This is a genomic window from Streptomyces sp. 1222.5 (genome assembly GCF_900105245.1).
In the GTDB taxonomy this organism is placed as follows: Bacteria; Actinomycetota; Actinomycetes; order Streptomycetales; family Streptomycetaceae; genus Streptomyces; species Streptomyces albidocamelliae.
Genome location: NZ_FNSZ01000001.1, coordinates 2334761 through 2392431 on the forward strand (window position 1 = coordinate 2334761; position 57671 = coordinate 2392431).

The window sequence follows — 57671 nt, forward strand, 5'->3', positions numbered from 1 at the left end:
CAGCCGCTCACCGAGGCGGGGCGCAAGAGCGCAGGCGTCGACTTCATCGTCGTCATGGACAAGAAGGGCATCCGCTACACCCACCCGATCCCGAGCAAGATCGGCCAGCGGTTCGTCGGCCGGATCGGACCGTCGCTGAACGGGAAGATCTACACGGAGAGCGTGCACGGTCCGCTGGGCCACGAGGTGCAGGCCACCGTCCCCATCGACGACGCCCACGGCAAGGTGGTCGCCCTCGTCTCGGCCGGCCTGAAGGTCAAGAACGTCACCAGCGAGCTGGACAAGCAGCTGCCCATCATCCTGGCCGCGGGCGCGGGCGCCCTCGTGGTCTCGACGGGCGGCACGGCCCTGGTGGGCAGGAGGTTGCGGCGGCAGACGCACAGCCTGGCCCCGGAGGAGATGACCCGCATGTACGAGCACCACGACACGGTGCTGCACTCGGTGCGGGAGGGCGTGCTCATCGTCGGCGACGACGGACGGCTGCTGCTCGCCAACGACGAGGCCCGGCGCCTGCTGGAGCTGCCGCCCGAGGCCGAGGGGCACGATGTGCGGGACCTGTCCGGCCTCGACCCCGCGACGGTCGAGCTGCTGGTCTCCGGGCGCGAGGCGACAGACGAGGTGCACTTCACCGGCGGCCGGCTGCTGGCGGTCAACCAGCGCCCCACGGGCGCCTCGGGAGGCCCCAGCGGCACCGTGGTGACCCTCCGCGACTCCACCGAGCTCCAGGCCGTGTCCGGCCGGGCGGAGGTCACCCGGGAACGGCTGGAGCTGCTGTACGACGCCGGTCTCGGCATAGGCACCACCCTCGACGTGGTGCGCACGGCCGACGAGCTGGCGCAGGTCGCCGTCCCCCGGTTCGCGGACTTCGTCACCGTGGACGTGGCCGACGCCGTGCTGCACGGCGAGGAGCCGGCCCCCACGGCCACGGACATGCGGCGCGTCGCCGTCGGCGGCATCCGGGACGACCACCCGCTGTACGAGAAGGGCCGGCTGATCGACTTCCTGCCCTCCACCCCGCAGGCGCGCGGCTACGACGCCGGGCACTCCGAGCTGGTCACCGACCTGTCGACCGCCGAGGGCTGGCACGCCCAGGACCCCGAGCGCACCCGGCAGATCCTGGACTACGGCATCCACTCGCTGATCGCCGCACCGATCCAGGCCCGGGGCGTGGTGCTCGGCATGGCCAACTTCTGGCGGGCCAAGCGGGAGCCCTTCGACGAGGAGGAGCTGTCACTGGCGGAGGAGCTGGTGGCCCGGGCCGCCATCAGCATCGACAACGCCCGCCGGTACGCCCGTGAGCACGCCCTGGCGGTCACCCTCCAGCGCAGCCTGCTGCCGCGGGCGCTGCCCGAGCAGAGCGCCCTCGACGTCGGCTACCGCTACCTCCCCGCCCAGTCGGGCGTGAGCGGCGACTGGTTCGACGTGATCCCCCTCCCGGGCAACCGGGTGGCGCTGGTCGTGGGCGACGTGGTCGGACACGGTCTGCACGCCGCTGCCACCATGGGCCGGCTGCGGACCGCGGTGCACAACTTCTCCACGCTGGACCTGCCGCCCGACGAGCTGCTCGGTCATCTGGACGACCTGGTCGGCCGCATCGACCAGGACGAGTCGTGCCCGGAGAACCCCGGCGAGATCGTCGGCGCCACCTGTCTGTACGCGATCTACGACCCGGTGACGCGCCGTTGCACCATGGCCCGGGCCGGCCATCTGGCGCCCGCGCTGGTCTCGCCGGACGGCAGCGTCGAGTTCCCCGACCTGCCGGCCGGGCCGCCGCTGGGCCTGGGCGGGCTGCCGTTCCTGACGGCCGAGCTGGAGCTGCCTGAGGGCAGCCAGCTGGTCCTGTACACCGACGGCCTGATCGAGGACCGCAGACGCGACCTGGACGAGGGCATGGAGCGGCTGCGCCGTGCCCTGGCGGGTCACCCCGGCCGGTCGCCGGAGGACAGCTGCGGGACGGTGCTGGAGGAGCTGCTCCCCGAGCGCCCCGCGGACGACGTCGCCCTGCTCATCGCGCGAACCCGGGCGCTGCCGGCCGACCAGGTCGCCGACTGGGACGTGCCGCGCGATCCGGCCGCCGTGTCGGGGATGCGGCTCGCCGTCTCCGAGAAGCTCGCGGAGTGGGGCCTCGCCGAGCTCGGCTTCGGCATGGAGCTCGTGCTGAGCGAGCTGATCACGAACGCCATCCGCTACGGCTCCGATCCGGTCCGGGTACGGCTGATCCGCGACCGCACGCTGATCTGCGAGGTGGCCGACGGCAGCAGCACCTCCCCGCATCTGCGGTACGCGGCGACGACCGACGAGGGCGGCCGTGGCCTGTTCCTGGTCTCGCAGCTCACCGAGCGCTGGGGCACCCGGTACACCCCGCACGGCAAGGTGATCTGGGCCGAGCTGGCGCTCCCCGGCGCCTCCGGCCCGCCCCCTGATCCCCTGTCCCTGTTCCCGGACCTCGAAGACTGACGCCGCGGCCGCACGGGGGGGGGCGCCACGGCATTCTGAGCCGCGTCCAGGGAGTTGCGGGCCGCCCGGGGATCCAAGGGGGGCGGTACCCGTCGGCCGAGGCCGTACCGGCGCGCTGGGAGCCGGGAGCGCGCACGGCGGAGGGCCGCACCCCCGGGGTGGGGGTGCGGCCCTCCGGCGCGCTGTGTGCCTTGATCGACTACTTGCGGATCAGGCTGCGGAGCACGTACTGCATGATGCCGCCGTTGCGGTAGTAGTCGGCCTCACCGGGGGTGTCGATGCGGACGACCGCGTCGAACTCCACACCGGTGTCGGTGGTGACCTTGACCGTGCGCGGCGTGGTGCCGTTGTTGAGCTCCTCGACGCCGGTGAAGGAGAAGGTCTCCTCGCCGGTCAGGCCGAGGGAGGCGGCGGACTGGCCCTCCGGGAACTGCAGCGGCAGGACGCCCATGCCGATGAGGTTCGAGCGGTGGATGCGCTCGTACGACTCGGCGATGACGGCCTTCACGCCGAGCAGCGCGGTGCCCTTGGCCGCCCAGTCGCGGGACGAGCCGGAGCCGTACTCCTTGCCGGCCAGGACGACCAGCGGGATGCCCTGCTCGATGTAGTTGCGCGAGGCGTCGTAGATGAACGACACCGGCGCGTCGGCCTGGGTGAAGTCGCGGGTGTAGCCGCCCTCGGTGCCCGGCGCGATCTGGTTGCGCAGGCGGATGTTGGCGAACGTGCCGCGGATCATGACCTCGTGGTTGCCGCGGCGCGAGCCGTAGCTGTTGAAGTCACGACGCTCCACACCGTGCTCGGTGAGGTACTTGCCGGCGGGGGTGTCGGCCTTGATGGCACCGGCCGGGGAGATGTGGTCGGTGGTGACCGAGTCGCCCAGCTTGGCGAGCACGCGGGCACCGGCGATGTCGCTGACCGGGGCCGGCTCCATCTCCATGCCCTCGAAGTACGGGGGCTTGCGGACGTAGGTCGACTCGGCGTCCCACTCGAAGGTGTTGCCGGTCGGGACCGGGAGCGACTGCCACTGGGCGTCGCCCGCGAAGACGTCCTGGTAGGACTTGTTGAACATGTCCTCGCCGATGGCGTTCGCCACGACGTCGTTGACCTCGGCCTCGGAGGGCCAGATGTCCTTCAGGAAGACCGGGTTGCCGTCCTGGTCGGTGCCCAGGGCGTCACGCGTGATGTCCACCTTCATGGAGCCCGCGAGGGCGTAGGCCACGACCAGCGGCGGGGAGGCCAGGTAGTTCATCTTGACGTCGGGGTTGATACGGCCCTCGAAGTTCCGGTTGCCGGAGAGGACCGAGGTGACCGCGAGGTCGTGGTCGTTGACGGCCTTGGAGACCTCCTCCGGCAGCGGGCCGGAGTTGCCGATGCAGGTGGTGCAACCGTAGCCGACCAGGTTGAAGCCGACCTTGTCGAGGTACGGGGTCAGACCCGCCTTGTCGAAGTAGTCGGTGACGACCTTGGAGCCCGGGGCGAGGGTGGTCTTGACCCACGGCTTGCGGGTCAGGCCCTTCTCGACCGCCTTCTTGGCCACCAGCGCGGCGGCGACCATGACGTACGGGTTCGAGGTGTTGGTGCAGGAGGTGATGGCCGCGACCGTCACCGCACCGTGGTCGATCTCGTAGGTCGAGCCGTCGGGGGCGGTCACGGTGACCGGGTTGGACGGGGCGCCGTTGGGGTGGATGGCCGGGGCGTCGGAGGCCGGGAAGGACTCCTGGCCCGCCTCGTCCACGGTGTCGACGTAGTTGCGGACGTCCTGCTTGAACTGCTCGGCGGCGTTCGCGAGGACGATGCGGTCCTGCGGGCGCTTCGGGCCGGCGATGGAGGGGACGACCGTGGACAGGTCCAGCTCGAGCTTCTCGGAGAAGTCCGGCTCGGCCTTCGGGTCCAGCCAGAGGCCCTGCTCCTTGGCGTAGGCCTCGACGAGCGCGACCTGCTGCTGCGAACGGCCGGTCAGGCGCAGGTAGTTCAGGGTCTCGTCGTCGATCGGGAAGATCGCGGCGGTGGAACCGAACTCCGGCGACATGTTGCCGATGGTGGCGCGGTTGGCGAGCGAGGTGGCGGCCACGCCCTCACCGTAGAACTCGACGAACTTGCCGACGACGCCGTGCTTGCGCAGCATCTCGGTGATGGTGAGCACGAGGTCGGTGGCGGTGGTGCCGGGGGTGAGCTCACCGGTGAGCTTGAAGCCGACGACGCGCGGGATCAGCATGGAGACCGGCTGGCCGAGCATGGCGGCCTCGGCCTCGATGCCGCCGACGCCCCAGCCGAGCACGCCGAGGCCGTTGACCATGGTGGTGTGCGAGTCGGTGCCGACCAGCGTGTCGGGGTATGCCTGGCCACCCCGGACCATGACCGTGCGCGCCAGGTGCTCGATGTTCACCTGGTGGACGATGCCGGTGCCGGGCGGGACGACCTTGAACTCGTCGAAGGCGGTCTGGCCCCAGCGCAGGAACTGGTAGCGCTCCTTGTTGCGGCCGTACTCCAGCTCGACGTTCTGCTTGAAGGCGTCGTTGGTGCCGAACTTGTCGGCGATGACGGAGTGGTCGATGACCAGCTCGGCCGGCGCCAGCGGGTTGATCTTGGCGGGGTCGCCGCCGAGCTCCTTCACGGCCTCACGCATGGTCGCGAGGTCCACGACGCAGGGCACGCCGGTGAAGTCCTGCATGATCACGCGGGCCGGCGTGAACTGGATCTCCTGGCTGGGCTGGGCCTGCGAGTCCCAGCCGCCGAGGGCACGGATGTGGTCGGCGGTGATGTTCGCGCCGTCCTCCGTGCGGAGCAGGTTCTCGAGCAGGACCTTGAGGCTGTACGGCAGGCGGGCCGAGCCCTCCACCTTGTCCAGCCGGAAGATCTCGTACGACTCGTCGCCCACCTGCAGCGTGCTGCGGGCGTCGAAGCTGTTCGCCGACACGACAGTCTCCTTCATTGATGTGCGCGTACCACCGTCAATCCTGCCGCCACGCCGGCTTGGCCGATCCGCTAAGGTAAGGCTAAGTTAGGTAAACCTTACTGGGGTGGCGGCTGCGGTGCGCCTCGGCAGATATCTCGATGTCGAGATAACTCTAGTACATGGCCGCTGGATGGTCATGCCCGGACCGGCCCCGGCATGCCGACATCCGGTGGCGTAGGCCACACACGGGGGCCGACGACCGGCACATGGGCGACAAACCCCTCGGCGCGCCGCACCCCTCGCCGACGCGCCTCCCCGCACGGCGCCCGCCGGACCGCCACGCGGCGCCCATCAGTGCGCGCGCACGGGGTATCCGATCCGAACGGCACCCAGATCCGACACCCAGAGGAGGCGGTCATGCCGCTCACCTTCCGCAAGAGCTTCCGGATCCTCCCCGGGGTCCGGCTGAACATCAACCGGCACTCCTGGTCCATCACGACCGGCGGCGGGAACGGCCCGCGCCACACCCGCAGCAGCACCGGACGACGTACGACATCGGTGGATTTGCCCGGACCTTTCGGATGGCGTCGAACCCGTACGACCAGGGGACGTTGACATGCCGTCACCCGAATGGACTCCCCAGCGGGCACCATCTCATATCTGAGATAACCTCAAGCCCATGGCAGACGATTACCTCGTACGCATCGGCAAGCTCATCCGTGACGCCCGGCAACACCGTGGCTGGACGCAGGCCCAGCTCGCGGAGGCGCTCGGTACCAGCCAGAGTGCGGTCAACCGCATCGAGCGCGGGAACCAGAACATCAGCCTTGAGATGATCGCCCGAATCGGTGAGGCCCTGGACAGCGAGATCGTGTCGCTGGGCTACGCGGGTCCGATGCATCTGCGAGTCGTCGGCGGCCGCCGCCTGTCCGGCGCCATCGACGTGAAGACCAGCAAGAACGCCTGCGTCGCCCTGCTGTGCGGCTCGCTGCTGAACAAGGGCCGCACGGTGCTGCGCCGGGTCGCGCGGATCGAGGAGGTGTACCGCCTTCTGGAGGTACTGAACTCCATCGGCGTGCGCACCCGCTGGATCAACGACGGCGTCGACCTGGAACTGGTGCCGCCCGCCGAGCTGGACATGACCGCGATCGACGCGGACGCGGCGGTGCGGACCCGGTCCATCATCATGTTCCTCGGCCCGCTGCTGCACCGCATGGACCACTTCAAGCTGCCCTACGCCGGCGGCTGCGACCTGGGCACGCGGACCATCGAACCGCACATGATCGCGCTGCGCCGGTTCGGCCTCGCCATCGCGGCCACCGAGGGCCAGTACCACGCCCAGGTGGACCGCAAGGTCCGCCCCGACCGGCCGATCGTGCTGACCGAGCGCGGCGACACGGTGACCGAGAACGCGCTGCTGGCCGCCGCCCGGCACGACGGTGTGACCGTCATCCGCAACGCCTCCTCCAACTACATGGTCCAGGACCTCTGCTTCTTCCTGGAGGCGCTCGGCGTCAGGGTCGAGGGCATCGGCACCACGACGCTCACCGTGCACGGCGTGCCGAACATCGACGTCGACGTCGACTACTCCCCCTCCGAGGACCCGGTCGAGGCGATGAGCCTGCTGGCCGCCGCCGTGGTGACCGAGTCGGAGCTGACGGTGCGGCGGGTGCCGATCGAGTTCCTGGAGATCGAGCTCGCGGTCCTGGAGGAGATGGGCCTCGACCACGACCGCAGCGCCGAGTACTTCGCGGACAACGGCCGCACGCGGCTGATCGACCTCACGGTCCGGCCCTCCAAGCTGGAGGCGCCGATCGACAAGATCCACCCGATGCCGTTCCCGGGCCTGAACATCGACAACGTCCCGTTCTTCGCGGCCATCGCGGCGGTCGCCTCGGGCCAGACCCTCATCCACGACTGGGTCTATGACAACCGCGCGATCTACCTGACCGACCTCAACCGCCTCGGCGGCCGGCTCCAGCTCCTGGACCCGCACCGGGTGCTGGTCGAGGGCCCGACCCGCTGGCGCGCCGCCGAGATGATGTGCCCGCCGGCCCTGCGTCCCGCGGTGGTCGTCCTGCTGGCGATGATGGCGGCCGAGGGCACGTCTGTGCTGCGCAACGTGTACGTCATCAACCGCGGCTACGAGGACCTCGCCGAACGCCTGAACTCGGTCGGCGCGCAGATCGAGATCTTCCGGGACATCTGACGCACGGATGCCGCCGCACCCCTTCTTGACCCTTTGCATCGCAGGTCGGATCAGAGGTGGGGTGCGGCGGCATTTCAGGTCCGGGACCAGTAGTCCACGACCGGCACTCGCTCCGCGTGCCCTCAGCGCCGGTTGATGCCGGGCAGGCGTACCTCGTAGCCGTCCAGCATCTGCAGGGTACGTGCCCGCGTCCGGTCCTTCATGCAGGGCCAGGCTGCCTCGACCAGCCCTTCGGCGTTCAGCAGCTGTCCGAGCACCTCGAAGTAGACGGCGCCGCTCACATGCTCACTCGGGTGGGCGACGATGGTTTCCACGAAGTCCCAGCAGCGGCCGAGCAGCTCGGTGTCGGGGCCGGCGCTCTCCAACTCGGGCATCAGCACGGGCGTCGTGAAGCATTCGGCCAGCAGCTTGTACAGCCGCACCCACGCGTCCTCGGTCACCACGGCCGTCTCCGCGGGACGGTCGTACGTCTCGGCGATCGAGTCGGCGGATTCCGGGATCATGCGCAGCAGCAGCGAGGGGATCTCCTCGGTGGCGATTTCGGGCCGGCTCCGTCGGCGGGTACGTCGCTCATGTCTTCCTGCCGGACAGGGGCGGTCATGGACATTTTCCGAGCGCGCCGAATTGCGGCAGCGCCGAAACGCCCCCCCTCGGCCGACGGACCCACCGCCCACTCGCCGACCACCGGCCTGACCCGCACGAACGGCCGCCGTTCGAGTGAAACGAAGGGCGGCCTCATCCTGTGCGGGGCCTATGAATACGGACTCGTAGGGGATTTTCCGCGGGTACGGCGCGCTGCCCTAAGTGGCAACCTCCTGTCTGCCTGGCCAGACTGAACGTGGCGGTACGTGATCGGAGCAAACCGTCCACTCGGGGCCATTGGCGATCCACACGTCAGGAGATCGAATGGTGGAGCAGTCCTCCGAGGTCCCCATATCCGGGACGGGTAAACCCGCTGTCGCCATGAGCGACCGGGCACCGGCCGGAACGGACACCGAGAAGGAACTCGCGGCGGCGCTGGCCGAGCTGACAGGCGCCGACCGGGTAGCGCTCGACAGCGACTTCTTCACCGACCTCGGCGCGAATTCCCTGGTCATGGCCCAGTTCTGCGCGCGGGTGCGCAAGCGGGCGGACCTGCCCTCCCCCTCCATGCGGGACATCTACCGGCATCCCACGATCCGCCGGCTGGCCGCGGCACTCGTCGAGGCCGCTCCTGCCGACGCCCCCGCGGCGCCCGTGCCGGTGCCGTCGGTGCCGGTGGTGCCGGTCACCCGTGTGGGCCGATTCGGCCATTTCGTCTGCGGGACTTTCCAGCTCTCGGTTTTCCTCGTGTACTCCCTGGTCTCCGGATATGTCACGGCGTACGGATACGAGTGGATCGCCGCGGGATCGGGTGCGGGCGGCATCTATATGCGGGCGCTCCTGTTCGGAAGCGTCGGGTTCGTCGCTCTGTGTGCATTCCCGGTCGCAGCGAAATGGATTCTGGTCGGCCGATGGAAAGAGCGTGAATTCCCCGTCTGGGGCCCTGCTTATGCCCGCCTGTGGCTGGTCAGGGTGCTGCTGCACGCGAATCCGATGGTGCTTCTCGTCGGGACACCGCTGTATGTGCTGTATCTCCGGGCCCTCGGCGCACGGATCGGCAAGGGGGTCACGATCCTCTCCCGCTCCGTCCCGGTCTGCACCGACCTGCTGACCATCGGCGCCGGCACGCTGATCCGCAAGGACTCCTTTCTCCTCGGCTACCGGGCGGAGGCGGGGCGCATCCAGACCGGCCCGATCACGCTCGGCCGCGACGTGTTCGTGGGCGAGAAGACCGTCCTGGACATCGGCACCACGATGGGCGACGGCGCGCAGCTCGGCCACTCCTCGTCGCTGCACCGCGGACAGGTGATCCCCGACGGCGAGCGCTGGCACGGCTCCCCGGCGGAGCCGACGCCGATCGACCACGTGCGGGTGGCGCCGGCCGACTGCGGCACCGCGCGCCGGTTCCGGTACGGCCTGGGCACGCTGTTGCAGCTGCTCTTCGTGTACATACCGCTGACCCTCGGCGGGGTGTACATGCTCTTCACCGAGGTACCGGCGATCGGCAAGCGGCTCGACCCGCAGACGGCGGCCCTCTCGCGCCCGGAGCTGATCTCCGACGCGCTGGCCCTCTCCCTCGCCGGCTTCTGCGGATTCCTGGTGCTGGGCGTGGTCGTCCTGTTCACGGTCCCGCGTCTGCTGGGGCTGATCGTCAAGCCCGACCGGGTCTATCCGCTCTACGGCGTGCACTACGCGCTGCACCGGACCACGGCCCGCATGACGAACATCAAGTTCTTCAGCTGGCTCTTCGGTGACAGCTCGTACATCGTGAACTACCTGCGCGGCCTCGGATACGACCTGTCCCACGTCGAGCAGACCGGGTCGAACTTCGGCACCGAGGTGCAGCACGAGACCCCGCTGCTGGTGTCCGTCGGCACCGGCACGATGGTGGCCGACGGGCTCTCGGTGGTGAACGCGGAGTACTCCGGTACGTCCTTCCGGCTGTCCCGGGTGTCCATCGGGGCACGTAACTTCCTGGGCAACAACATCGCCTATCCCGCGGGCGGCAGGACGGGCGAGAACTGCCTCCTGGCGACCAAGGTGCTGGTCCCCCTCGACGGTGAGGTCCGCGAGGGCGTGGGGCTGCTCGGTTCGCCGTGCTTCGAGATCCCGCGCTCGGTGGAGCGCGACGTTCGGTTCGACCACCTGCGCACGGGCGACGAACTGCGCAGCAATCTGCGCGCGAAGAACCGCTACAACCTCCGCTCCATGGCCCTGATGCTCACCGTGCGCTGGCTGCACGTCTTCTTGCTCACCCTGCTGGCCCTCGCCTCCGTGGACCTGTACGGCGTGGTCGGGCACGTGGTGATCGGCAGCTACCTGGCGCTGACGCTGGCCCTGTCCACCGCGTACTACGTGCTGGTGGAGCGCTGCCTGACGTCGTTCCGCGCCCTGCAGCCCCAGCTGTGTTCCATCTACGACCGGGTCTTCTGGCAGCACGAGCGGGTGTGGAAGGTCCCTGACCACTTCCTCAACCTGTTCAACGGAACCCCCTACAAGAGCCTCGTGTGGCGGCTGATGGGCGTGCGCATGGGCCGGAGGGTGTTCGACGACGGCTGCTACATCACCGAGCGCACGCTGACCACCATCGGCGACGAGTGCACCCTCAACATGGGGTGCAAGATCCAGTGCCACTCGCAGGAGGACGGCACCTTCAAGTCGGCCGCCACCGCGCTCGGCGCCCGCACCACGCTCGGCGTCGCCGCCCATGTGCATTACGGCGTGACCCTGGGCGAGGGCTCGGTGCTGGTGGCCGACTCCTTCCTGATGAAGGGCGAGGAAGTGCCCCCGGACGCGCGGTGGGGTGGCAATCCGGCCGTGGAGATGCCCGAGGCCGCCGTCCGGTCCGGCAGCCCGGACCGGACCCTGGCGACGACCAACGCCTCTGCTACGACCACCAGGTGAGGAAGGCCATTCGATGGACACGCGCGTGGAAGCGGACCGTGGGTTCTGGAGCCGGGTGCTGACCGCCGGCGGCACCACCGCGGTGCCCCGGTGGGTGGGGCGCCCGGAGCCGGGAGCGGCCGAGCAGGAGGCGGCGGTCCCGGACGACGTGGCCGACGCGGTACGCGGTCTGGTACGGCGGTCGGGCGTGCCGATCAGCGCGCTGCTGCTGGCGGCGCACGCCAAGGTGCTGGCCGCCCTGTCCGGTGAGCAGGACGTGGTGACGGGGTACGGCGCCGGAGTGCGGGGCGAGCCGCTGCCGTGCCGTCTGTCCGTCACCCCGGGGTCCTGGTTCGCGCTGGTGTCGGCGGCGGAGCGGGCCGAGGCGGAACTGCTGGCCCACCGGGAGTTCCCGGTCGCCCCGCTGCGGGCGGAGCTGGGGGTGACCGAGCCGTCGTACGAGGTGGTGTTCGGTCCCCTGGGAGCCGAGGAGCCGCACGTCGGCGAGGGTGTGCTGCACGTGCGCTGGTCGGACCTGGGCGGGCGGCTGAAGCTGCGCCTGCGGTACCGCACGGACGTGCTGGACGCCGAGAGCGCGGCCCGGATCGGGGGCTACCACCTCAAGGCGCTGCGGCTGATGGCGTCCGGCCCGGACGCGTCCCACGACCGGCAGAGCCTGCTCTCGGACGACGAGGTGCGCGAGCAGCTGGACGGGCTGGCCGGTCCGCACAGGCCGCTGCCGGACGCCCGCGCCCACGAGCTGTTCGAACGGCGTGCGCGGGCGCATCCGCAGGCCGTCGCGGCGGTGCAGGGCGAGCGCGAGTGGACGTACGGGGAGCTCGACGCGCGGGCCAACCGACTGGCGCGGGCGCTGCTGGCGCGCGGCCTGGGCCGGGAGGACGTGGTGGCCGTCGTCACCGAACGCAACCTGGACTGGCTGGCGGCGACGCTGGCCGTGTTCAAGGCGGGCGGCGCGTACCTGCCGATCGAGCCGCACTTCCCGGCCGGCCGTATCGCGGCGACGCTCGAACGGGCAGGGTGCCGGCTGGTGCTGACCGAGTCCGGCAGCACCGGGACGCTCGACCAGGCGCTGGCCGGCCTGCCCGCGACCGAGAAGCTGCTGGTCGAGACGGCGTACGCGGAACCGCACGACGACAGTGCCCCCGGCGTGCGGGTCGACGCCGACCAGCTGGCGTACATCTACTTCACCTCCGGCTCCACCGGCGAGCCGAAGGGCGCGATGTGCGAGCACGCGGGCCTGCTCAACCACCTGCACGCCAAGATCGACGACCTGGGCATCGGCGAGGGGTCGGTGGTGGCGCAGACGGCGCCGCAGTGCTTCGACATCTCGCTCTGGCAGCTGATCTCCGCGCTGCTGGTCGGCGGGCGGACCCTGCTGGTCGGCCAGGACGCCGTCGTGGACGTGGAGCGGTTCGTCGACACGCTGGAGCACGGGCGGGTCGGGGTGGCGCAGGTCGTGCCCTCCTATCTGGAGGTCGTGGTCTCGTACCTGGAGCAGCACCCGCGGGCCCTGCCGGACCTGCGGTGCGTGTCGGTGACCGGTGAGGCGCTGAAACGGGAGCTGGTCCAGCGCTGGTTCGCGATCCAGCCGGGGATCCGGCTGCTCAACGCCTACGGGCTCACGGAGACCTCGGACGACACCAACCACGAGGTCCTGGACGGCGTGCCCGAGCGGGTGCTGCTCGGGCGGGCGGTCAACAACGTGCGGGTGTACGTGGTGGACGAGCAGCTGTCCCTGGTGCCGCTGGGTGCTCCCGGACTGATCGCGTTCTCCGGTGTCTGCGTCGGCCGGGGGTACGTCAACGACCCCGAACGCACCCGTGAGGCCTACCGCACGGACCCGTTCCGGCCCGGGGAGCGGCTCTACCTGGGCGGTGACTGGGGCCGCTGGCACCCGGGCGGGAAGCTGGAGTTCCTGGGCCGCCGGGACAATCAGGTCAAGATCCGCGGCTTCCGGATCGAGATCGGCGAGATCGAGAACACCCTGCTGCGGGTGGACGGGGTGCGGGACGGCGCGGTCGTCGTCGCCGAGCGGGCCGGCGGGAGCAAGCATCTGATCGCCTTCTACAGCGGCACGCGTCAGCGGCCGGACGCCCTGAGCGCGGAACTCGCCACGGTGCTGCCCGCCTACATGGTCCCTTCGGCCTTCCACTGGCAGGACGGTCTCCCGCTGACCGCCAACGGCAAGATCGACCGCAAGGCGCTGACCGCGCTGGCCGAGCAGGCGGCACCGGACGCCGAGGACGCGGCGGGAGCGGACGAGCTGAGCCCGGCCGAGCGGAGGCTGGCGGCCGCCTGGGCGGAGCTGCTGGGCGTGCCCGAGCACCGGATCCGCCGGACGGACCACTTCTTCGACTCCGGCGGCACCTCCCTGACGGCCGTCAAGCTCACCCTCGCGCTGGACCGGGCGGTGTCCCTGAAGGACATCACCCGGCACCCGGTCCTCGCCGACCTGGCGGCTCTCCTCGACGCCTCCGACACGGGTCGGCGCCGGGAGTTGCTCCAGCCCGTGTCGGAGGCGGACGGCACCCCCGAGAGTGCGCTGGTGTGCTTCCCCTACGCGGGCGGCAACGCGGTCAACTACCAGCCGATGGCCCGGGAGCTGGCGGGCCGCGGCCCGGCGGTGTTCGCGGTGGACCTGCCGGGTCACGACCTGGCCGGCTCGCCCGAGCCGTTCGCGTCGATCGCACAGGTGGCCGAGCGGGTCGCCGAGGAGATCACGGCACGCGGCCTGACCCGGGTCATGCTGTGGGGCCACTCCTCGGGCGCCGCGCCGGCCCTGGAGACGGCCCGGCTGCTGCGGGAGCGGGGCGTGCGGGTGACACGGGTGTTCCTGGCCGCGCAGTTGCTCGGCACCGCGGCCGAACGCGACGCCGCCGTCGCCGCGCTGAGCGGCCGGAGCGACGCGGAGATCGCGGCCGGGCTGGCCACGGACGGCGGCCACCCGGAACTCGCCGAGCTCAACGAGCGGCACGCCGCGCACATCGGCGCCGCCTACCGGCACGACTGCCTTCAGGCGCACCGCTACTTCCGGGCGGTCCTCGACAGCCCGCCGCCGGTGAAGCTGTCCGCTCCGGTCTCGGTGGTCGTCGCCGCCGACGACCCGTACACCGCCGGCCACGTCCACCGGTACCGGGACTGGCTGCTCGTGGCCGAGCACGTCGAACTGCACGAGCTGCCCGACGGAGGGCACCACTTCCTCCGCACCCGTCCGGCCGAGGCGGCACAGGCCGTCGTGAGCACCGCTCTGCCGCTGGCCTCCACCTGATCCCCGTCCGATCCCCCTGGGCCGACCGGGCGGGCGACCGAAAGGAAAACCGAGATGACGTCCTCATCCCTGGCAGCACCGCTAGAGGTGGAGCTGCGGCCGGACAAACCCCCGATCCTGCACGTCGATCCGCCGGGTGACGCGCCGGGCTGGGCGGCCGCGCACCGGGAGGCGCTGCGGGCGCAGGTCACCGAGCACGGGGCGCTGCTCGTCCGCGGCCTCGGACTGCGGGACACGGACCGGATCGGCGCCGTCCTCACCCGTCTGTCCGGCGGGCTCATGACGGAGCGGGAGGCGTTCGCGCCCCGCGAGGCCCACGGCCCCGGGCTGTACTCCTCCACCACCTGGCCGGCGAACCAGCCGATGTGCATGCACCACGAGCTGAGCTACACCCTGGAGGTGCCCGGCCTGATGCTGTTCGCCTGTCCGACCGCGCCCGAGCAGGGCGGGGCGACGGCGGTGGCGGACGCGGAGCAGGTCCTCAAGGCGCTGCCCGCCGGTCTGACCGACCGGTTCGAGCGCGAGGGCTGGATGCTGACCCGCAGCTACAACGACGAGATCGGGGCCTCTCTGGAGGAGTCGTTCGGCACCGCCGACCGCACCGAGATCGAGCACTACTGCCGGGCCAACGCCATCGACTTCAGCTGGCAGGCAGACGGTTCGCTGCGCACGCGGCAGCGCCGCAGTGCCGTCGTGCAGCACCCGCTCACGGGCCGCCGCTGCTGGTTCAACCAGATCGCCTTCCTCAACGAGTGGACGCTGGCTCCCGAGGTGCGCGAGTACCTGGTGGACGAGTACGGCGAGGACGGTCTGCCGTTCAACACCCGCTACGGGGACGGCAGCCCGATCGGCGAGGATGTGGTGGAGCAGCTCAACAGCACCTACGAGGCGCACACCCGGCGCGAGCCCTGGCACTCCGGTGACCTGCTGCTCGTGGACAACATCCGCACCGCGCACAGCCGGGAGCCCTTCACCGGGGACCGGCAGGTGCTGGTCGGCATGGGTGAGCCGCGGCGGCTGGCCGACGCCTGCCCGACCCCGGAGGCGAGCGAGCGATGACCGATCTGCTGTCGACCGCCGCCCACCGGTCCGTGCCCGCGGGCCCCTCGGTGCCGACGTTCGCCGTGATCTCCGGCGAGCAGGTGCAGCAGGCCCTCGGCGGGCGCGAGAAGGAGCTCGTGGAGCTGGTCGAGGCCACCTACCGGCTGCACGGCGCGGGGGACTCGGTCAACCCGCCGTCGTACTTCCTGCGGTTCCCTGACCGGCCCAGCTCGCGGATCATCGCGCTGCCCGCCTCCATCGGCGGGTCGGTCCGGGTGGACGGCATGAAGTGGATCTCCAGCTTCCCGGAGAACGTGGACAGCGGACTGCCACGGGCCTCCGCGGTGCTGATCCTCAACGACCACGACACGGGCTATCCGTTCGCCTGCCTGGAGAGCTCCATCATCAGCGCGACCAGGACAGCGGCGTCGGCGGCCCTGGCGGCCGACGTGCTCAGCCGCAACCGGACCCGGCCCCGCCGGGTGGGGTTCTTCGGCACGGGTCTGATCGCCCGGTACATCCACACCTTCCTGGCCGGCACGGGCTGGTCCTTCGACGCGATCGGCGTGCACGACGTGTCCGCCGACAGCGCCGCCGGCTTCCGCGGCTATCTGGAGCAGGCGGGTGTGACCGGCGAGGTCACCGTGCACGAGAGCGCCGAGGACCTCGTACGCGGCAGCGACCTGGTGGTCTTCGCCACCGTCGCCGGCCGGCCGCACGTCACCACGCCGGCCTGGTTCGCCCACAACCCCGTGGTCCTGCACGTGTCCCTGCGCGACCTCGCCCCGGAGGTCCTGCTCGGCGCCGCCAACTTCGTCGACGACGTCGAGCACTGCCTGAAGGCGGACACGTCCCCCCACCTCGTGGAACAGCGCACCGGGAACCGCGACTTCCTGAACGGGACCCTGTGTGACGTGATGCTGGGGCGCGCCGCGCCTCCGGCCGACCGGCCGGTGATCTTCTCGCCCTTCGGACTCGGCGTCCTCGACCTCGCCGTGGGCAAGTTCGTCTACGACGAAGTGGGACGGGCGGGAAACCTCCGCGTCATCGACGACTTCTTCCACGACCTGCGCCGGTACGGCTGAGGCCGTCCACGTCCTTCGTCCGGCACCAGGAGGCCCGCAGTGCCTGTCATTTCCGCTCCCTACGCCTTCAACGAGGGGCATCTCTTCGTCGACCTCGAGTCGACCTGCGGATACCCGCTCTACCTGAAGTGCGAGGGCTTCAACTTCGCCGGCTCCATCAAGCTGAAGGCCGCGAACGAGATGGTGGAGAGCGCCGAGCGTGACGGAATCCTGGCGTCGGACTCCATCCTCGTCGAGTCCTCGTCCGGAAACCTGGGCGTCGCGCTCAGCATGATCGCCGCGAGCAAGGGTTACCGGTTCCTGTGTGTGACCGACTCCCGCTGCAACCTGTCGACCCGGCTGCTGATGGAGGCACTCGGCAGCGAAGTGCACGTCGTGGCCGACCAGGACTCCAACGGCGGGTTCCTCGGGATGCGCATCGAGTACGTCCGTGCGCTGTGCGCCTCCGACCCCCGCTACGTCTGGCTGAGCCAGTACACCAACGCGGGCAACTGGCGGGCGCACTACCGCACCACGGCCCCGGAGATCGCCGCCGAGTTCCCGGAGCTGGACGTCGTGTTCGTCGGGGCGGGCACCACCGGGACCCTGATGGGCTGCGCCCGGTGGTTCCGGGAGTGGCACCGTCCGGTGCACGTCGTCGCCGTGGACGCCGTGGGCTCGGTGGCCTTCGGTGGCGAGCCGGGGCCCCGGATGATCCCCGGTCTGGGCATGAGCATGCACCCGCCGCTGCTGGACGAGTCCTTCGTGGACGAGGTGGTCCGGGTCGAGGAGGCGGACACCATCCGGATGTGCCACCGGATGGCCCGGCGGGGCTTCCTGTTCGGCGGCTCCACGGGGACGGTGGTCAGCGGCGCGGCGGACTGGCTGGCGCGGCACGACACCCGCGGGCTCACCGCGGTGGCCATCGCGCCGGACCTCGGCGAGCGCTACCTGGACACCGTCTACCAGACCAACTGGCTGCAGGATCTGTACGGCGCCCACGTGCTGGACTCCATCGAGATGGGCGCCGCCGCCCGGGAGCCGAAGCCCGCGTCCCGGGCCCCGGGCCGGCGGCGCAGACGGTAGCCGCGCGTGCCGGGTGCGGGCCCGGGCCGCCGTGCTCGGGTCAGGACCCGAGCACGGCGGCCCGGGCCCGCCACGGTATCCACAGCGCGGTCAGCGTGACGACGAGGGCCGAGGCCGCCACCGTGGCCATGCCCAGCGTCAGGTTCGCCGCGGCCGCGACGAACCCGATGAGGGCGGGCCCGGCCAGGAGGCCCGTGGTGCCCGTCGCCGCGACCAGGGCCAGGGTGTCCGGGCCGCGTTCGGCCGCGGCGACGTACACGCACGGGGTGATGGCGGCGGCGCCGAGGCCGACACAGGCGAAACCGAGGAGGGTGGGCACCACTCCCCCGGCGAGCAGCGCGAGGCCCAGTCCGGCGGCGGCCACGGCGCTGCCCGTGCGGACCACACGGCCGTCGCCCCAGCGGGTGCGCCAGCGGTCGGCGCACGCCCGGGCCAGCAGCATCGTCACGGAGACGACGGCGATGCCCAGGGGGGCCACCGTCGCGGACGCCTCGACGACGTCCCGCAGATAGAGCGTGGACCAGTCGTTCATGGCGCCCTCGGTGATCGTGCCGAACGCCATGGCGCAGCCCAGGAGCAGGGTCGCGGCGGAGGGCGGCACGAGCCGGCGTTGCCGCTTCGGTCCGGCCGGTCCGGCCGGCGGGGTGCCCGTGCCCGGGTCCGTCAGCAGGCCCGGGCGGGCGGCGGCGAGCAGGAGCAGCAACAGGGCGCCGGCCACCGCGAAGTGGGCCGGGACGGACGCGGTCAGCGTGGTCGCGCCGGAGGTCAGCAGGGCCGCCGCGAGCAGGCCGGCGCTGAACGTGGCGTGCAGCTGGGACATGGCGGTGCGGTCGTGGGCCTTCTCCAGCGCGGCGCCCTGGGCGTTCATCGCGACGTTGAGGCAGCCGACCGCGACGCCGTCGGCGCACACGGCGAGGAGGGCCGAAGGGTAGTCCGGTACGGCGGGCAGCACGGCCAGGACGCAGACGAGGCACAGGGCGGAGACGAGGGACAGCCGCCGGGAGCCGAGCCGGCGCATCAGGACGGCGACGAGCGGGAACGAGGCCGCCGCGCCCGCCCCGCAGGCCATCAGCAGCAGGCCCACCTCGCCGGCGCCGAGGTCCAGCCGGGTCCGCAGCGCCGGGAGGCGGGAGATCCAGGTGCCGTACTGGAAGCCGAGGAAGCAGAACAGCGCCGCGATGGACCATTTGGCGCGGGCGAACGCGGGCGTGCCGGCAGGGGTGGGGTGTCCGGGCATCAGACCGCTCTCCGGGCTTCGTCGGGCCGGGCCGCGGCCACCTGTGCCGACATGTAGACGGCGTCCGCGCCGTAGCCCGGTGGGAGGTGGGCCTCGTGGTGGGGCCGGTAGCCGTGGGCCTGCCAGAACCGCTCCTTGCCGGCGACCGCGACGAGCGACGTCGTCGCGAAGCCGCGGGCGCGGGCGACGCCGCTCAGATGGCGTACGAGCCGGGTGCCGAGCCCTCTTCGGCGCAGCGGCGCGCTGACGACGAGGTCGTGCAGGTGGAGGTTGGCCGAGTGGTGGACGACCCGTTCGGGGCTGCTCAGGTCGGGGCAGCGGAGGCGGGGGTAGGGCAGGGCGAGGACGTAGCCCGCGATTCCGCCGTCGAGGTCGAGGACGAAGCAGGTGCCGGACGAGGCCCGGGCGCGGGAGCGCAGTGTCTCCTCGCCCTCGGCGAGGGAGAGGTCGGCGTACGCCTCCGCCTCCAGGGCCACCAGCCGGGGCCAGTCGGTCTCGGCGATGCCCCGTATGCGCAGGGTGTGGTTCATGTCAGTGCCGTTCGTCGGGGGTCCGTGCGCCCGCCGGTGTCGCGTGTGCAGACGGCCGGCAGCGGGTGGATGCCGTTGAACCCCTGGGTCATGTAGCTGGTGGCGTAGGCGCCGGCGGAGAGGATCCGGACCGGGTCGCCGGAGGCGAGGGCACGGGGCACGCGCACCGGGTGTCGGCCGCCGCCGTAGGCGTCGTCGCTGTCGCAGGTCGGGCCCGCGACGATCGCGGGGACGTGCTCCTCGGCCTCGGACCGGCCGGGGAAGACGAGGCGGTGTGTGACCTGGTCCATCTCGTACAGGCCGTTGTACTTGCCGCAGCTGAGGTACAGCCAGTGGGCGTCGGTGCCGTCGGGCTGCCTGCGCCGGGTGAGCCGGGAGACATGGGCGTGGACGACGCCGTGGTCGGCGACCAGGTGGCGGCCGGGTTCCAGGACGACGTCCAGGGGTGCGGGGGTGAGGCCGCGCAGGCGCTCGACGCCCTCGCGCAGGACGGTGAAGATCTTGTCGAGGGGCGGTTCGAGGGCGTTGCCGCGGCGGTCCCGGTAGCCGAGCGCGGGCAGGCCGCCGCCGAGGTTGACGTGGTCGGGCACGATCCCGTGCGCGGCGAGCTCCGTCAGTGTCCCGGCGAGGGTGTCGAAGGCCTGCTGCCAGGCCTCGCCGGTCATCTGCTGGGAGCCGACGTGCACGGAGAGACCGGCCGGGGTCAGGCCGGCGGCGCGGGCCGTGGCCAGCACGCGGACGGCGTCGTCCGGTGCGCAGCCGAACTTGCGGTTCAGTCCCCACAGGGCGCCCTCGCCGCTGGTGGCGAGGCGGCAGAACACCCGGGTGCCGGGGGCGTGCCGGGCGATCGCGGTGACGTCCTCGACGCTGTCGGTGGCGAAGGTGCGGACGCCCAGGCGGTGGGCTTCGGCGATGTCGTGGTCGGACTTGACGGTGTTGCCGTAGTGGACGCGGCCGGCGGGGGCGCCGGTGCGCAGTGCCTGGGCGATCTCGGTGGGGCTCGCCGCGTCGAATCCCGCGCCGCGGGCGGCCAGGCAGTGCAGGACCTCGTCGACCGGGCAGGCCTTGAGGGCGAAGCGGATGTCCGCCCCGGGCAGTTCGGACCGCAGGGAGTCGTACTGCCGCTCCATGCCGGTGAGGTCGTAGACGATGCGGTCGTCCGTGGAGGCGGTCAGGTGCCTGGCCGTCGGGTGCGGGGCGCTCATGTGCGGACCGCTTCCACGAGGGCCGGCCAGGCTTCGGTCAGGTGCGCGTAGTCCTCGATGTCCGACTCGGCCTCGTCGAGCAGCCGGTCCCGTCCGGCCGCGAGCCGGTCGGCGAAGAGCGCGTACCGGCCGCCCAGTTTGCGGTAGGCGGTGTCGACGCGGTCCAGGCGCCAGAGGTTCTCCGCGCGGTCCAGGCCGGCGCTCTCACGGAGGAGGGCGGTGACCGTCCCGGGCCGCACCCGGTGCCGCTCGTCGAGCAGTGCGGCGCCCTCGGCGGCCATGCGGTCGTAGACGTGGTGGAAGTAGAGCATCGAGAGCAGGAACTTCACGAACCGCCGCTGGTAGGCGTGGAACCCGCTGTCGGTACGGCGTTCGGGGGTGTGGAAGTTCTCGATGTGCCGGTTGTGCAGGATGCCGGGCAGGCCGGCGTCGTGGACCAGGTGGAGCAGGAAGTAGTCGCTGCCGATGGTGTCGGTGGCGGGCGGCAGCGGCATCCGCTCGTACACCGCCCGGTCGAAGGCGACGTTGCACATGTCGACGCGCATGGGGTCGACCCGGGTGAGGGTCGCCCGGTCGCCGCTGAACGGTGCCGTCCCCGCGCCGGTGAAGGACTCCTCCACCAGGTGCCGGGTGCGTTCCTCCGGCCAGCCGCCGGGCGCCCACAGACTCACCACGTCGTGGTAGATCCCCGCGTCCAGGTGCCGTATCTCCGCGATGTCCACGGAGAGTTCGCCGATGAAGGAGGCGCCGGCGAGCGACACCGGGCGGTGCGCGTGGGCGGGGTCGAGGTCGGTGCGCAGGCCGCCGGCCGCGGCCTCGGCGGCGGGGCGGCCGAGCCAGGGCAGCTCGTGGTGGACGGGGAACACCGGCCGTCCGTCGTGGAGTTGGTAGGCGCTGTCGGAGTCGCGGCGGTGCAGCGAGGAGCAGCCGAGGGCGGCGGCCAGCAGGAAGGCGCGGTTGGTGCAGGCGCCGTAGGAGACGGCGGGCGGCAGCATCAGGCGCAGCAGGCGCTCGGGCTCGGGCGGTCCTGCGCGTTCGACGGCCCGGCGCAGGAAGGCGCGCTGGGCGGACTCGTCGAGGTGGTGGACGGTGACGCCGGGCACGGGGCGGAGTCCGGCGACGACCCGGGTGTGCTCGGCGCGGGTGCGGTCGCCGGAGGAGTCGAGGATGAGCAGCTGGACGTCCGCGCCGTGGTCGCGGGCGGCGTGGGCGGCCTCCTCGTGGACGGCGGTGAGGGTGGCGGAGCAGGCCCGGTTGGTGGGCAGGCAGAGGCAGATGCGGTTCACTGTGCCTCTTCCGCGGCGGCCCAGGAGTCCAGTCCGAGCAGCTTCCTGCCGAGCCCGCTGAGCGCGGCCGGGCCGTAGCGGAGGGCCTCCGGTTCACGGGCGTCGCCGAGGAGGGTGCCGTTCCAGTCGGGGGTGGCCAGGGTGTGCCAGGAGTGCACGCGGGAGTCGCGCAGCGCGGTGTGTTCCTCCAGGGCGGGCATCATCGACAGGTACTGGACGGCCCTGACACCGTTGTCGGAGAGGTTGGGCGCCACGCCGTGCGCGAGCAGGCCGTTGAAGATCAGCAGGTCGCCGGCCTGGAGTTCGGGGCGGACGACCGGGAACTCGTCGCGGTCGGTGCCGGGGCGGACCGGGTCGCGGCCGGGCGGCCGGCCGAGGCGCCACTCCTCGAACCGGCGGAAGAGCTCGGGGGCGCACTGGAAGCCGCCGAGTTCGGGCCGGGTGTCGTTCAGCGCGATGATGCCCTGGACGCGCTGCGGGAGCACGGCGAGGGTGGTGTCGACGTCCCAGTGCAGCTCGATGTCGAAGCCCTCGTCGGTAGGCTCGATGAGGGAACGCGAACGGGTGCGTACGTTGGGCGGGTTGAGGTTGAGCCGGTCCAGGGTGACCCACAGTTCCTCGCAGTCCCAGATGTCCGCGAAGGCGTCGTGGACGCGGTGCGTCTGGCGGCTGTCCCAGATCAGCTGGTGGTGGTAGGCCTCGACGAAGCCGTAGATGTAGAGGTGCCGGTCCAGCTCGGAACGGAACTCCGGTGCCTCGTACCAGGTTTCCGGGCGGTCGGGGTCGAGGCCCTGGAACTGCCAGGCGAAGTCGAGCAGGCCCTTGGCCTCGCCGGGGGTGATGGCCTCGCGTACGACGACGTAGCCGTAGCGCTGCCAGAAGGCGAAGTCCGCCGCGGACAGCACCTTGAGGGGCCGGGTCTTCTCGATGTCACGCAGGGGTGTCGGGGCGAAGTAGGTCTCGCCGTCGGCGCTGAAGTAGGGGCGGTCGGTGGCCGCCCGGTGGAGGCGGGAGAAGGGCGTCTGCATGCGATCACTCCGGGGTGTTGGTCGGGCACCTTCGGGTCGTGCGTGAGACATGTGCCGGTGGCATGCGCCAGGGCAAGAGGAACCGCCGGATTCGGCGGGGGGGTGAAGGACTGCCGGATTCGGCGGGGGTGAGGGACCGGCCGCCCGCGGGGAGGAGGAGCGGGCGGCCGGGAGCCGGACGGTCAGCCGGCGACGACGGCCTCGGCCGCCGCCACGCCGCAGACGCGGGCGGCGCCGTACGTGGCGATGTGCGAGGCACCGCGCGGCGGGGCCTGCGGCAGGCCCATCTCGACCACGACGGTGTCGGGCCGGGCGTCGAGCAGGGTGTCGAGGGCGGAGCCCATCCAGTCGTGCCGGTGCTCGTCGCGCACCACGGCGACGATCCGGCGGCCGTCGGCCTCGGCGAGCACGGCCTTGCCCGCGTCCGGGCCGGAGAAGGAGCCGGACGTGCTGCCGGGCAGCAGCCGGCCCAGTTCGGCGGCCACACCCCACGGGGTCTGGTCGCCGACGGCGATGTTGGGGGCCGGGTTGAACTGGGCGACGTACACCGGTCCGCCGACGGGTGCGGCGGCGCCGGCGCGGGTCACGGTCAGGGCGCGGCGGGCCGCGACCAGGCCGATCTCCGGGTCGGGTGCGGTCTTCTCCGCGTCGCCGCGGGCCGCGGCGGTCCAGGCGGCGAGGTCGCGCACCCGGGCGGCGGCGTCGGCCAGCCGCTCCTCGGGCAGTTCGCCGGAGCGTACGGCGGCCACGAGCGCGTCCCGCAGGGTGAGCACGGTGCCCTCGTCGCACAGGCCGCCGCCCACGCAGATGGCGTCGGCGCCGGCCGCGATCGCCAGGACCACCCCGTGCGCCAGGCCGTAGGTGCCGGATATCGCCCGCATCTCCATGCCGTCGGTGACGATCAGGCCCTGGTAGCCGAGTTCGCCGCGCAGCAGGTCGGTGAGGACGCGCCGGGAGAGGGTGCCGGGGCGGTCCGGGTCGAGGGCGGGCACCAGGATGTGCGCGCTCATGACGGCCCGGGTGCCGGCGGCGATCGCGGCCCGGAAGGGCGGCAGTTCGCGGGCGTAGAGGGTCTCGGCGTCGACGTCGATGCGCGGGACGGCGTGGTGGGAGTCGACGTTGGTGTCGCCGTGCCCGGGGAAGTGCTTGGTGCAGGCGGCGACGCCGGTGGACTGCAGGCCCTCCACCCAGGCCGCGGTGTGCCGGGCGACCAGGTCGGTGCTCGCGCCGAAGGAGCGGACGCCGATGACGGGGTTGTCGGGGTTGGCGTTGACGTCGGCGGACGGCGCCCAGTCGAAGTTGACGCCGCAGGCGGCCAGGCGGCGGCCCAGCTCGCGGGAGACGGCGCGGGTGAGGTCCGGGTCGTCGACGGCGCCGAGGGCGTGGTTGCCGGGGAAGGAGGAGCCGGTGCGCACGTCGAGGCGGGTGACGTCGCCGCTCTCCTCGTCGATGGCGATGAGCAGGTCGTCCCGCTCGGCCCGCAACTGGTCGGTCAGGGCCGTGACTTGAGCCTCGCTGACGACGTTGCGGCCGAACAGGGCGACGGAGGCGAGGCCTTCACCGAGGCGGCGGCGCACCCAGTCGGGCGCGGTGGTGCCGTCGAACCCCGGCTGCAGCACCGCGAGGGCGTCCCGGGTGAGGGTGTCCGGGCCGGTGGCGAGTGTGGTCATCGGGGGCGTCATCCCTTCACGGCGCCGTCGGTCAGACCGCTGACAGCCTTGCGTTGCAGGAAGATGAAGAGGATCAGGATGGGCAGCGAGAACAAGGACGAGGCGGCCATGGTGGCACCCCAGTCGTCACCGAAGGCGGTGCGGAACTGCGAGAGCCACAGCGGCAGGGTCTGCTTCTCGTTCGCCTTGTTGAGGATCAGGACCAGCGGGAACTCGTTCCAGGCGGTGATGAAGCCGAACAGCGAGGTCGCCATCAGTCCCGGCGCGAGCAGCGGGAAGATCACCTTGACGAAGGCCTGGAGGCGGTTGCAGCCGTCGACCATGGCCGACTCCTCCAGCTCCTTCGGCACGGCCGCGACGTAGCCGCGCAGCGTCAGGATGGTCAGCGGGAGCACCATCATCGTGTAGAAGACGGTGAGCGGGACGAGGCTGTCGAGCATGTCGTTGTCACGGACGATCATGTAGATGGCGATGATCATGACCTCCCAGGGGGCCATCTGCGCCAGCATGAAGGTCACGATGAGTCCGCGCCGGCCCTTGAACCGCATCCGCGTGAGGGCGAAGGCCGCCAGCAGGGCGATGACGAGCGAGAACACCACCGACAGCACGGTGACGGTGACCGAGTTCGCGACCAGCGTCCAGAAGTTGTCGGCGTCGACGGCCTTCTCGAAGTGGTCGAATGTGACGTCGGTCGGGAACCACACCGGGTCGTCGGCGATGATGTCGCCGGCCGGCTTGAAGGCCGTGGCGAACATCCAGTAGACGGGGAACACGAAGCCGACGAAGAGGACGACGGCGGTCGCGTTGGGCCACAGGCGGCCGAAGGCGGAGCGCTTCACAGCTCGTCCTCCTCTTGCTTGAGCACCATGCGCAGGTAGTACGAGGTGAGCGCGATCAGGGCCAGGATGGTCAGGAAGGAGATCGCCGCGCCGACCCCGAAGTGCTGGTTGCCGACGCCCTCGACGTAGGCGTAGATCGGCAGCGTCTCGGTGAGGTGGTCCGGGCCGCCCTCGTTGAGCGCGAAGATCTGGGTGAACGACTTGAAGACCCAGATCACTTCGAGGAACGTCGTCGCGTAGAGGAACGGCCGCAGGAAGGGCAGCGTCACCGAGGTGAAGCTCTTCCAGGTGTCCGCGCCGTCCAGCGCGGCGGCCTCGTACAGTTCCCGGGGGATGGTGGTGGTGGCGGCGTAGAGGTTGATCGCCACGAAGGGGACCGACTGCCAGACGATCAGCAGGGTGACCACGGCGAACGTGGAGAACTGGGTCTCCAGCCAGTTGTGGTCGGCCATGGAGTGCCAGCCGAGCTTGTCCAGCACCCAGTTGACGACGCCGAAGCGCTGGGCGAACAGCCACTGGTAGACGGTGGTGGCCGCGATGATGGGCATGGCCCAGGCGAGGACGAGGCCCACCAGGAGCAGCAGCCGCATCTTCTTGCCGAGGCGCGCCAGGAGCAGTCCGACCAGGGTGCCGAAGCCCATGATCAGGACGACGTTTGCGGCGGTGAAGAAGACCGAGCGCTCGGCGACGTGCCAGAACTCCGACTCGGTCAGGACGTCCCGGTAGTTGTCGAAACCGGTCCACTCGGTGAGGTGCTGGATGAGCTGCCGCGGGTTGAGGTTCTGGAACGACAGCATGCCGTTCTTGACCAGGGGCCAGCCGAGCAGGACCGCGGTGGCCAGCAGCGCGGGCAGCAGGAGCAGATAGGGGGCGGCGACGCCCCGGCGGGAGGACGCCCGGGAGGTGCGGTCCTCACCTCGCGGCGGCGCCGGCACCCGGGCCTTGCGGACAGCGGGCTCCCCGGCCGTGTCCGTGCCTTCGGTCTGCACTGACATGAGTTGCCATCTCTTCCGTGGCCGTACGGACGACTTGCCCGGCCGCGCGCACGGCACCGGCGGCCGTCCGCACGGCACAGGTGTGCCGGGGGTGCCCGTGCGGCACCCCCGGCGCGGGTTCTAGTTCTGCTGGGCCAGGCGCTTGTTGATCTCGCCCTCGACCTGCTTGGCGGCGTCCGCCGGGGACTTACCGTTGAGCACCGCGGTCATGTAGGACTTGATCGGGTTCGGGGTGTTCTCCACCGCGGCCCACTCGGGGATCAGCGGGGTGGTGCCACCGGCCGCGGCACCCGGAGCGGCGGCCTCGGCGGCGCCGTTGCCCTTGAGGTTGCTCTCCAGGGACTCCTTGTTCGGGATGACGCCGTTGAGCTTGGCGAGCTGGCCCTCGAACTGGTCGGAGAGGGCGATCTTCAGGAACTCCTTGGCCAGGGACTGCTTCTTGCTGTTCTGGGCGACCGCGAGGTTGGAGCCGCCGAGGAAAACGCCCTCGGGCTTGTCGGCCGTCTCGCCCGGGATGGTGAAGTAGCCGAGGTCCTTCTCGATGGCCTTGTTGGCCTGGATGGCCGTACCGGCCTCCCAGCCCATCCCGATGATGGCGCCGGTCTTGCCCTTGGCGAAGACGGTGGCCTGCTGCGGGTTGGCCTCGTCCTTGTCCTTGGGGGCCTCGGAGTAGGAGGCGTACTTCTTGTAGATCTCCATGGCGGCGCTCACCTTGGGGTCGCCGAGGTTGGAGACGTACTTGTCGCCGTCCTTCTTCACCAGGTCGGCGCCCTGGCCGATGGTCAGGCCGTCGAAGAAGTACCAGTTCTGGCCGGGCAGGTAGATCGGCTCGGCGTCGGTCTTCTTGCCGATGGCCTGAAGGTCCTTGAAGAACTCGTCCCGGGTCTTGGGGGTGTCCTTGATGCCGGCCTTCGCCCAGATCTTCTTGTTGTAGATGACGACGCGGTTGGCGAAGTACCACGGGGCGGCGTACTGCTTGCCGTCGTAGACGGAGGACTGCGAGACCGACTGGGTCCAGTCGGCGCCGATCTCCTGCTTGAGGTCGCCCAGTTCGGCGAGGCCGCCGGTGACCGCGTAGGCGGGCGTCTGGGTGTTGCCCACCTCGATGACGTCCGGCGGGGTCGACTCGGAGAGGGCGGTGGTGATCTTCTGCTGGATCCCGTCCCACTTCTGGATCTCGAACTTCACCTTGGCGCCGGTCTTCTTCGCGAAGGCGGCCTGGACGTCCTTGGTCCACTGCGGTGGCGCGGAACCGTCCATCGTCCAGACGGTGAGCGTCTGGCCCTTCCAGCTCGCCGGCCCCGCGTCCTTGCCACTGTCCTTGCCGTCGTCGCCGCCACACGCCGAGACGGAGACCATCATGCCCGCGATCACGATCGCGGCAGCAAGCTTGCGCTTCACGCCACCCTCCTCAGGGATGCCACTAACCCCCCACGCCCTCGGCGGTGACCTGCGTACGACGCTGTTGCACGTAGGGCTCGGGCCTGGTCACTAATGGTGTAGACCAGTACCCCGGAGCTTGGCCTAGACCTTTCGGGGTGTCAAGGGTGGTCAGGGAAGCCGATTACGGCCGTTACGAGAACGTCATCGGAGCGCGTCCGTCCCCTTCGCCCGACCTTCACCCGAAGCGTTCAGTTGGACTAGACCATAGGGCAGTTGGTCGCTATAACGGGAGCCCATCGACACAGCCGGGAAGGCAGGCATGACCACGGACGTCAGCGGCGCCCAGCCACGCGGCGGAGCGCCCGGCCGCATCGCGCGCGTGCCGAAGTACTACCGGATCAAGCAGCAGCTCATCGCCATGGCCGAGACCCTCGTCCCCGGTGCGGCCATGCCCGCGGAACGCCTGCTCGCCGTCCGGTTCGGCACCTCGCGGACCACCGTCCGGCAGGCGCTGCAGGAACTCGTGGGCGAGGGCCGCCTGGACCGGATCCAGGGCAAGGGCACCTTCGTGTCGCAGCCCAAGCTCTACCGCACGCTCCAGCTGACCTCGCACACCGAGGACATGCGCGCCCAGGGGCTCACGCCGGCCTCGCGGACGCTGGACATCGGGGAGATCCCGGCGGACGAGAAGCTGGCGGGCCTGCTCGGCATCGCGATCGGCGGGCGGGTGCTGCGCATCGAGCGGCTGCGGCTGGCCGGCGGCGCCCCGATGGCGATCGAGACGACCCATCTGTCGGCGCCACGCTTCCCCGGGCTGCGCCGCTCCCTGGCCGGCTGCCCCTCCCTCTACACGGCGCTCGCCGACGTGTACGGGGTCCACCTCGCGGAGGCCGACGAGACCATCGAGACCTCGCTCTCCACTCCGCGCGAGGCTCAACTCCTCGCCACCGAAGTGGGGTTGCCGATGCTGCTGCTGTCCCGGCACTCACGGGACGCGGACGGCACCCCGGTGGAGTGGGTGCGCTCGGTGTACCGCGGCTCCCGCTACAAGTTCGTGGCCGCCCTCCAGCGGCCGGACGGCGACCGCACCCCCGCCCCCACCCGCCGGAGGAACGCTCCGCCGGACCGGGAGCCCGGCCAGGCCCGGTCCTGAACGGAGCCGGGCACCGGCCGGGCCGGGCGTGCGCGTTCAGTCCTGGGCGAGCGTGATGTCCTGGTCGGTGACCGCATGGAAGGCCGGCAGCGGGACGATGCCCGTGGGGCGCAGTTCCATGAGGGTGGCCTGCAGATGGGCCGGGCCCGCCGTGAGCGCCTCCGAGGAGACGGTGCCGGAGTTCTGCCAGCGGTGCTCGGCGCCGTCGCAGCGGGCGCCGCTGCCGCCGATGCCGTGCTTGACGCGCGGGTCCTCCTGGCTGAGCGAGGAGCCGACGAACACCGGCCCGGTGCCCGGGGTGCAGCGGTAGGTGCCGGACAGGGTGATCGTGCCGTCCGGCGCGATCCGGCCGACGGGGTCGACGGTGACGGTCTCGGTGGGATCCGCGCCGGCCGGTCCGGCGGCGGTGCAGAGCAGGGCGGCGGTGAGGGCCGCGAGGAGGACGGGACGTACGGGCATGGGGTCGTCTCCCGGTTCCGTGGGGGGGTGGGGATCCCACTGGTACCGGGCGGCCGTGCCGTGGCCCGTGATCCTCACCCCATCGGTGGCGCGTCATGGAACCGTGCGGTAGTTGTCCGCGTGTTGTCACGCTTCACGGCGGGCGGTTCCGGGGCGTTCACGGCGGGGGCATGGTCTAGGCATGCAGGGCGCGGACCGGATCCGCCGGTCCCCCGCATCCGATGTGGAGGTGCGCCATGTGCTCCCACCCGACTTCCCTCTCCCCGTCCCCCGCCCACCGGCACCCCGTGGCCGCCCACCCCGAGCAGGGCTGGACGCTGCTGTGCGACGGCTCGATCGTCTTCGACGACAGCGGGGAGCTGCACCCGGACGGCAGCGTGGTCCCGCCGTGCCGGGTGCCCGCGCAGCGGCTCGCGCCGGCCGCCTGACCGGCGTGCCCTACGGCAGCACGGCGAACCCGTCGAGCTCCACCAGCGCCCGCTCGTCCCACAGCCGTACGACCTCCACGACCGCCATCGCGGGATAGTCCCGGCCCGCCGAGTCCCGCCAGAGGCGGCCGAGTTCGCGGGCCCGGGCGCGGTAGTCGGCCACGTCCGTGGCGTACACGGTGACGCGGGCCAGGTCGGCGGGGGTGCCGCCGGCCGCACGCAGGGCGCCGAGGAGGTTGCCGAGCGCCTTCTCGAACTGCTCGGGCAGCGTGTCGCCGGTGATCTTGCCGTCGGTGTCGAGGGCGGTCTGCCCCGCGAGGAACACCACGCGGGAGCCGGTCGCGACGACCGCGTGGGAGAAGCCCGTGGGCGGGGACAGTTCGGGCGGGTTGACGCGCTCGGTCGTCATCGGGTCTCCCGGTCGTCGGTCGCTGCGTAGAGCTCCTTGGCGATGATGCCCCGTTGGACCTCGCTGGCGCCCTCGTAGACGCGGGGCGCGCGCACCTCGCGGTAGAGGTGTTCGAGGAGGTGGCCGCGGCGCAGGGCGCGGGCGCCGTGCAGCTGGACGGCGGTGTCGACGACGTACTGCGCGGTCTCGGTGGCGAGCAGCTTGGCCATCGCGGCGCGCCCCGGGACGTCGGCGGCGCCCTCGTCGTACGCCGTCGCCGCCGCGTAGACCATCAGCCGGGCCGCCTCCGTGCGCAGGGCCATCTCGGCTACCTGGTGGGACACCGCCTGGAGGTCCGCCAGGGTGCCGCCGAACGCCTCGCGCCGGCGGGTGTGGCCGAGGGTGGCGTCGAGGGCGGCCTGTGCCATGCCGACCGCGAAGGCGCCGACGCTGGGCCGGAAGAGGTTGAGCGTGCCCATGGCGACGGTGAAGCCGCGGTCGACCTCGCCGAGGACGTCGTCGGCGCTGACGGGCACGCCGTCGAAGTCGAGGGCGCCGATGGGGTGCGGGGAGATCATCTCCAGTGCGGTGCCGGTGAGTCCGGGCCGGTCCGCCGGGACCAGGAAGGCGGTCACACCGCGCGCTCCGGCGTTGGCCGTCGTACGGGCGAAGACGGTGTAGAAGTCGGCCTCGGGGGCGTTGGAGATCCAGCACTTGGCGCCGGTGAGCCGCCAGCCGCCGGTGCCGTCCTCCTCGGCCGCCAGGGACAGCGCGGCCGCGTCCGAGCCGGCCCCGGGCTCGCTCAGCGCGAAGGCCGCGACCGCGTCGCCCCGCGCGACGCCGGGCAGCCAGCGCTCGCGCTGGGCGGGGGTGCCGTGGGCGTGCACCGGATGGGCGCCGAGCCCCTGGAGGGCGAGGGCGGTCTCGGCCTCGGTGCAGGCCTGGGCGAGGGACTCGCGCATCAGGCACAGATCGAGCGCGCCGGAGCAGAACAGCCGCCCCAGCAGGCCGAGTTGTCCGAGCTCGGCGAGGAGCGGCCGGTTGACGCGGCCCGGTTCGCCCTTGTCGGCGAGCGGGCGCAGCCGTTCGGCGGCCAGGGTGCGCAGCTCGGCGCACCAGGCGGTCTGCTCCGGTTCGAGTGAGAATGCGGGCACTGCCGGACCTCCCTTCCGGGGACGGCCGGCACGGCGGTCCCGTCACCTTCCGGGCCGCGCCCACCACGGCGCGCCCGGCCCTGCGGAGGCGGCCGCTGCGGCCTCCTCCCGTCCGTCCCGAACCGACGTTATCGCGCACAGTTGACTGCCGTCACCAACACGATACGCTCGAACCGCGATCCCACCAGGACGCCGGTGCCACCACGACGCCCGACTCGACGCCTGTCACGGCAAGGGGGCGAACCGCCATGCACCTCTCGGCCCACGTCGACACCTTCGCGCGCGACCATCTGCCCCCGCCGGACGAGTGGCCCGAGCTGCGGTTCGACCTGCCGGAGCTGAACTACCCCGACCGGCTGAACTGCGCCACCGAACTACTGGCCGGGGGCGCCGCGGACCGCCCGGTCCTCCGTACGCCGGCCGGGACCGTCTGGACGTACGGCGAGCTGCGCGGGCACGTCGACCGGATCGCCCATGTGCTCACCGGCGACCTGGGCGTGGTCCCGGGCAACCGGGTGCTGCTGCGCGGCCCCACCACGCCCTGGCTCGCGGCCTGCTGGCTGGCCGTGCTGCGGGCGGGCGCGGTCGCGGTCACCGTGCTGGCCCAGCAGCGCCCGCACGAGCTGTCGACGATCTGCGGGATCGCCCGGGTACGGCACGCGCTGTGCGACATCCGGTCGGTGGACGACCTGGCGAAGGCTGAGATACCCGGGCTGCGGATCGCGACCTTCGGCGGCGACGCACCCGACGACCTGCTGCGCCGTCCGGCGCCCGACGCGCCCTTCCCGGCGGTCGACACCGCGGCCGACGACGTCGCCCTGATCGCCTTCACCTCCGGCACCACGGGCCGTCCGAAAGGCTGCATGCACTTCCACCGGGACGTGCTCGCCGTCGCCGACACCTTCTCCCGGCACGTGCTGCGCCCCCAGAAGGACGACGTGTTCACCGGCAGTCCCCCGCTCGGCTTCACCTTCGGCCTCGGCGGTCTGCTGGTCTTCCCGATGCGGGCGGGCGCGAGCACCCTGCTGCTGGAACAGGCCGGACCCCGGCAGCTGCTCCCGGCGATCGCCGAGCACCGGGTCTCGGTCCTGTTCACCGCCCCGACGGCGTACCGGGCGATGCTGGACCAGCTGGACGGCCACGACGTCTCCTCCCTGCGGCGGTGCGTGTCGGCGGGCGAGAACCTGCCCGCGGCCACCTGGCGGGCCTGGCAGGAGCGCACGGGCCTGCGCGTCATCAACGGCATCGGCGCGACGGAACTGCTGCACATCTTCATCTCCGCCGCGGACGAGCACATCAGACCCGGCACGACGGGCCTGCCGGTGCCGGGCTGGCAGGCGCGCGTGCAGAACGCGGCCGGGGCGCCGGTGGCCGACGGCGAGCCCGGCCTGCTGGCGGTGCGCGGCCCGGTCGGCTGCCGCTACCTGGCCGACCCCCGCCAGCGCGAGTACGTGCGCGACGGCTGGAACATCACCGGGGACACCTACGTCCGCGAGCCCGACGGCTACTTCCGCTACGTGGCACGCGCCGACGACATGATCATCTCCGCCGGGTACAACATCGCCGGACCGGAGGTGGAGGACGCGCTGCTGCGCCACCCGGACGTGGTGGAGACCGCGGTCGTGGGCCGCCCCGACGAGGCACGCGGCCAGGTGGCGGTGGCGTACGCCGTCCTGCGTGACGGGGCCGCACGGGATCCCGAGGCGCTCCGCGCCTTCCTCACCTCGGAACTGGCGCCCTACAAGTGCCCGCGCGAGTTCGTCTTCCTCGACTCGCTCCCCCGCACGGCCACCGGCAAGCTGCAGCGGTTCCGGCTGCGCGGCCGCGGTGACCGGCCATGACACCGACGACTTAACATGATCAACGTGTCCGACCAGCACGCCCCCAGGTCCCTCATCGTCACGCTCTACGGCGCGTACGGCCGCTTCATGCCCGGCCCGGTGCCCGTCGCCGAGCTGATCCGGCTGCTCGCCGCGGTGGGGGTGGACGCCCCCTCCGTGCGCTCCTCGGTGTCCCGGCTCAAGCGCCGCGGCCTGCTGCTGCCCGCGCGTACGGCGTCCGGCGCGGCCGGGTACGAACTCTCGCCGGAGGCACGCCAGTTGCTGGAGGACGGCGACCGCCGCATCTACGCGACGGCGGCGCCGCGGGACGAGGGCTGGGTGCTCGCGGTCTTCTCCGTCCCCGAGTCGGAACGCCAGAAGCGGCATGTGCTGCGGTCCCGGCTGGCGGGGCTCGGCTTCGGCACGGCGGCCCCGGGCGTGTGGATCGCGCCGGCCCGCCTGTACGAGGAGACCCGGCACGCCCTGCGCCGTCTGCACCTGGACCCGTACGTCGACTTCTTCCGCGGCGAGCACCTGGGCTTCGCGCCCACGGCCGAGTCGGTCGCCCGCTGGTGGGACCTGGCCGCGATCGCCAAGGAGCACGAGCGCTTCCTCGACGTGCACGCCCCGGTGCTGCACGCCTGGGAGCACCGCCCGGACACCCCGCCCGAGGAGGCCTACCGGGACTACCTCCTCGCCCTGGACTCCTGGCGCCACCTGCCCTACACCGACCCCGGCCTGCCCACCCACCTGCTGCCCGCCGACTGGCCGGGCGTCCACTCGGCGGAGGTCTTCACGGCCCTGCACGAGCGGCTGCGGGACGCGGGCGCGCAGTTCGCGGGGGTGGGATCCGCGGGGGTGTGAGCCTCAGAAGCGGCGCAGCCGTGCCGCGATGCCGTGTCCGGCCAGGAGGTAGACCACCGCGGGCAGCCCGTAGTTCAGGAGCACCCGCAGGTTCTCGGTGTCCATGGTGAATATGTCCTGCGACCACCAGGCGAGCGCGTCGGCGACGTCCTGCACGAACCGCACGAAGACGTTCGCGTGGTTGGCCTCCAGCAGGTGGAGCAGGATCCACAGCCCGAGGAAGGCCGCGGCGACGTCGGCGACCGTGTGGATGACCAGTGCGGTGCGCCGGGTGCCGGAGCCGTCACGACGGCGTACCCGGCCGGCACCGGCGGACCGGTAGGGGTCCGCCGGCCCCTGCGGGGCGGGCGCCACCGGCTGTCCGTAGTCGTAGCCGTGGTGCTCGGGCAGGGGTGTGGTGTCACTCATGGCGGTCCCGGTCTCTTTCCGTCTTCGGCAGGGCTCGAAAGAACCTAGCCAGCTGACCGGAAACAGACGGTTCAGAATCGGTGCGAATCGAGTGGAAGGGGTGTGACCGAACGACGGACCTCAGTCACCGAGGGAGAGACGGGGCTTGGGGGCGTCGGTACGGCCGGTCTGCGGGCGCCTGCTGCCCGCGCGGTAGGGGTCGGGCCATGGCGCGCCGGGACCCTCGTACCCCTGCTCGGCCGCCGCGTGCAGAGTCCAGTGCGGGTCGTACAGATGCGGGCGTGCCAGCGCGCACAGGTCCGTACGCCCGGCCAGGATCAGGGAGTTGACGTCGTCCCACGAGGAGATCGCACCGACCGCGACCACCGGGACGCGGACCTCGTGCCGGATGCGGTCGGCGAACGGCGTCTGGTACGACCGCCCGAACTCCGGCCGCTCCTCGGCCACCACCTGCCCGGTCGAGACGTCGATGGCGTCGGCGCCGTGCGCGGCGAAGGCCCGGGCGATGCCTACGGCGTCCTCGGCGGTGGTGCCGCCCTCCGCCCAGTCCGTGGCCGAGATGCGGACGGTCATCGGCCGTTCCGCCGGCCACACCGCGCGCACCGCGTCGAAGACCTCCAAGGGGAATCTCAGCCGCTTCTCCAGCGAGCCGCCGTAGGCGTCCGTGCGCCGGTTGGTGAGCGGAGAGAGGAATCCGGAGAGCAGGTAGCCGTGGGCACAGTGCAGTTCGAGCAGGTCGAAGCCGGCCCGCGCGGCCCGCCAGGCGGCCGAGGCGAACTGCTCGCGGATGTCGGTGAGCTGGGCCCGGGAGAGGTGGCGCGGGGTCTGGCCGCCCGGCTTGTACGGCAGCGGGGAGGCGGCGACGAGCGGCCAGTTGCCCTCCGGGAGCGGCTCGTCCATGCCCTCCCACATCAGCTTCGTGGAGCCCTTGCGGCCGGAGTGCCCGAGCTGCACACCGATCGCGGTGCCGGGCGCCCCGGTGTGCACGAAGTCGGTGATCCGCCGCCACGCCTCGGCCTGCCGGCCGGTGTAGAGACCGGCGCAGCCCGGGGTGATGCGGCCCTCCTCGCTCACGCAGACCATCTCGGTCATCACCAGGCCGGCGCCGCCGAGCGCGCGGGCGCCCAGGTGGACGAGGTGGAAGTCGCCCGGAACGCCGTCGGTGGCGGAGTACATGTCCATCGGCGAGACCACCACCCGGTTGCGCAGGGTCAGTCCGCGCAGCCGGAACGGGGTGAACATCGGAGGCGTGCCGGGCGGGCAGCCGAACTCGCGCTCGACGGACTCGGTGAAGTGCGCGTCGCGCAGCCGCAGGTTGTCGTGGGTGACGCGGCGGCTGCGGGTGAGCAGGTTGAAGGCGAACTGGCGGGGCGGCTGGTCCAGGTACAGCCCCAGGTTCTCGAACCACTCCAGGCTGGCCCGGGCAGCCCGCTGGGTGGAGGCCACGACGGGCCTGCGCTCCTCCTCGTAGGCGGCGAGCGCGCTCGGCACGTCCGGCTGTTCCTCCAGGCACGCGGCCAGGGCCAGCGCGTCCTCCACGGCGAGCTTGGTGCCGGAGCCGATGGAGAAGTGGGCGGTGTGGGCGGCGTCGCCGAGGAGGACGACGTTGCCCTGCGACCAGTGGCCGTTGACCACGGTGCGGAAGGTCGTCCAGGCGGAGTTGTTGGAGCGCAGGGGCCGGCCGCGCAGCGCGTCGGCGAAGATCTTGGCGCAGCGCTCGATCGATTCGGGCGCGCCGAGTTCGTCGAAGCCGGCCGCCCGCCAGACCTCCTCGCGCATCTCGACGATGACGGTGGAGGCGTCGGCCGCATAGGGGTAGCCGTGCAGCTGCATGACGCCGTGCTCGGTCTCGGCGATCTCGAAGCGGAAGGCGTCGAGGGCGAAGTCGGCGGCGAGCCAGATGTAGCGGCAGCGGTGTTCGGTCACGCGCGGGCCGAAGGCCTCGGCGCGGGCCTCGCGGATGGCGCTGTGCACGCCGTCGGCCGCGACGACGAGGTCGTGGTCGGCCGCGAGCCGCTCCAGGGCCGGGGCCCGGGTGCGGAAGTGGATCCGCACGCCGAGGGAGCGGCAGCGTTCGTGCAGGATCTCCAGCAGCCGGCGCCGGCCGAGTGCGGCGAATCCGTGCCCCCCGGAGGTGTGCCGGGTGCCCCGGTGGACGATGTCGATGTCGTCCCAGCGGACGAAGTCCTCCTGAAGGGCCGCGTAGACCACGGGGTCGGCGTGTTCGATGCCGCCGAGGGTCTCGTCGGACAGGACCACGCCGAAGCCGAAGGTCTCGTCCGGGGCGTTGCGCTCCCAGACGGTGACGTCCCGTTCGGGGTCGAGGCGTTTCAGCAGGGCGGCCGCGTACAGGCCGCCCGGGCCGCCGCCGACGACCGCGATGCGCCGCGCCCGTTCGTTCCTCCCCTGGGCCGCCACGGTCACCGCCCCCGCCACTTCGGCGGGCGCTTCTCGGTGAAGGCCGCGTGGAACTCGGCGTAGTCCTCGCCGTTCATCAGCAGCGCCTGGGTGGCGGCGTCGAGCTCGATCGAGGCCGCGAGGGGCATGTCCAGCTCGGCGGTCAGCAGCGCCTTGGTCTGGGCGTACGCCAGTGCCGGGCCGTCGGCCAGACGGCGGGCGAGCTCGCGGGCCGCCTCGTCCGCCCGGCCCTCGTCGGCCAGCTCGCTGATCAGCCCGATGCGCTCCGCCTCCGGGGCGCGGACCGGTTCGCCGAGCATGAGCAGGCGGGTGGCGTGGCCGAGGCCGACGACTCGCGGCAGCAGGTAGGCGGCGCCCATGTCGCCGCCGGACAGGCCGACGCGGGTGAAGAGGAAGGCGAAGCGGGCGGAGGGGTCCGCCACCCGGAAGTCGGCGGCGAGGGCGAGGACGGCTCCCGCGCCCGCCGCGACCCCGTGCACGGCGGCGATCACCGGGAACGGGCACTCCCGGATGGCCCGCACCACCTGGCCGGTCATCCGGTTGAAGTCGAGCAGCTGGGCGGTGTCCATGGACAGGGTGGCGCCGATGATCTCGTCGACGTCGCCGCCGGAGCAGAAGCCCCGCCCCTCGCCGGTCAGGACGAGGGCGCGTACGGCGCGCTCCCGGGACAGCTCGGCCAGCAGGTCGCGCAGGTCGGCGTAGGCGCCGAAGGTGAGCGCGTTGAGCCGGTCGGGGCGGGCGAGGGTGACGGTGGCGACTCCGTCGGCGATCCCGACCCGCAGATGCTCCCAGTCGGAGGTGCGGGCGGCGGATCCGGTGAAGGGACTCATGACGTGCGGCCTCCTAGGGCGGCGGTGCCTCACGCAGCGGCGGGCGGTGCCTCACGGTGCTCCACCTCATGAAGCTATCACCTGTTTGTGACTGTCGTCACGGGCACGCGACAACCGCGCGTCGATCGGCCGGATCCGGTCACAGGCGTCACCGCTCCTCGACAGCGCCGTAACAGTGGGCACCGCGGTGCGAGGCGGACCGTTCGGCGGGGTAAGCCGCTCGGTACCGGGGCCCTCGGTCCCGGGCGAAGCCCGTCGACGGTCCTCGTGGCCGGGCCCGTACCATTCCTACAGTCGAAAGCAGGACAGCCTGCTCCATGAACGGACTCGCCTTGCACGAACGCCCCGCCGGATCGGCCTCCTGGCGCATCGCACTGCCGCACACCGCGGCGGCCGTGCCGGTGGCGCGCGCCCTCGTGCGCACGGCCATCTCCGAGGTGGAGCACCCTGCCGACTGCGACACCGCCGAGCTGCTGACGGCCGAGCTGGTGGCCAACGCGGTGGAGCACACCGCCGGGCGCGGGCCGATAGAGCTGGTGGTGGAGCTGGCCCCGACCGGCTGCCGGGTCGAGGTGCACGACCCGGACCCGGCGCCGCCCGGTCATCTCACCCGGCCGGTGATCGAGGAGCCCGACCCCTGGCAGGAGGGCGGGCGCGGTCTCCTGCTCATCCGCGCCCTCAGCCAGTCCTGCGGTCACCGCCCCACCCCGTCGGGCAAGGCGGTGTGGTTCAGACTGCCTGCAATTCCCGCTCAGCGTCGTCCGGCGTGACCCCGGCGGCCGTGCGGCCCAGCGTGGAGTGCCGGCGCCCGTAGGCGACGTAGACCAGCAGGCCCACCGCGAGGAACACGGCGAACTGGAGCCAGGTCCGCCAGCCCGTCTCGTACATCAGGTACAGGCAGAAGGCGACGCCGAGCAGCGGGCCGACGGGGTAGAGCGGCACCCGGAAGCTGCGGGTGAGGCCGGGTTCGCGGCGGCGCAGGGCGATGACCACGACGTTGACCACGGCCATGATGGCCAGCGTGCCGATGGTGCACAGGTTCATCACCGCGTCGAGGGAGGCGAAGGCCGCCGGGAGGGCGAAGACGACCGCGACGATCAGCGTGCCGGCGACCGGCGTGGAGGTCTTCGGCGAGACCTTCTCGAAGACGCGCGGGATCAAACCGTCCCGGGACATCGACATCAGGATGCGGGTCTGGCCGTACATCACGGCGAGCACCACGGAGGCGATGGCGACGACCGCGCCGAAGGCGATGACCCCGCCGCCGATGGTGGAGCCGGTGACCGCGTTGACGACGTACGACAGCGCGGCCGGACGGCCGGCCACCTCGTCGCTGCCGACGGCACCGATCGCGGCGACCGCGACCGCGCAGTACAGCAGGGTGACCAGACCCATGCAGACCATGATCGCCACGGGGATGTCCCGGCGCGGGTTCTTGGCCTCCTCGCCGGCGGTGGTGATCGCGTCGAAGCCGATGTAGGAGAAGAACGCGGCGGTGGTGCCCGCGCCGATGCCGCCGAGGCCGGCCGGGGAGAACGGGGTGAGGTTGCCGTCCTTGAAGGCGCTGTAGCCGATGGCGCAGAAGGCCAGCAGGATGACCAGCTTCACGGCGGCCATGGCGGCGGTCGCCCGGGCGCTCTCCCGCACCCCGCGCACCAGCAGCACGGAGGCCATGGCGATGACGATCACGGCCGGGAGGTTCACGATCCCGCCGTCGCCCGGGCCCGCGGACAGCGCGGTCGGCAGCTGGAGGCCGGTGAGGCTGTGCAGCAGTTCGTTGACGTACTGGCTCCAGCCGACGGCGACCGCCGAGATCGAGATGCCGTACTCCAGCAGCAGGCACCAGCCGACCAGGAAGGCGGAGGACTCGCCGAGGCCGGCGTAGGCGAAGGAGTACGAGGAGCCGGAGACCGGGATCGCGCCGCCCAGCTCCGCGAAGGAGAAGGCGGTGAAGACGCAGGTGATCGCGGCGAGGACGTAGGAGACGACGACGGCGGGACCGGCCTGTGCGACGGAGTCGGAGAGGCCGACGAAGATGCCGGTGCCGACGATGGCGCCGACGCCGAAGCAGATGAGCTGGAAGAGGCCCATCGTGCGCTTGAGGCCGTGTCCTTCGCGGTCGGCGCCGGACTCGGCGACCAGCAGGTGGGGGGATTTGATGCGGGGTGCGGGCATTGCGGGTGGTGCTCGTTTCTGGTGGTGCGGGCGACCGTCGTACGGTCGCGGCGGTGGCACCGGAAGAGGGGTGGCTCCGGGCCGCCGGTCAGGATAAGGCCTGGTGAGCCCTGGAGGGCAAGGCTTCGAGGGGGGCGGGTCAGGCGAGGGTGGCGACCAGCACCGCCTTGATGGTGTGCAGACGGTTCTCGGCCTCGTCGAAGACGACGGAGTGCGCGGACTCGAAGACCTCGTCCGTCACCTCCAGGGACCGCAGTCCATAGGCCTCGTGGATCTCCTGCCCGACCTTGGTGCCCAGGTCGTGGAAGGCCGGCAGGCAGTGCAGGAACTTCACGTCCGGGTTGCCGGTGGCGCGCAGGACGTCCATGGTCACGGCGTAGGGCGCGAGGGCTCTGATCCGCTCGCCCCACACCTCCTTGGGCTCGCCCATCGAGACCCAGACGTCGGTGGCGACGAAGTCGGCGCCCGCGACACCCTCGGTGACGTCCTCGGTGAGGGTGATCCGGGCGCCGCCGGCCTCGGCCAGCTTGCGGGCCCGGGCGACGACCTCCTCGGCCGGCCAGTAGGCCCGGGGGGCGACGATCCGGACGTCCATGCCGAGCAGCGCGCCGGTGATCAGGTAGGAGTTGCCCATGTTGAAGCGGGCGTCCCCCAGGTACGCGAAGGCGATGTCCGGCAGTGGCTTGTCGCTGTGCTCGGTCATGGTGAGCACGTCGGCGAGCATCTGGGTGGGGTGCCAGTCGTCGGTGAGGCCGTTGAACACGGGCACCCCGGCGAACGCGGCCAGCTCCTCCAGCTTGGCCTGACTGTCCCCGCGGTATTCGATACCGTCGAACATCCGGCCGAGGACGCGCGCGGTGTCCTTGACGGACTCCTTGTGCCCGATCTGCGAGCCCACGGGGTCGAGGTAGGTGGTGTGGGCGCCCTGGTCGGCTGCGGCGACCTCGAACGCGCAGCGGGTGCGCGTCGAGGTCTTCTCGAAGACCAGCGCGATGTTCTTCCCCCGCAGGTACGGCGTCTCGGCGCCCGCCCGCTTGGCCGCCTTCAGCTCGGCGGCCAGCTCGACCAGGCCGCGGAACTCTTCCTCGGTGAAGTCGAGCTCCTTGAGGAAGTGGCGGCCGGCGAGGGCGGTCGGGACTGTCGCCATGGGGGCGCTCCAGGGGTGCGACGGGCGGGACCATGGAATTCTATACGACATTTTGCATTTATATGCGGCCCGCTCTGGTCCGCTCCGTCACATCCCTTCCCGCGTCGGGCCCGTCAGACCGCCTCGCGCTCGACCGGACAGCTCATGCAGCGCGGCCCACCCCGGCCCCGCCCCAGCTCGCTGCCCGGGATCTCGATCACTTCGATGCCCTGCTTGCGCAGGTGCGTGTTGGTGGTCGAGTTCCGCTCGTAGGCGACGACGACGCCGGGCTCGACGGCGAGGACGTTGCAGCCGTCGTCCCACTGCTCCCGCTCGGCGGCGTGCACGTCCTGGGTGGCGGTCAGCACCCGGATCTCGCCGAGGCCGAGGGCGGCGGCGATCGCGCGGTGCATGTGCTCCGGGGGATGGTCGGTGACCTTCAGCTCCCGCTCCCCGACCCCGGGCTCGATGGTGTACGAGCGCAGCATGCCGAGCCCGGCGTACTGGGTGAAGGTGTCGCCGTCGACCATCGTCATGACCGTGTCGAGGTGCATGAAGGCCCGCCGCTTGGGCATGTCCAGGGCCACGATGGTGCGCGCGGAGCCCGCGGCGAACAGCTTGTGCGCCAGCATCTCCACGGCCTGCGGGGTGGTGCGCTCGCTCATGCCGATCAGCACGGCGCCGTTGCCGATCACCAGGACGTCGCCGCCCTCGATGGTGGAGGGGAAGTCGGCCTGCCCCCGGGACCAGACGTTGAACATCTCCGCACCGAACAGCGGGTGGTGCCGGTAGATCGCCTCGAAGTGCACGGTCTCCCGCTGCCGGGCGGGCCAGCGCATGGCGTTGATGGAGACGCCGTCGTAGATCCACGCCGAGGTGTCGCGGGTGAAGAGGTGGTTGGGCAGCGGGCGGAGCAGGAAGTCGTCCAGGTCCATGACGTGGAAGCGGACGGAGGTCGGTTCGGCGTGGCCGTCCAGGAACTCCCTCTTGGTCATCCCGCCGACCAGCGCCTCGGCCAGCTCGCCCGGGGTCATCCGGTCGAAGGCGGCTCGCAGGTGGTCGGTGGCGAGGGGCCCGTACTCCTTCTCGTCGAAGACCCGGTCCAGGACGAGGGTCCGCGCCTCGGGGAGGGCCAGGGTCTCGGTGAGCAGTTCGCCGAAGAGGTGGACGGTGACGCCGCGGTCGCGCAGGACGTCGGCGAACCCGTCGTGCTCGGCGCGCGCCCGGCGCACCCAGAGCACGTCGTCGAAGAGGAGCGCGTCCTTGTTGCTGGGGGTGAGCCTTTTGAGCTCGAGATCCGGCCGGTGAAGGATGACGCGGCGCAGCCGCCCGGCCTCGGAGTCGACATGGAATCCCATGCCTCCATCCTGACCATCGCACCGCGGCTTCACCCCCGTCTCGGCGGTTTCCGCGTCCCCCAGTTTTCGTCCCCTTGACGACAAGCGGGTGTCCCGATTATCGTCTCCTTGACGAAAACGATCGAGGGGGGCCCATGGCCGACATCACCCGGCGCCTCGGCTGGCGCCATCTGCGCGGCGCACCGACGGCACACGTACGGCACCACCGCTCCGGCCGGCTGGTGCACGACGGCACCGGCCTCAGCTTCTGGTTCCGCTCGCTGACCGCCGCGCTCTCCGAGGTCCCCGTGGACGACCGTGAGCTGGCCATGACCTTCCACGCCCGCACGGCCGACTTCCAGGACGTGACGGTGCAGGCCACCGTGACCTACCGCATCGCCGACCCCGCGCTCGCCGCCGGCCGGCTGGACTTCTCCATCGACCCGGACACCGGCGTCTGGCGCGGCACGCCGCTGGAGCAGCTGGGCACCCTGCTCACCGAGACGGCGCAGCAGCACGCGCTGGACGTCCTCGCCCGTACACCGCTGTCGGCGGCGCTCGTCGACGGGGTGGCCGAGGTACGCGAGCGGGTCGCGGCGTGCCTCGGTGCCGAACCGCGGCTGCCGGCCACCGGCATCGAGGTGGTGGCCGTACGCGTGATGGCCCTGCGGCCGGAGCCGGAGGTGGAGCGCGCCCTGCGCACCCCGGCCCGGGAGCAGATCCAGCAGGACGCCGACCGCGCCACCTACGAGCGGCGGGCCGTGGCGGTGGAGCGGGAGCGTGCCATCGCCGAGAACGAACTGGCCAGCAAGATCGAACTGGCCCGCCGCGAGGAACGGTTGGTCGACCAGCGCGGCACCAATGCGCGCCGCGAGGCGGAGGAGCAGGCGGCCGCGGACGCGGTGCGCGCGGAGGCCGAGGCGGCGCGGTCGGTGAAGCTCGCGGAGGCCGAGGCGGCGCGGTCGGTGAAGCTCGCCGAGGCGGAGGCCACGCGGACGGCGGCCCTCACCGAGGCCGAGGCGGCCCGCACCCTCAGGTTCGCCGAGGCGACCAGATGCCTCTGGTCGGGGCCGCCGCACGTTCAGTGCCACTTTTCGCCCAGCAGGTGTCCCTGCCGGGCCTGGACTAGGCCGTGCCATGCGGAGCGGACGTTGTCGTCGCTCGTGGTCCAGCGGATGGTCGACGGCTCTGGCAGGGGCAGGGCGGCCATGAAGATGCGGGAGCTGAGCCGCCAGGCGTTCCCCGAGCCCGACGTCGTCCCGGACGACGCGCCGGCCTCGATCGAGGTGAGCCGTGCACAGTGCCGCCGTCAGGCCGCGGCCACCGAGACCGCCGCCCTGCGCCGGGCCAGGGCGGAACGCGCTGCCCGGGAAGGACCGCAGCCGCCGCCCCGCAGTCGGCTGCGCTGCGGACCACGGCGTGAGCAGCGTGACTGTAGGAGGACGGCTTCGACGCGGTTGGTCCCAACTACTAAGTTCTCAAACGGAGGTTCGAATTTTGAAGTTACGACAAGCGATCGAATGCGTGCGGATACCGGTATCCAGGCCCCGGTGTCCCGGTCGGGGCGGCATCGTTAGCCAGCACAGTGTGGTCGCCTTGGACGGCGGGGCCGCGTGCACGACAGCAGGAGGAATCCGGTGAGCGACCGTAGCGCCATCGAGTGGACCGAGGCTACGTGGAACCCCACCACCGGTTGTGATCGTGTCTCTTCCGGCTGTGACAACTGCTACGCCCTCGCCTTCCGGGCATCGAGAAAAAGTCCATAAATTATCGTTTGACCGCAACGGCCCCGAGCGCCTCGGTGAGGTCGCCTGAAACAGCTAGGGTTGACTGCCATCCATAGGGGTCGAATACATGGAATATCCGCACAAATTCCCCCGGAGCGCGATTAGCCATCGCTTGGGAGAACCGCTCCAGGTCAACCCCTTCCTGTGAGGAATTATCGCGGCGACTGGCTCGATCTGCGTAATGTCGGGCCAATGTCTGTGGAGTCGCCAGCCACACGGGAATATTCTGAGAAGGCGAGCTCGCGAGCGTTTCGGCGGCTATGCTTGCGGCCCGCCAATCCGCAGCGATGAGTGTTTCGCATAGCTCGAGCATACGGCCGGCCTTCACAAATTCGACAGCGCCAGTTGAGAGAGTTGCGGGGTCCGCCCCGGTTCCCTTCACCGTTGTCGCTGCAAGCGGTCGTTCGAGATCATCGGATGTGATGACCAGAGTACGCGCATCGTCCGATGGGACGGAAAAGAATCGAATGAACTGTTCATTCGATTCTTGCAATACATGCGTGAAGCGCTGCAACTCGGTCGTTCTGTCGAGTAGCTCAGTGGCCTGACTGAGACGGAGACCGTAGATACCAGCCATTGAAGCAGTTTTTACGCGTGACAACTGTACGGGTGCGGTCGATCGTTCAAGTCTGTCGGCTGCTTTTCTGGCCGATTCCCATCCTGATCGCGCAAGCTTACGGCAGTGAGCGAGAGCCTCACTCGCGGGCAAGGTGCCTATATTGGGGGAAGCCATCAGTTTCAGGCCCTTCTATAGTGGTGAGAAGAGGGTGGCCGCCGAATTCTCCTGTTCGGCGGCCACCCTCTTAGGTCAACCGATCATCCCGCGGGTACGTGGAATACCCTTGCTCCGTTCACGAGTCCTTCTACCAGGTTCTCGTTGCTCTCCCATAGCTCGGTGCTGAACATAATCGACGGGTACACCGGCTGCCCGAGGGGGAGTTTCACCTGCAAGATTACTCCAGGAAGATCGCTGCGCCCCTCAGCTGCGCCGCGCGCGTAGGCCAGCGCGGTCTGCTTCGACGTCGTCCATGACGTGTAAATGCTATCGGTGTTCCCATCATGGTGCGTCTCCATGCTTGCGCTGCCGCCACGAGGCCTCGCGATGCCTTCCACTGCGTCGTCGTATGCCGGGCTCGCCGTGGAAACTCCTCTGTAGAGGTAGTTAAATCCGGGCTCCTCCGGGATCGAGGCCAGCGAGAATGGACTTCCGCCTCGAAGCGCCGGGTCATCGGCGTGCGCTGCCCCCGGCCCGAAGCGTGTCGGCGCGGAGGAGCGGGGAAACTTGCCCTTCAGCCAGCTGAAGGCCGGCCCGAGGAGGCTACTGCTGCCTCCGCCTGCGGCGCCGATCAAAAGGTCTCTTGGTGTAGTGGGCTGGCAGTGGGCAGCGTTGACGGCCCAGGAGAAGCCCGCGCCGACGGCGGCATTGACTGCAGTTGAGGTGGCCAGAGCTCGGCCACCAGTGAGACCCAGTGCCCGGACTGCGGCGTTGCCGGCACCAGGCATGAGGGCTCCGGCGATGCCTCCGGTGACGGCTCCCTTACCGGCGGCCTGGGCAAAGCCGCCCCAGGTGAAGCCGCCGTTGCGGTGCTGCCAGCCGTAGATGCCGCCTTCGACGGCGGCGCCGAGAACGGCACCGATGCCAGCGCTCACACACAGGGGGCAGCGGCCGGAGGGGTCAGACTGGTTGATGGGGTCGTTGTTGGCGTAGGCGTAAGCAGCCAGGTTTGGGCTGTCGTTTGTGGCGGGATCAGGGTCGGGTGCCGTGAAGCGGCGGTTGGCGGGGTCATAGCCGCGTTCCCGCAAGTCGAGCCGGCCGGTCAAGTAAGGGTCTTTGTACTGGCCGGTGTATCCGAAAACGCTGGTCTGGCCGTCGGTGATGCTGGCCTTGGCGGTGGGAACACCCCAGGCGCTGTAGGTGTAGGTGTAGTTCTCTTTGCCAGCGGCGTCGTATACCGCGGTGACGTTGTTCTGCCGGTCGTGGCGCATGTAGAACGTGCCACTAGAACGGTTCTGGGATTCGGCGATGCCATCCGGGTTGTAGTGGTAGTCGGCGATCAGTGAGCCGGTGCTACCGGTATCCGTGGCGATCTGTGCCAGGGGGTTGACGACGTCCCAGCGGGAAGTACGGGCGAGAGCGCCATTCTTGTTGGTGACGGTGCGGTTGTCGTCGGCGTCGTTGACGAAGGTATAGGTGTCCGAGCCGAGGGTGGCGGACTTCACACGGCCGAGCGGGTCGGAGGTGTATGTGCCGTTGGCGTCTTTGGTGAGGTTGCCGTCGGCGTCGTAGGTGTAGTCGACGGTGGTGGTGCCTTCGACGCGGCGGGTGAGTTGGTCAGCGTCGTCGTAAGTGTTGTTTCGGGTGCTTGTCGGGGTCGAACTGCTGGTGAGGTTGCCGACCTCGTCGTAGTTGTACGTGCTGCCGCTGCTGTTGGTCAGGCACGAGTCGGTGGCTGAGGTATCGGTGCAGGCGCGGGTCAGCCGGCCGGCCGGGTCGTAGGCGTAGCGGTCGGCGAGGCCGGTCGTGCTGGCGTCCTTGTAGTACTCCTTGGTGACGCGGCCGTTGGCGTCGCGGTCGACGAAGCGGGCGCCGGTGCCTTGGGAGACTGAGGCGAGCTGTCCGGCACGATCGTAGGTGCGGGCTTCGGTGACGGCGGTGGTGGTGGGCAGTTTGCTGGTCAGCTGGTTGCCAGCGGCGTCCCAGGTGTAGTTGGTGGTCTTGCCGCCAGCAGTCTGCCCGAGGATATGGCCATCACCGTCGTAGCTGTAGCTGGTGGCCCGGCCATCGGGGTAGGTGCGGCTCTTCAGGGTGCCGTTGTCGTTGTAGGCGTACTTGAAGGGGTTGGTGGCCCCGGGGGAGGTGATTGTTAGCGGCCGGCCCTCGTCGTCGTAGGTGAGGGTGCGGGTGCCGGTGCCGTCCTTGATGGTCTTGGGCTGTCCAGCCGCGTCGTAGGTGTAGGCGGCGGTCGCGGTGCCGTCGGAGTAGGTGGTCTGTGTGAGCAGGTTGCGGGCGTCGTAGCTGCTGGTGAGCTTCTGCCCTCTGGCGTTCGTGGTGCTCGTGCGGTTGCCGTTGGCGTCGTAGCCGTAGGAGGTGGACCGGTTGAGTGGGTCCGTGATCTTCAGGAGGCGGCCGCTGTCGTCGTAGGCGTACCTGGTGGTGTGGTCGTTGGCGTCTTTGCGGGAGGTCAGGTTGCCTGCCGTGTCGTAGCCGAGGCTGGTGGTGCCATGATCAGGGGCTGTGACCTTGCTCAGGCGGCCCAGTTCGTCGTACTCGTAGGCAGTCGTGTTGCCTAGGGCGTCCGTCTGGTCGGAGAGACGGCCGTCTCCGTCGTAGGAGTAGGTGACGAGCTTGGTCCCGTAGGGGTTGCTCTGACTGCGGACGTGGCCGGCCGCGTCGTAGGCGGTGGACCAGGTGTACTGGGCAGGATCGGCGCCGGTTGCGTTGCCGCGAGGCTCCACCGTGGTGGTCAGTCGACCATTGTCGTCGTAGCCGTAGGTGGTCTTGCTGCCCCGTGGTGTCGTTGTAGAGGCGAGATTTCCTGCGTCGTCGTAGGTGTAAGTGACCGCCTTTCCGCCTCGGTCGGTTGCGGTCAGGAGCTGGTTGTTGGCGTCATAGGTGTTGCCGGCGGCCTTGCCGAGCGCGTCGACGGTCTTGATGACGTTGCCCTCGTCGTCGTACTCCGTCCTATGAACGTGCCCGAGCGGGTCCGTTACGGCGACGGGCCTGTATTCGGCGTCGTAATCGGTCTTGGTGGTATTGCCCAGCGGGTCGGTGACCGTGGTCTGGTTGCCGACCTTGTCGTAGCCGTACTTCCAGGTGAACTTCGAGGCATCTGCACCCGAGATGTTGCCTCGAGGGGATGTCATGGTGAGCAGACGGCCGGCCTTGTCGTACGTGTAGGTCGTCTTCGCGCCCGTTGCGTCTGTGCGCGAGGCCACGTTTCCCAAAACGTCGTACGTTGTCCACACAGAGTGACCGGCCGAGTCCTTCGCCTCGGTCAAGAGATTCGCGGCGTTGTAGGTGAAATTTGTGGCCTTGGTCGCGGCATCGGTCACCGTTGCCAGGTTTCCTGCGGCGTCATACTCGTATTTCGTGGTATTTCCAGCTGCGTTTATCTTTGCAGTGACGCGACCTGCATCGTCGTAGCGGTAGGCCGTCTGGAACTTGGATGGGTCGGCGTCAGGCTCATTTCCCCGTTCATCGACGACGCTCGTGACTCGGCCACTTGTGTCAAAGGCTCGGGTCAGACGTGAACCATCGGGCTGCGTTACCGAGGTCTGATTTCCCGCCGAATCGTAGCCGTACCGTGTCACTTTGCCGAGCGGGTTAGTACGAGTCTCTTGTTGGCCGCCCGCTGTGTAGGTGTATGACGTTGTCTTTCCGAGCGGATCTGTCGAGGTTGAGAGGTGGTGAGACGTGTCGTACTTGTAGGAACTCGACTTATTGTTTCCGTTGTAGTAAGTGCTGAGATCTCCGTTGGCCTGATAGCTCCAGCGTCGTGTAGTAGTGGGTGTTTTGAATTCCACTACTCGACCTAGCCGGTCGATGCTTGTGGTTTTGGTGTTGCCGAGGGCATCGGTGACCGATACCGGGTCAAGCCTGAAGCTATAGGCGTAGGAGGTCTTATTGCCGAAAGGGTCATACTGAGCGAGTAGTACATTCCCGCTGTAGATGTCAGTCCAAATTCCTCCGTCAGGTTCCTGGACGTCTGTCTCGCCATCTTTGTACGAGAATTTAGCCGTGCTGCCCAGCGCGTTGGTCTGATCTGCCACACGTCCCTTGCTGTCATAGGTGTTGTGCAGCATCACGGCGCCGCCCGGGCCGGTCACGGTGTCAAGGAGACCGTTCGAGTCGTACTCGTATGCAATTGATCTGCCATCCACGCCGGTGACGTTCGTGAGCCGCCCACCGCTGTGCTCGAATTTGATATGACGGCCGTCGGACAGCGTTATCTGCGAGAGTTTTCCATCGCTGTCGTAGGAGAAGTCAGATTGACGTCCGATCGAGTTCGTCAGTGAATCCAGCCGCCCATCACCATTACGTGTATAGGTGACTTGCCGCCCTTGCTTATCCTTGATCGCAAGGGCGCGTCCAGCGGAGTCGTAGCTCAGCGTCCGTCCGTCAGTAGTTTTCAGCGAATAGCCACTCGCAGTGGAGCTGAGAGTCGAGTGAACAGGCAGAGGCGCCTCAAAATCGCCCGATGTCGTCTTCTCGAAGGTGTAGCTCGATCCGTCCTCCGAGTGAAATGTGACATCTCCCGCACCGCTGGTGGACAGAGACGTATCCCACCCGGCGGTCCACCCAGAGCCAAGAATTCCTGAAGTCTTATTGTTTGATGAATAACTCCGGCTGAGACCGAACGGCATTTCGCTGGCGAGTTCCGCGTCGACAGCAGAGGTGCTGTAGGCCCCTGTCGCGGTATTCACTCCGCCAATTCGGTTCTGACAGTTCGCGACACTTGCCGAATTCGATCCGCAGGAAGCGCCAAATGTCTGATCGGTCGGCACAGTTGCCAAGCCGGCGCCGTTGATCGTGTCACCGTAGCTGTACGTGAAGTCCGGCCAATTACCGGCAGGGTCCTTGTGGATTATCGATATACCGAACCAGGTAGCACCGCTATAAGGAACGCTGGGATGGCGTTGCTCGTACTGCTTCACTCCATCGATGCAAAATTGTTCGTTGTAATCAAAATCGAAGGAGACCGGGGCTCCATTTCCCTCTGCTCCACCCAAGTCTGGCCAGTAGGGTCCGTACTTGTAGGAGGGGGCCGTTACCGTTTTCGGGTCTGATTGCCACCGATTGGACGCACAGTAGATTGCCATGCGCACTTCGACACTTTGCCGCCCGTCATCCTCGGGTGAACCGTCACCTTCCTTGTCGTAATATACTTCAGTCTTAAGGGTGAGTTTGTCGCCATCTCGTGGAATGAACCCATCGAATTGCATGATGGGCCTCGGGAATGAGCGGCTTTCTCCGACGAGCACTCCGTTGGAATAAAGCTTGGTGTGATAGATTTCCGCCTGATACGGCACGACCACGGCTGCGGAAGTTTTGGACTTCTCGTGTACTCGCTCCCTCTTGCTCCCGGGAGGATGTGCGAGCATGGCAGATTTTCTGTCTCTGGCTGCTTGTGCCCGGCGTTGCTTGAGGCTCATCGCCTTCTGGGCCTTGGCTGGCTTCGGGCCACGTATGCCCTCGGCTTTAGCAGGGCTTCGAGGCGTCTCCGGTAAAGAAGGTGACGCCTGCGCTATGCCTGCAAGCAGCATGCTCCACACGACTGCAACAGCTAGCAATAGCCGTACGCTCGCGAGTGATCGTTTCGTCAAGGTTTCTCCTCCTGGTTCCCTCTGGAACGATTCAGGGTTGGGGTAGTCAATGTGGGATATGTGCTCAGATCGCGGGGCTCCACTGATCGATTTGACGCGTATAGGTCAACCGTCAACCCTGTTTCGCACGGCAGATTTGCAGGCGTAGGGAAGATGCTCAAGGGCGTGCTGCGTTACGCACATCAGCGATCGCTGGAAAAGCGTGGAGCAGGAGATGCTGCTAGATGTTCCGCACATTAGCGGCGGGAGAAAGGGGCACCTGGAAGAACGTGATTGCCGCGCATGGCTTATTTACGCATGGCATTGGTGCAGGCCCCCTTGTGTCGCTCCTCGCATGGTCAGTGCGCGGAGGTGACGCCGGAAACGGATCCTACGAACATCGAACAAGCTATCGCCTCACTTGTCACTGCGTCAACGGCGGTACACATAAAGTGATCCACGCGCGCGCTAGACGCCAGGCTGTTCACACCCTGGTGGAGCACGCCTGCTGCGTCATCTCCGACCCGGACGCCGAGCCGGGAAGGTACACACTGCCCGACGGCCCCACTAATTGACGCACCCGCTCCTGCGCCCGGAAGTCCTCGTTGGAGGCGGCCAAGGCGGTGCGGCTCGCCCGCGCGGAGGCCGAGCGGGCCCGCGAGGTGGGCGAGGCGGAGGCCGCGGCACGGGCGGCGTGGCTGCGGGTGCACGCCGAGGCCGATGTGGCGACCTTGCACGCCCTCGCCGGGATGCGCCTCGCCGAGAACGTGCCGCACATCGACAGCGTTACCATCTCGCCCGACGTGCTGACCGGGCTGCTGGCGAAGCTCGGCGGTCCCGCGGAGGCTCAGGCGTGAGCCTCGCCCCGCGCGCGGTGCTGGTCCACCGGACCACCGAGTACGAGGAGTTGGTGGCCCGGCACGGCACGCACGGCCAGGCCGCCTTCTTCCTCGCCTCCCGCGGCCGGGACATCGCGGAGGTCGCCGACCGCCACCACCGCGCCCACCGCGCCCTGGCCGAGGTGGCGGCGGCGGTCCCGCTGACCTGGCGCCAGGCCCGGGTGGAGCGGGGCGACCTGGACCGGTTCCTGTTCGCACCCGAGGACGTGGTCGTGGTGGTGGGCCAGGACGGACTGGTCGCCAACGTCGCCAAGTACCTGAGGGGGCAGCCGGTGATCGGTATCGACGCCGACCCCGGCCGCAACCCCGGTGTGCTGGTACGGCACCGTCCTCGCGACACGGCGAAGCTGCTCGCGGCGGACACCGGGTGCGACGAGCTGACCATGGTCGAGGCGGTGGCCGACGACACGCAGAGACTGGTGGCACTCAACGAGATCTACCTGGGCACACCCGGCCACCAGACCGCCCGCTACCGCCTGGGCCTCGACGGCGACGGGGGTGTCGTCGAGGCCCAGGCCTCCTCGGGGGTGCTGGTGGGGACCGGTACCGGCGCGACCGGCTGGCTCCGCTCGGTGTGGCAGGAGCGCGGCGGCCGGCTCGCGCTGCCCTCCCCCACCGAGGAACGACTGGTGTGGTTCGTCCGCGAGGCCTGGCCGTCACCGGCCACCGGTACCAGCCTGGTGGCGGGTGAACTGGGCACCTCGGCCGGCCTGACGCTCACCGTGGAGTCCGACCGCCTCATCGCCTTCGGCGACGGCATGGAGACGGACGCCCTCCAGCTCACCTGGGGCCAGACGGTCCGCGTGGGGGTGTGCGGGGAGCGGCTGCGGCTGGCGGGACGGTGAGGTGGGGGTCAGATCGCCGTGCAGGGGACCGGCCACTGGCGGACGCGTGGGGGGAGGGTCACCGCCCAGCCACCGGCGACGAGGACCAGCCGCTCGGCGGCGAGGAGGGCCACGGCCTCGCGCTCGGTGGTGCCGAGCGCGTCCAGGGGTGTGGTCGTGAGGAGCCGCAGGAAGGTGGCGTGGAGATCGGGGTGGTCGAGGGTGAGCCGGACCGCCGTGCCCTCCCGCCTGCGGTCCAGGACGGTCACGAAGCCGGGGCCGCGCCGGTGGTAGAGGGTGCCGAAGGTGTACCCGCTCCGCCAGCGCGCCGACTCCGAGGGGGAGCAGGCCAGTTCCGCCGGTGGCGGCAGATGACGCAGTACGCCGAGGTCGTAGGCCGGGCTGCCGGTGGCCCGCCAGCGGACGCTCAGTCCGAGGCCCTGGCATTCGCGCAGGAACCCGACCGCCTCCGCCGTCTCCCGGCCCTCCCCGCCGAGGTCCAGGGGCTCCATCACCTCGACCCGGCGCCCGGCGATCCGGTACGGCACGGTCGCCGGCAGCCCGCTCACCCGGCCCCCTCGGTCAGCCGGACCGGCTCGCCCCACGTCGGCAGGGCCACGTACGTGGCTCCGTCACGGAACAACAGGGCGGAGGAGAAGGCCTGGCGCACCCAGTCCCCCAGAGCTTCCACCGTCATCTCGTGGCCGTCGGCGGTCAGCAGCCGGTGCAGGGCGGGCAGGGTACGGCCGTCCTCCAGCAGCCGCAGCGCCGCGGCGTGCCAGCCGGTGAACCGATGGGTGGCCGGCGGCCGTCCGTGCCGTCGGTCGTGCACCAGCAGCTCCGCGCCGTCCTCCTCGAACAGCAGCCGGGAGTGCGCGTACCCGGACCGCCACTCGGCGACGGCCTCCCCGAGCCGCCGCTCGACCGGCCCCGAGATGCCCGCGTCCTCGGTGTCGAACAGATAGACGAGGTCGGCGAGTTCACCCTCGGGCAGGTCGTAGACGTGCTGGTACATCTCGGCCGGGCGGCGCTTGCCGAAGCCTCGGCCCGGGTCCGTGAAGTGCGGGCTGAAGCGCTCCAGCTGGATGCGGTGGGCACCGCTCGGCGGCTGGAGGTGCACCAGGGCGGGCAGTTGCTCGACGACGGACGTGTAGTCCTCGGCGGTCTCGCCGGGGAAGCCGTAGAGCAGGTTCCAGGAGCAGGTCAGCGCGTGGTTCTCGCACTCGCGCAGGGTGCGCACGTTCCGGGCGCCGGTGACACCCTTGTCCATGAGGTCCAGGACGCGGCTGCCCAGGCTCTCGATACCGGGCTGGATGTGCACCGTGCCGGACGCGCCGAGGAGTCCGAGCTGCGCGGGGGTGAGGTTCGACTTGACCTCGTAGTGCAGCCGCAGGTCCCAGCCGCTGTCGACGACACGGGGCAGGAAGTCCCGGAAGTACGCCATGTCGATGATGTTGTCGACCGTGACCACGTCGAGGATGCGGTGCCGGCGCACCAGCCGGTCGATCTCCGTCCACAGCCGCTCTCCCGGCTTGGCACGGAAGGCCATCGCGGAGCCGTTGAGCCCGCAGAAGGTGCAGTGGTGCTTCTCACCCCACCAGCAGCCCCGGGCCCCCTCCACCACCAGTTTCGGATGCACGTACTCCAGGACCGGGGAGCCGTCCAGGGCCGTCTGCCACTGGTCGTAGTCGGGCGCGGGGATGTCGGCCGGTGCCACGGTGCGCCGGGTCTCCGCGTTGGCCCGGGACAGGGTGCCGTCCCACCAGCACAGCCCCGGCACGTCGTCGGGCGCGGTGCCCGCGTCCAGGTGGCCGAGCAGGGCGGGGAAGGCGTACTCGGCCTCGCCGCGCACCACATGGTCGACGAAGGGGTGGTTGCGGTGCAGGGCGTGCCCCATCGGGCCGTCACAGTTGCTGCCGCCGAAGACGACTGTCAACCCGGGTCTTCTGCGCTTGAGTTCGCGAGCCAGGGCGAGGGAGGGAACGTTCTGCATGAAGGTGCTGGTGAACCCGACCACGTCCGGCTCGGCGGCCAGCACCTCGTCGGCGCACCGGGCGACGAACTCGGCGGCGTACGGCCGCATGGCCACGGCGGTGTCGACGAAGACGTCCCGGGTGGCCGCGTAGTCCCGCAGCCGGGCCAGGCCCCAGCCGGGGTCGTCGTACAGGACACCGGAGAAGACCCAGTCGCCGAGGCCGTGGAAGATCGCGTCGCTGCCGACGGCCGTGTAGTCACCCGGCCGCAGCCGGCCGCCCGAGTGCTCCAGCAGGAACTCCGCCCAGCGGAGCGACCCGTGGAACTCGGTCACCTCGTCGCCGGGGCGGCCGCGCCGCACGATCCGGTTCAGCAGCCCCAGTTGGAGCGAGGGCAGATCGATCGGATGCCACGGCATCGTGACCAGGTGGACGCGCATGCTCAGCGGGTCGGCCGCTTCTCCAGGATCGCCGGCCGGCGGCCGGTGCCGGGCTGGTCCTCCCGGACGACGACCTTCTTGATCTCCATCTCGACTCCCCCTCGCAGCCGTGCGAACACCCTTGCGCCGCACGGCCGTCCACCATATGGACGAAGGTGTGCGGGACACAAGGGCGTTCTGTGACGGCGGGGTGCCGGGCGGGGCCTAGAGACGCGGGTCCACCGGTTCCGACTCCAGGGCCAGGACCCCGAACACCGCCTCGTGGACGCGCCACAGCGGTTCTCCGTCGGCGAGGCGGTCCAGGGCCTCCAGGCCGAGGGCGTACTCGCGCAGGGCGAGGGACCGCTTGTGGTTCAGGAACCGGTGCCGGAGCCGGGCGAGGTTGTCCGGCCGGGTGTACTCGGGACCGTAGATGATCCGCAGGTACTCACGGCCCCGGCACTTGATGCCGGGCTGCACCAGCCGGCCCTCCGGGTTCCGGACCAGCGCGCCGGCCGGCTTGACGACCATGCCCTCGCCGCCGCGGCCGGTCATCTCCAGCCACCAGTCCACGCCCGCGCGCACCGACTCCGGGTCGCCGGTGTCGACGTACAGCCGCCGGGTGGTCCGCAGCAGGCCGCTGCCGTCGTGCTCGACGAGCCGGTCGAGCAGGGCGAGCTGCTCGTCGTGCGGCAGAGCGGCGAGGCTGCGGCCCTGGACCGCCAGGATCTGGAAGGGTGCGAGGCGCACGCCGTCCAGGCCCTCGGTCGTCCAGCAGTAACGGCGGTAGGCGTCGGTGAACGCGGCCGCATCGGCTGCGCGTTCCCGCTGGTGGGCCAGCAGGCCGGTCACCTCGACACCGCGTGCCGCGGCACCCTCCAGTGCGGCGAGCGCGCCCGGGAACACGGCCCCCGAGGCGGCGCCGACGGCCGCGTACTGGCTGCGCAGCAGCCCGGACGCCTTGAGCGACCACGGCAGCAGCTCGGCGTCCAGCAGCAGCCAGTCGGTGGCGAGTTCGTCCCACAGTCCGGCCTCGCCGACCGCCGTACGGAGGCGGCCGAGGATCTCCTCGGTCACCGACTCGTCACCGAAGAAGGGACGCCCGGTGCGCGTGTACAGGGAGCCCGTCGGGCCGTCGACGCCGAACCGCCGCCGGGCCGCCTCCGCGTCCCGGCACACCAGGGCCACGGCCCGGGAGCCCATGTGCTTCTCCTCGCACACGACCCGGGCCACCCCGTCCTGGGCGTAGCTCGCGAAGGCCTCCTCCGGGTGCTCCAGATAGCCGTCGGCCTGCGAGGTCGCGGTCGGCGCCATGGTCGGCGGCAGGTACGGCAGCAGGCGCGGGTCGATCGCGAAGCGGCTCATGACCTCCAGGGCCGCCGCCGCGTTCTCCTCACGGACCGCCACCATCCCGGCGTGCCTGGTCTCCACGGCCCGGCGGCCGTGCACGTCGGCCAGGGCCAGCGGGCGTCCGTCGTGCCCGCCGGGTGCCTCGGAGCGCAGCGGCCTCGCCGGTTCGTACCAGACCCGCTCGGCCGGTACGTCGACCAGCTCGCGCTCCGGCCAGCGCAGTGCGGTCAGCTTGCCGCCGAAGACGGCGCCGGTGTCCAGGCAGATGGTGTTGTTGAGCCAGGTGGCCTCGGGGACGGGTGTGTGGCCGTAGACGACGGCGGCCCGGCCGCGGTAGTCCTCGGCCCACGGGTAGCGCACCGGCAGCCCGAACTCGTCCGTCTCGCCGGTCGTCTCGCCGTACAGGGCGTGCGAGCGGACCCGGCCGGAGGTGCGGCCGTGGTACTTCTCGGGCAGTCCGGCGTGGCAGACGACGAGCCGTCCGCCGTCGAGGACGTAGTGGCTGACCAGCCCGTCGAGGAAGGCGCGGACCTCGGCCTTGAACTCCTCGCTCTCGCCCTCCATCTGCGCGACGGTCTCGGCGAGCCCGTGGGTGTGCTGGACCTTGCGGCCCTTGAGGTGACGGCCGTACTTGTTCTCGTGGTTGCCCGGCACGCACAGCGCGTCGCCCGACTTCACCATCGACATCACCCGGCGCAGCACGCCCGGGGTGTCCGGGCCGCGGTCGACGAGGTCGCCGACGAACACGGCGGTCCGGCCCTCGGGGTGCACGCCGTCCATGTACCCCAGCTTGGTCAGCAGCGCCTCCAGTTCAAAGGCGCAGCCGTGGATGTCGCCGACGATGTCGAAGGGGCCGGTGAGGTGGGTCAGGTCGTTGAAGCGCTTCTCGGTGACGACGGTGGCGTGCTCGGCCTCTTCCGGACCGCGCAGCACGTGCACCTTGCGGAAGCCCTCGCGCTCCAGGTGCCGCAGGGAGCGCCGCAGTTCGCGGATGTGCCGCTGGATGACCCGGCGGGGCATGTCGGCGCGGTCGGTGCGGGCCGCGTTGCGCTCGGCGCACACCTCCTCGGGCATGTCCAGCACGATGGCGATGGGCAGCACGTCGTACCGCCTGGCCAGCTCGACGAGCTGCTTGCGGGCGTCCGACTGCACGCTGGTGGCGTCGACGACCGTGCGCCGGCCGGCGGCCAGTCGCTTGCCCGCGATGTAGTGCAGGACGTCGAAGGCGTCGCGTGTCGCGCTCTGGTCGTTCTCGTCGTCCGAGACCAGGCCGCGGCAGAAGTCGGACGAGATCACCTCGGTCGGCTTGAAGTTCCGGCGGGCGAAGGTCGACTTGCCGGAGCCGGAGGCGCCGACGAGGACGACGAGGGAGAGGTCGGTGACGGGGAGGACCCGCCCCTGGTGCTGTGTGCCGGTCATGCCGCCGTCGCCTCCTTCTCGGTCTTCTCGGTCTTCTCGGTCTTCTCGGTGAACACGGCCATCTGAGTGGGCGGTCCGACCTCCGGGTCGTCGAGCCCCACCGGTACGAACTCCACGGTGTACCCGTGCCGTTCGGCCACGGTCCGCGCCCAGGTGCGGAACTCCTCGCGGGTCCACTCGAACCGGTGGTCGCCGTGCCGGACATGGCCGGCCGGGAGGGATTCCCAGCGGACGTTGTACTCGACGTTCGGGGTGGTGACGAGGACCGCGCGCGGGCGGGCGTGCCCGAACACGGCGTACTCCAGGGCGGGCAGCCTCGGCAGGTCGAGGTGCTCGACGACCTCGCTGAGCACGGCGGCGTCGTAGCCCTTGAGCCGGTTGTCGGTGTACGCGAGCGAGCCCTGGAAGAGCTGGACACGCGAGGCCTGCCGCTCCCCCATGCGGTCCAGCTTCAGCC

General features: G+C 70.5%; 41 protein-coding genes and 2 pseudogenes (2 of these 43 running past the window's edge). 17 read left to right on the forward strand and 26 right to left on the reverse strand.

What is annotated here, in order from left to right; genetic code table 11:
* Nucleotides 1-2457, forward strand: partial view of a SpoIIE family protein phosphatase gene (locus tag BLW57_RS10460; RefSeq protein ID WP_093473927.1) — the 3' portion only. 267 nt of this gene lie to the left of the window's left edge; 2457 of the gene's 2724 nt are visible here — the last part of the coding sequence; its start codon lies off the left edge, out of view; the stop codon is at nt 2455-2457.
* Nucleotides 2458-2656: 199 nt separating this feature from the next.
* Here the strand turns inward: BLW57_RS10460 and acnA are convergent, their stop codons facing one another.
* The gene (acnA, locus tag BLW57_RS10465; RefSeq protein WP_093480639.1) at nt 2657-5374 is read right to left on the reverse strand and encodes an aconitate hydratase AcnA; all 2718 of its coding nucleotides are present in this window, start codon (nt 5372-5374) and stop codon (nt 2657-2659) included.
* Nucleotides 5375-5770: 396 nt separating this feature from the next.
* Here acnA and BLW57_RS10470 point away from each other — a divergent pair, with 396 nt between their 5' ends.
* The gene (locus BLW57_RS10470; RefSeq protein WP_073897489.1) at nt 5771-5968 is read left to right on the forward strand and encodes a DUF4236 domain-containing protein; all 198 of its coding nucleotides are present in this window, start codon (nt 5771-5773) and stop codon (nt 5966-5968) included.
* A 64-nt stretch (nt 5969-6032) separates the two neighbouring features.
* Nucleotides 6033-7562, forward strand: a complete 1530-nt coding sequence (locus BLW57_RS10475) for a helix-turn-helix domain-containing protein (RefSeq protein ID WP_093473929.1) — start codon at nt 6033-6035, stop codon at nt 7560-7562.
* 122 nt (nt 7563-7684) lie between these two features.
* On the opposite strand, the gene BLW57_RS10480 is transcribed toward BLW57_RS10475, so the two are convergent.
* Nucleotides 7685-8065 (reverse strand): hypothetical protein, encoded by a 381-nt coding sequence (locus BLW57_RS10480; protein ID WP_093473930.1) that lies wholly within the window; start codon nt 8063-8065, stop codon nt 7685-7687.
* Nucleotides 8066-8468: 403 nt separating this feature from the next.
* On the opposite strand from BLW57_RS10480, the gene BLW57_RS10485 reads away from it, so the two are divergent.
* The 5 genes from BLW57_RS10485 to sbnA are packed head-to-tail and all read left to right on the forward strand — an operon-like array spanning nt 8469 to nt 17507.
* Nucleotides 8469-11048 carry a Pls/PosA family non-ribosomal peptide synthetase gene (locus BLW57_RS10485; RefSeq protein WP_093473932.1) on the forward strand — a complete coding sequence of 860 codons (2580 nt, stop codon included), beginning with the start codon at nt 8469-8471 and terminating at the stop codon, nt 11046-11048.
* A 13-nt stretch (nt 11049-11061) separates the two neighbouring features.
* Nucleotides 11062-14316, forward strand: coding sequence for a non-ribosomal peptide synthetase (locus tag BLW57_RS10490; RefSeq protein ID WP_093473933.1), 3255 nt, complete (start codon nt 11062-11064; stop codon nt 14314-14316).
* A gap of 54 nt (nt 14317-14370) precedes the next feature.
* Complete coding sequence (locus BLW57_RS10495; RefSeq protein ID WP_093473935.1) at nt 14371-15375, forward strand: TauD/TfdA family dioxygenase; 1005 nt, start codon at nt 14371-14373, stop codon at nt 15373-15375.
* Nucleotides 15372-16442, forward strand: coding sequence for a 2,3-diaminopropionate biosynthesis protein SbnB (gene sbnB, locus BLW57_RS10500; protein WP_093473936.1), 1071 nt, complete (start codon nt 15372-15374; stop codon nt 16440-16442). The genes BLW57_RS10495 and sbnB overlap by 4 nt, the downstream gene beginning before the upstream one ends.
* 39 nt (nt 16443-16481) lie before the next feature.
* Nucleotides 16482-17507 carry a 2,3-diaminopropionate biosynthesis protein SbnA gene (gene sbnA / locus BLW57_RS10505; protein ID WP_093473938.1) on the forward strand — a complete coding sequence of 342 codons (1026 nt, stop codon included), beginning with the start codon at nt 16482-16484 and terminating at the stop codon, nt 17505-17507.
* Nucleotides 17508-17547: 40 nt separating this feature from the next.
* Here sbnA and BLW57_RS10510 read toward each other — a convergent pair whose 3' ends face one another.
* From BLW57_RS10510 to BLW57_RS10550, 9 genes are all read right to left on the reverse strand, one after another.
* Nucleotides 17548-18744 (reverse strand): MFS transporter, encoded by a 1197-nt coding sequence (locus tag BLW57_RS10510; RefSeq protein ID WP_093473939.1) that lies wholly within the window; start codon nt 18742-18744, stop codon nt 17548-17550.
* Nucleotides 18744-19274 carry a GNAT family N-acetyltransferase gene (locus BLW57_RS10515; protein ID WP_093473941.1) on the reverse strand — a complete coding sequence of 177 codons (531 nt, stop codon included), beginning with the start codon at nt 19272-19274 and terminating at the stop codon, nt 18744-18746. Before BLW57_RS10515 ends, BLW57_RS10510 begins: the two co-directional genes overlap by 1 nt.
* Entirely contained in the window at nt 19271-20479 is a 1209-nt protein-coding gene (locus BLW57_RS10520; RefSeq protein ID WP_093473942.1) for a type III PLP-dependent enzyme, read from the reverse strand. Before BLW57_RS10520 ends, BLW57_RS10515 begins: the two co-directional genes overlap by 4 nt.
* The gene (locus BLW57_RS10525; protein WP_093473944.1) at nt 20476-21765 is read right to left on the reverse strand and encodes a DUF6271 family protein; all 1290 of its coding nucleotides are present in this window, start codon (nt 21763-21765) and stop codon (nt 20476-20478) included. The genes BLW57_RS10520 and BLW57_RS10525 overlap by 4 nt, the downstream gene beginning before the upstream one ends.
* On the reverse strand, nt 21762-22793 hold the full coding sequence (locus BLW57_RS10530) for a phytanoyl-CoA dioxygenase family protein (RefSeq protein ID WP_093473945.1): 1032 nt from the start codon (nt 22791-22793) through the stop codon (nt 21762-21764). The genes BLW57_RS10525 and BLW57_RS10530 overlap by 4 nt, the downstream gene beginning before the upstream one ends.
* 182 nt (nt 22794-22975) lie before the next feature.
* On the reverse strand, nt 22976-24463 hold the full coding sequence (locus BLW57_RS10535; RefSeq protein ID WP_093473947.1) for a glycoside hydrolase family 3 protein: 1488 nt from the start codon (nt 24461-24463) through the stop codon (nt 22976-22978).
* Nucleotides 24464-24471: 8 nt separating this feature from the next.
* On the reverse strand, nt 24472-25302 hold the full coding sequence (locus BLW57_RS10540; protein WP_073897534.1) for a carbohydrate ABC transporter permease: 831 nt from the start codon (nt 25300-25302) through the stop codon (nt 24472-24474).
* Nucleotides 25299-26297 carry a carbohydrate ABC transporter permease gene (locus tag BLW57_RS10545; RefSeq protein ID WP_176985534.1) on the reverse strand — a complete coding sequence of 333 codons (999 nt, stop codon included), beginning with the start codon at nt 26295-26297 and terminating at the stop codon, nt 25299-25301. The genes BLW57_RS10540 and BLW57_RS10545 overlap by 4 nt, the downstream gene beginning before the upstream one ends.
* A 120-nt stretch (nt 26298-26417) precedes the next feature.
* Nucleotides 26418-27698: an extracellular solute-binding protein gene (locus tag BLW57_RS10550; protein WP_093473950.1), complete on the reverse strand. Its 1281-nt coding sequence runs from the start codon at nt 27696-27698 to the stop codon at nt 26418-26420.
* A gap of 301 nt (nt 27699-27999) precedes the next feature.
* Here BLW57_RS10550 and BLW57_RS10555 point away from each other — a divergent pair, with 301 nt between their 5' ends.
* Nucleotides 28000-28833 carry a GntR family transcriptional regulator gene (locus BLW57_RS10555; protein ID WP_093473951.1) on the forward strand — a complete coding sequence of 278 codons (834 nt, stop codon included), beginning with the start codon at nt 28000-28002 and terminating at the stop codon, nt 28831-28833.
* A 36-nt stretch (nt 28834-28869) separates the two neighbouring features.
* On the opposite strand, the gene BLW57_RS10560 is transcribed toward BLW57_RS10555, so the two are convergent.
* Nucleotides 28870-29292 carry a DUF6299 family protein gene (locus tag BLW57_RS10560; RefSeq protein WP_093480640.1) on the reverse strand — a complete coding sequence of 141 codons (423 nt, stop codon included), beginning with the start codon at nt 29290-29292 and terminating at the stop codon, nt 28870-28872.
* 236 nt (nt 29293-29528) lie between these two features.
* On the opposite strand from BLW57_RS10560, the gene BLW57_RS10565 reads away from it, so the two are divergent.
* Nucleotides 29529-29720, forward strand: coding sequence for a DUF5999 family protein (locus BLW57_RS10565; RefSeq protein WP_176985535.1), 192 nt, complete (start codon nt 29529-29531; stop codon nt 29718-29720).
* A 10-nt stretch (nt 29721-29730) separates the two neighbouring features.
* Here BLW57_RS10565 and BLW57_RS10570 read toward each other — a convergent pair whose 3' ends face one another.
* Together BLW57_RS10570 and BLW57_RS10575 are read right to left on the reverse strand one after the other, a co-directional pair.
* Nucleotides 29731-30129, reverse strand: coding sequence for a RidA family protein (locus tag BLW57_RS10570; protein WP_093473954.1), 399 nt, complete (start codon nt 30127-30129; stop codon nt 29731-29733).
* The gene (locus BLW57_RS10575) at nt 30126-31262 is read right to left on the reverse strand and encodes an acyl-CoA dehydrogenase family protein (RefSeq protein ID WP_093473956.1); all 1137 of its coding nucleotides are present in this window, start codon (nt 31260-31262) and stop codon (nt 30126-30128) included. Before BLW57_RS10575 ends, BLW57_RS10570 begins: the two co-directional genes overlap by 4 nt.
* 80 nt (nt 31263-31342) lie before the next feature.
* On the opposite strand from BLW57_RS10575, the gene BLW57_RS10580 reads away from it, so the two are divergent.
* Both BLW57_RS10580 and BLW57_RS10585 read left to right on the forward strand, forming a co-directional pair.
* Entirely contained in the window at nt 31343-33103 is a 1761-nt protein-coding gene (locus tag BLW57_RS10580; protein WP_371127854.1) for an AMP-binding protein, read from the forward strand.
* A gap of 15 nt (nt 33104-33118) precedes the next feature.
* On the forward strand, nt 33119-33946 hold the full coding sequence (locus tag BLW57_RS10585) for a PaaX family transcriptional regulator (RefSeq protein WP_093473959.1): 828 nt from the start codon (nt 33119-33121) through the stop codon (nt 33944-33946).
* Nucleotides 33947-33949: 3 nt separating this feature from the next.
* Here the strand turns inward: BLW57_RS10585 and BLW57_RS10590 are convergent, their stop codons facing one another.
* The 3 genes from BLW57_RS10590 to BLW57_RS10600 all read right to left on the reverse strand — a co-directional run bounded on the left by BLW57_RS10590 (nt 33950) and on the right by BLW57_RS10600 (nt 37602).
* Nucleotides 33950-34354 (reverse strand): hypothetical protein, encoded by a 405-nt coding sequence (locus BLW57_RS10590; RefSeq protein WP_093473960.1) that lies wholly within the window; start codon nt 34352-34354, stop codon nt 33950-33952.
* A 120-nt stretch (nt 34355-34474) separates the two neighbouring features.
* Nucleotides 34475-36790, reverse strand: coding sequence for a bifunctional salicylyl-CoA 5-hydroxylase/oxidoreductase (locus BLW57_RS10595; protein ID WP_093473962.1), 2316 nt, complete (start codon nt 36788-36790; stop codon nt 34475-34477).
* Complete coding sequence (locus BLW57_RS10600) at nt 36775-37602, reverse strand: enoyl-CoA hydratase family protein (RefSeq protein WP_093473963.1); 828 nt, start codon at nt 37600-37602, stop codon at nt 36775-36777. Before BLW57_RS10600 ends, BLW57_RS10595 begins: the two co-directional genes overlap by 16 nt.
* A gap of 317 nt (nt 37603-37919) precedes the next feature.
* Here BLW57_RS10600 and BLW57_RS10605 point away from each other — a divergent pair, with 317 nt between their 5' ends.
* Nucleotides 37920-38372 carry an ATP-binding protein gene (locus BLW57_RS10605; RefSeq protein WP_093473965.1) on the forward strand — a complete coding sequence of 151 codons (453 nt, stop codon included), beginning with the start codon at nt 37920-37922 and terminating at the stop codon, nt 38370-38372.
* Here BLW57_RS10605 and BLW57_RS10610 read toward each other — a convergent pair.
* From BLW57_RS10610 to BLW57_RS10620, 3 genes are all read right to left on the reverse strand, one after another.
* Nucleotides 38332-39777 carry an amino acid permease gene (locus BLW57_RS10610; RefSeq protein ID WP_093473966.1) on the reverse strand — a complete coding sequence of 482 codons (1446 nt, stop codon included), beginning with the start codon at nt 39775-39777 and terminating at the stop codon, nt 38332-38334. The two genes, BLW57_RS10605 and BLW57_RS10610, sit on opposite strands and share 41 nt — an antisense overlap.
* A gap of 139 nt (nt 39778-39916) precedes the next feature.
* Nucleotides 39917-40924, reverse strand: coding sequence for an ornithine carbamoyltransferase (gene argF, locus BLW57_RS10615; protein WP_093473968.1), 1008 nt, complete (start codon nt 40922-40924; stop codon nt 39917-39919).
* Between the two features lie 113 nt (nt 40925-41037).
* On the reverse strand, nt 41038-42261 hold the full coding sequence (locus BLW57_RS10620) for an arginine deiminase (protein WP_093473969.1): 1224 nt from the start codon (nt 42259-42261) through the stop codon (nt 41038-41040).
* A 134-nt stretch (nt 42262-42395) separates the two neighbouring features.
* Between BLW57_RS10620 and BLW57_RS10625 the strand changes: the two are divergent.
* Nucleotides 42396-43322: pseudogene (locus BLW57_RS10625) on the forward strand (SPFH domain-containing protein); the annotation flags it as partial.
* A gap of 555 nt (nt 43323-43877) precedes the next feature.
* Nucleotides 43878-44006 carry a DUF5131 family protein gene (locus BLW57_RS10630; protein WP_371127784.1) on the forward strand — a complete coding sequence of 43 codons (129 nt, stop codon included), beginning with the start codon at nt 43878-43880 and terminating at the stop codon, nt 44004-44006.
* Between the two features lies 1 nt (nt 44007).
* On the opposite strand, the gene BLW57_RS40875 is transcribed toward BLW57_RS10630, so the two are convergent.
* Together BLW57_RS40875 and BLW57_RS42880 are read right to left on the reverse strand one after the other, a co-directional pair.
* Complete coding sequence (locus tag BLW57_RS40875) at nt 44008-44604, reverse strand: hypothetical protein (RefSeq protein WP_143051595.1); 597 nt, start codon at nt 44602-44604, stop codon at nt 44008-44010.
* Nucleotides 44605-44843: 239 nt separating this feature from the next.
* Nucleotides 44844-50180 carry a DUF6531 domain-containing protein gene (locus BLW57_RS42880; protein WP_176985536.1) on the reverse strand — a complete coding sequence of 1779 codons (5337 nt, stop codon included), beginning with the start codon at nt 50178-50180 and terminating at the stop codon, nt 44844-44846.
* 755 nt (nt 50181-50935) lie between these two features.
* On the opposite strand from BLW57_RS42880, the pseudogene BLW57_RS10640 reads away from it, so the two are divergent.
* Together BLW57_RS10640 and BLW57_RS10645 are read left to right on the forward strand one after the other, a co-directional pair.
* Nucleotides 50936-51187, forward strand: a pseudogene (locus BLW57_RS10640) (SPFH domain-containing protein); the annotation flags it as partial.
* Nucleotides 51184-52074 carry an NAD(+)/NADH kinase gene (locus tag BLW57_RS10645; protein WP_093473972.1) on the forward strand — a complete coding sequence of 297 codons (891 nt, stop codon included), beginning with the start codon at nt 51184-51186 and terminating at the stop codon, nt 52072-52074. The pseudogene BLW57_RS10640 and the gene BLW57_RS10645, both read left to right, overlap by 4 nt.
* Nucleotides 52075-52082: 8 nt before the next feature.
* Here the strand turns inward: BLW57_RS10645 and BLW57_RS10650 are convergent, their stop codons facing one another.
* The 4 genes from BLW57_RS10650 to BLW57_RS10665 all read right to left on the reverse strand — a co-directional run.
* Complete coding sequence (locus BLW57_RS10650; protein WP_093473974.1) at nt 52083-52622, reverse strand: DUF5825 family protein; 540 nt, start codon at nt 52620-52622, stop codon at nt 52083-52085.
* Nucleotides 52619-54466 carry a RiPP maturation radical SAM C-methyltransferase gene (locus BLW57_RS10655; protein WP_093473975.1) on the reverse strand — a complete coding sequence of 616 codons (1848 nt, stop codon included), beginning with the start codon at nt 54464-54466 and terminating at the stop codon, nt 52619-52621. Before BLW57_RS10655 ends, BLW57_RS10650 begins: the two co-directional genes overlap by 4 nt.
* Before the next feature lie 204 nt (nt 54467-54670).
* Nucleotides 54671-57214 (reverse strand): polynucleotide kinase-phosphatase, encoded by a 2544-nt coding sequence (locus tag BLW57_RS10660; protein WP_093473977.1) that lies wholly within the window; start codon nt 57212-57214, stop codon nt 54671-54673.
* On the reverse strand, nt 57211-57671 hold the 3' end of the coding sequence (locus BLW57_RS10665; protein ID WP_093473978.1) for a 3' terminal RNA ribose 2'-O-methyltransferase Hen1. 1021 nt of this gene lie beyond the right edge of the window; only the last 461 of its 1482 coding nucleotides appear in the window; the start codon falls outside the window, past its right edge — the gene reads right to left on this strand; it ends in the stop codon at nt 57211-57213. The genes BLW57_RS10660 and BLW57_RS10665 overlap by 4 nt, the downstream gene beginning before the upstream one ends.

Coding starts and splice junctions, on each gene's coding strand:
- BLW57_RS10470 (WP_073897489.1), top strand. CDS start 5,771: ATGCCGCTCACCTTCCGCAAGAGCTTCCGGATCCTCCCCGGGGTCCGG.
- BLW57_RS10475 (WP_093473929.1), top strand. CDS start 6,033: ATGGCAGACGATTACCTCGTACGCATCGGCAAGCTCATCCGTGACGCC.
- BLW57_RS10480 (WP_093473930.1), bottom strand. CDS start 8,065: ATGATCCCGGAATCCGCCGACTCGATCGCCGAGACGTACGACCGTCCC.
- BLW57_RS10485 (WP_093473932.1), top strand. CDS start 8,469: ATGGTGGAGCAGTCCTCCGAGGTCCCCATATCCGGGACGGGTAAACCC.
- BLW57_RS10490 (WP_093473933.1), top strand. CDS start 11,062: ATGGACACGCGCGTGGAAGCGGACCGTGGGTTCTGGAGCCGGGTGCTG.
- BLW57_RS10495 (WP_093473935.1), top strand. CDS start 14,371: ATGACGTCCTCATCCCTGGCAGCACCGCTAGAGGTGGAGCTGCGGCCG.
- sbnB (WP_093473936.1), top strand. CDS start 15,372: ATGACCGATCTGCTGTCGACCGCCGCCCACCGGTCCGTGCCCGCGGGC.
- BLW57_RS10510 (WP_093473939.1), bottom strand. CDS start 18,744: ATGCCCGGACACCCCACCCCTGCCGGCACGCCCGCGTTCGCCCGCGCC.
- BLW57_RS10515 (WP_093473941.1), bottom strand. CDS start 19,274: ATGAACCACACCCTGCGCATACGGGGCATCGCCGAGACCGACTGGCCC.
- BLW57_RS10520 (WP_093473942.1), bottom strand. CDS start 20,479: ATGAGCGCCCCGCACCCGACGGCCAGGCACCTGACCGCCTCCACGGAC.
- BLW57_RS10530 (WP_093473945.1), bottom strand. CDS start 22,793: ATGCAGACGCCCTTCTCCCGCCTCCACCGGGCGGCCACCGACCGCCCC.
- BLW57_RS10535 (WP_093473947.1), bottom strand. CDS start 24,463: ATGACCACACTCGCCACCGGCCCGGACACCCTCACCCGGGACGCCCTC.
- BLW57_RS10545 (WP_176985534.1), bottom strand. CDS start 26,297: ATGTCAGTGCAGACCGAAGGCACGGACACGGCCGGGGAGCCCGCTGTC.
- BLW57_RS10555 (WP_093473951.1), top strand. CDS start 28,000: ATGACCACGGACGTCAGCGGCGCCCAGCCACGCGGCGGAGCGCCCGGC.
- BLW57_RS10560 (WP_093480640.1), bottom strand. CDS start 29,292: ATGCCCGTACGTCCCGTCCTCCTCGCGGCCCTCACCGCCGCCCTGCTC.
- BLW57_RS10565 (WP_176985535.1), top strand. CDS start 29,529: ATGTGCTCCCACCCGACTTCCCTCTCCCCGTCCCCCGCCCACCGGCAC.
- BLW57_RS10570 (WP_093473954.1), bottom strand. CDS start 30,129: ATGACGACCGAGCGCGTCAACCCGCCCGAACTGTCCCCGCCCACGGGC.
- BLW57_RS10585 (WP_093473959.1), top strand. CDS start 33,119: ATGATCAACGTGTCCGACCAGCACGCCCCCAGGTCCCTCATCGTCACG.
- BLW57_RS10590 (WP_093473960.1), bottom strand. CDS start 34,354: ATGAGTGACACCACACCCCTGCCCGAGCACCACGGCTACGACTACGGA.
- BLW57_RS10600 (WP_093473963.1), bottom strand. CDS start 37,602: ATGAGTCCCTTCACCGGATCCGCCGCCCGCACCTCCGACTGGGAGCAT.
- BLW57_RS10605 (WP_093473965.1), top strand. CDS start 37,920: ATGAACGGACTCGCCTTGCACGAACGCCCCGCCGGATCGGCCTCCTGG.
- BLW57_RS10610 (WP_093473966.1), bottom strand. CDS start 39,777: ATGCCCGCACCCCGCATCAAATCCCCCCACCTGCTGGTCGCCGAGTCC.
- argF (WP_093473968.1), bottom strand. CDS start 40,924: ATGGCGACAGTCCCGACCGCCCTCGCCGGCCGCCACTTCCTCAAGGAG.
- BLW57_RS10620 (WP_093473969.1), bottom strand. CDS start 42,261: ATGGGATTCCATGTCGACTCCGAGGCCGGGCGGCTGCGCCGCGTCATC.
- BLW57_RS40875 (WP_143051595.1), bottom strand. CDS start 44,604: ATGGCTGGTATCTACGGTCTCCGTCTCAGTCAGGCCACTGAGCTACTC.
- BLW57_RS42880 (WP_176985536.1), bottom strand. CDS start 50,180: ATGAGCCTCAAGCAACGCCGGGCACAAGCAGCCAGAGACAGAAAATCT.
- BLW57_RS10655 (WP_093473975.1), bottom strand. CDS start 54,466: ATGCGCGTCCACCTGGTCACGATGCCGTGGCATCCGATCGATCTGCCC.
- BLW57_RS10660 (WP_093473977.1), bottom strand. CDS start 57,214: ATGACCGGCACACAGCACCAGGGGCGGGTCCTCCCCGTCACCGACCTC.